General features: G+C 72.3%; 52 protein-coding genes (1 of these 52 running past the window's edge). 20 read left to right on the forward strand and 32 right to left on the reverse strand.

The window, feature by feature from the left end:
- Positions 1–175: 175 nt before the first annotated feature.
- The gene (locus tag ACZ5ON_RS01785) at positions 176–877 is read left to right on the forward strand and encodes an exonuclease domain-containing protein (protein ID WP_465583568.1); all 702 of its coding nucleotides are present in this window, start codon (positions 176–178) and stop codon (positions 875–877) included.
- A gap of 66 nt (positions 878–943) precedes the next feature.
- Here the strand turns inward: ACZ5ON_RS01785 and ACZ5ON_RS01790 are convergent, their stop codons facing one another.
- Entirely contained in the window at positions 944–1,873 is a 930-nt protein-coding gene (locus ACZ5ON_RS01790) for a polysaccharide deacetylase family protein (protein WP_465583571.1), read from the reverse strand.
- 144 nt (positions 1,874–2,017) lie between these two features.
- A complete protein-coding gene (locus ACZ5ON_RS01795; protein WP_465583576.1) occupies positions 2,018–2,902 on the reverse strand; it encodes a phosphotransferase in 885 nt (294 codons plus the stop codon).
- 417 nt (positions 2,903–3,319) lie between these two features.
- Here ACZ5ON_RS01795 and ACZ5ON_RS01800 point away from each other — a divergent pair, with 417 nt between their 5' ends.
- The 4 genes from ACZ5ON_RS01800 (at position 3,320) to ACZ5ON_RS01815 (ending at position 8,719) form a co-directional block, all read left to right on the forward strand.
- On the forward strand, positions 3,320–5,497 hold the full coding sequence (locus ACZ5ON_RS01800; protein ID WP_465583584.1) for an MMPL family transporter: 2,178 nt from the start codon (positions 3,320–3,322) through the stop codon (positions 5,495–5,497).
- A gap of 321 nt (positions 5,498–5,818) precedes the next feature.
- Positions 5,819–6,025 carry a cold-shock protein gene (locus ACZ5ON_RS01805; RefSeq protein ID WP_449800023.1) on the forward strand — a complete coding sequence of 69 codons (207 nt, stop codon included), beginning with the start codon at positions 5,819–5,821 and terminating at the stop codon, positions 6,023–6,025.
- A 236-nt stretch (positions 6,026–6,261) separates the two neighbouring features.
- Positions 6,262–7,968, forward strand: coding sequence for a DEAD/DEAH box helicase (locus tag ACZ5ON_RS01810; RefSeq protein ID WP_465583589.1), 1,707 nt, complete (start codon positions 6,262–6,264; stop codon positions 7,966–7,968).
- Between the two features lie 166 nt (positions 7,969–8,134).
- Positions 8,135–8,719 (forward strand): hypothetical protein, encoded by a 585-nt coding sequence (locus tag ACZ5ON_RS01815; protein ID WP_465583593.1) that lies wholly within the window; start codon positions 8,135–8,137, stop codon positions 8,717–8,719.
- Positions 8,720–8,828: 109 nt separating this feature from the next.
- On the opposite strand, the gene ACZ5ON_RS01820 is transcribed toward ACZ5ON_RS01815, so the two are convergent.
- The 12 genes from ACZ5ON_RS01820 to ACZ5ON_RS01875 all read right to left on the reverse strand — a co-directional run bounded on the left by ACZ5ON_RS01820 (position 8,829) and on the right by ACZ5ON_RS01875 (position 19,777).
- Positions 8,829–9,368 carry a hypothetical protein gene (locus ACZ5ON_RS01820; RefSeq protein WP_465583596.1) on the reverse strand — a complete coding sequence of 180 codons (540 nt, stop codon included), beginning with the start codon at positions 9,366–9,368 and terminating at the stop codon, positions 8,829–8,831.
- 69 nt (positions 9,369–9,437) lie between these two features.
- On the reverse strand, positions 9,438–10,169 hold the full coding sequence (locus ACZ5ON_RS01825; protein WP_465583973.1) for a sirohydrochlorin chelatase: 732 nt from the start codon (positions 10,167–10,169) through the stop codon (positions 9,438–9,440).
- Positions 10,170–10,428: 259 nt separating this feature from the next.
- Positions 10,429–11,361, reverse strand: a complete 933-nt coding sequence (locus tag ACZ5ON_RS01830; RefSeq protein WP_465583600.1) for an ABC transporter permease — start codon at positions 11,359–11,361, stop codon at positions 10,429–10,431.
- A complete protein-coding gene (locus tag ACZ5ON_RS01835) occupies positions 11,348–12,151 on the reverse strand; it encodes an ABC transporter ATP-binding protein (protein ID WP_465583603.1) in 804 nt (267 codons plus the stop codon). Before ACZ5ON_RS01835 ends, ACZ5ON_RS01830 begins: the two co-directional genes overlap by 14 nt.
- Before the next feature lie 161 nt (positions 12,152–12,312).
- On the reverse strand, positions 12,313–13,461 hold the full coding sequence (locus ACZ5ON_RS01840; protein WP_465583606.1) for an aliphatic sulfonate ABC transporter substrate-binding protein: 1,149 nt from the start codon (positions 13,459–13,461) through the stop codon (positions 12,313–12,315).
- 239 nt (positions 13,462–13,700) lie between these two features.
- Positions 13,701–15,044 carry a sulfate adenylyltransferase subunit 1 gene (locus ACZ5ON_RS01845; RefSeq protein ID WP_465583609.1) on the reverse strand — a complete coding sequence of 448 codons (1,344 nt, stop codon included), beginning with the start codon at positions 15,042–15,044 and terminating at the stop codon, positions 13,701–13,703.
- A 2-nt stretch (positions 15,045–15,046) separates the two neighbouring features.
- The gene (gene cysD / locus ACZ5ON_RS01850; protein ID WP_465583613.1) at positions 15,047–16,012 is read right to left on the reverse strand and encodes a sulfate adenylyltransferase subunit CysD; all 966 of its coding nucleotides are present in this window, start codon (positions 16,010–16,012) and stop codon (positions 15,047–15,049) included.
- Between the two features lie 208 nt (positions 16,013–16,220).
- A complete protein-coding gene (gene cysC, locus ACZ5ON_RS01855; RefSeq protein WP_465583616.1) occupies positions 16,221–16,817 on the reverse strand; it encodes an adenylyl-sulfate kinase in 597 nt (198 codons plus the stop codon).
- 40 nt (positions 16,818–16,857) lie between these two features.
- Positions 16,858–17,550 carry a phosphoadenylyl-sulfate reductase gene (locus ACZ5ON_RS01860; RefSeq protein WP_465583621.1) on the reverse strand — a complete coding sequence of 231 codons (693 nt, stop codon included), beginning with the start codon at positions 17,548–17,550 and terminating at the stop codon, positions 16,858–16,860.
- 63 nt (positions 17,551–17,613) lie between these two features.
- Complete coding sequence (locus ACZ5ON_RS01865; protein ID WP_465583624.1) at positions 17,614–17,787, reverse strand: hypothetical protein; 174 nt, start codon at positions 17,785–17,787, stop codon at positions 17,614–17,616.
- Complete coding sequence (locus ACZ5ON_RS01870; RefSeq protein WP_465583627.1) at positions 17,784–19,508, reverse strand: nitrite/sulfite reductase; 1,725 nt, start codon at positions 19,506–19,508, stop codon at positions 17,784–17,786. Before ACZ5ON_RS01870 ends, ACZ5ON_RS01865 begins: the two co-directional genes overlap by 4 nt.
- 185 nt (positions 19,509–19,693) lie before the next feature.
- On the reverse strand, positions 19,694–19,777 hold the full coding sequence (locus ACZ5ON_RS01875; protein WP_317634116.1) for a putative leader peptide: 84 nt from the start codon (positions 19,775–19,777) through the stop codon (positions 19,694–19,696).
- 280 nt (positions 19,778–20,057) lie between these two features.
- Between ACZ5ON_RS01875 and ACZ5ON_RS01880 the strand changes: the two genes are divergently transcribed.
- Positions 20,058–21,314, forward strand: coding sequence for a YihY/virulence factor BrkB family protein (locus tag ACZ5ON_RS01880; RefSeq protein ID WP_465583634.1), 1,257 nt, complete (start codon positions 20,058–20,060; stop codon positions 21,312–21,314).
- A 64-nt stretch (positions 21,315–21,378) separates the two neighbouring features.
- Here the strand turns inward: ACZ5ON_RS01880 and ACZ5ON_RS01885 are convergent, their stop codons facing one another.
- Positions 21,379–22,686: a glycosyltransferase family 87 protein gene (locus ACZ5ON_RS01885; RefSeq protein WP_465583637.1), complete on the reverse strand. Its 1,308-nt coding sequence runs from the start codon at positions 22,684–22,686 to the stop codon at positions 21,379–21,381.
- 58 nt (positions 22,687–22,744) lie between these two features.
- On the opposite strand from ACZ5ON_RS01885, the gene ACZ5ON_RS01890 reads away from it, so the two are divergent.
- The 4 genes from ACZ5ON_RS01890 to ACZ5ON_RS01905 all read left to right on the forward strand — a co-directional run bounded on the left by ACZ5ON_RS01890 (position 22,745) and on the right by ACZ5ON_RS01905 (position 28,086).
- Positions 22,745–24,223, forward strand: a complete 1,479-nt coding sequence (locus tag ACZ5ON_RS01890) for a glycosyltransferase family 39 protein (protein ID WP_465583640.1) — start codon at positions 22,745–22,747, stop codon at positions 24,221–24,223.
- A 481-nt stretch (positions 24,224–24,704) separates the two neighbouring features.
- The gene (gene rsgA, locus ACZ5ON_RS01895) at positions 24,705–25,793 is read left to right on the forward strand and encodes a ribosome small subunit-dependent GTPase A (RefSeq protein ID WP_465583643.1); all 1,089 of its coding nucleotides are present in this window, start codon (positions 24,705–24,707) and stop codon (positions 25,791–25,793) included.
- Between the two features lie 167 nt (positions 25,794–25,960).
- Positions 25,961–27,586, forward strand: a complete 1,626-nt coding sequence (locus ACZ5ON_RS01900; RefSeq protein WP_465583646.1) for a DNA-3-methyladenine glycosylase 2 family protein — start codon at positions 25,961–25,963, stop codon at positions 27,584–27,586.
- Entirely contained in the window at positions 27,583–28,086 is a 504-nt protein-coding gene (locus tag ACZ5ON_RS01905; protein ID WP_465583649.1) for a methylated-DNA--[protein]-cysteine S-methyltransferase, read from the forward strand. Before ACZ5ON_RS01900 ends, ACZ5ON_RS01905 begins: the two co-directional genes overlap by 4 nt.
- Before the next feature lie 167 nt (positions 28,087–28,253).
- Here ACZ5ON_RS01905 and ACZ5ON_RS01910 read toward each other — a convergent pair whose 3' ends face one another.
- The 4 genes from ACZ5ON_RS01910 to ACZ5ON_RS01925 form a co-directional block, all read right to left on the reverse strand.
- Positions 28,254–28,796: a MarR family winged helix-turn-helix transcriptional regulator gene (locus ACZ5ON_RS01910; RefSeq protein ID WP_344636479.1), complete on the reverse strand. Its 543-nt coding sequence runs from the start codon at positions 28,794–28,796 to the stop codon at positions 28,254–28,256.
- A 281-nt stretch (positions 28,797–29,077) separates the two neighbouring features.
- A complete protein-coding gene (locus tag ACZ5ON_RS01915) occupies positions 29,078–29,698 on the reverse strand; it encodes a DUF305 domain-containing protein (RefSeq protein WP_465583977.1) in 621 nt (206 codons plus the stop codon).
- Positions 29,699–29,835: 137 nt separating this feature from the next.
- Complete coding sequence (locus ACZ5ON_RS01920; RefSeq protein ID WP_465583654.1) at positions 29,836–30,516, reverse strand: DUF3105 domain-containing protein; 681 nt, start codon at positions 30,514–30,516, stop codon at positions 29,836–29,838.
- Positions 30,517–30,630: 114 nt separating this feature from the next.
- The gene (locus ACZ5ON_RS01925) at positions 30,631–31,164 is read right to left on the reverse strand and encodes a hypothetical protein (protein WP_465583658.1); all 534 of its coding nucleotides are present in this window, start codon (positions 31,162–31,164) and stop codon (positions 30,631–30,633) included.
- 1,073 nt (positions 31,165–32,237) lie between these two features.
- Here ACZ5ON_RS01925 and ACZ5ON_RS01930 point away from each other — a divergent pair.
- The gene (locus tag ACZ5ON_RS01930) at positions 32,238–33,410 is read left to right on the forward strand and encodes a protein phosphatase 2C domain-containing protein (protein WP_465583660.1); all 1,173 of its coding nucleotides are present in this window, start codon (positions 32,238–32,240) and stop codon (positions 33,408–33,410) included.
- Between the two features lie 57 nt (positions 33,411–33,467).
- Here ACZ5ON_RS01930 and ACZ5ON_RS01935 read toward each other — a convergent pair whose 3' ends face one another.
- Positions 33,468–34,100: a TetR/AcrR family transcriptional regulator gene (locus tag ACZ5ON_RS01935; RefSeq protein WP_465583666.1), complete on the reverse strand. Its 633-nt coding sequence runs from the start codon at positions 34,098–34,100 to the stop codon at positions 33,468–33,470.
- 575 nt (positions 34,101–34,675) lie between these two features.
- Between ACZ5ON_RS01935 and ACZ5ON_RS01940 the strand changes: the two genes are divergently transcribed.
- Entirely contained in the window at positions 34,676–35,155 is a 480-nt protein-coding gene (locus tag ACZ5ON_RS01940; protein ID WP_465583670.1) for a nuclear transport factor 2 family protein, read from the forward strand.
- Positions 35,156–35,532: 377 nt separating this feature from the next.
- Positions 35,533–35,793, forward strand: coding sequence for a DUF7848 domain-containing protein (locus ACZ5ON_RS01945; RefSeq protein ID WP_465583673.1), 261 nt, complete (start codon positions 35,533–35,535; stop codon positions 35,791–35,793).
- A 381-nt stretch (positions 35,794–36,174) separates the two neighbouring features.
- On the opposite strand, the gene ACZ5ON_RS01950 is transcribed toward ACZ5ON_RS01945, so the two are convergent.
- The 3 genes from ACZ5ON_RS01950 to ACZ5ON_RS01960 all read right to left on the reverse strand — a co-directional run bounded on the left by ACZ5ON_RS01950 (position 36,175) and on the right by ACZ5ON_RS01960 (position 38,584).
- Positions 36,175–37,218, reverse strand: a complete 1,044-nt coding sequence (locus ACZ5ON_RS01950) for a hypothetical protein (RefSeq protein ID WP_465583675.1) — start codon at positions 37,216–37,218, stop codon at positions 36,175–36,177.
- 532 nt (positions 37,219–37,750) lie between these two features.
- Positions 37,751–38,155, reverse strand: coding sequence for a spore-associated protein A (locus ACZ5ON_RS01955; RefSeq protein ID WP_465583677.1), 405 nt, complete (start codon positions 38,153–38,155; stop codon positions 37,751–37,753).
- A 276-nt stretch (positions 38,156–38,431) separates the two neighbouring features.
- Positions 38,432–38,584: a hypothetical protein gene (locus ACZ5ON_RS01960; protein WP_465583681.1), complete on the reverse strand. Its 153-nt coding sequence runs from the start codon at positions 38,582–38,584 to the stop codon at positions 38,432–38,434.
- Between the two features lie 298 nt (positions 38,585–38,882).
- On the opposite strand from ACZ5ON_RS01960, the gene ACZ5ON_RS01965 reads away from it, so the two are divergent.
- Positions 38,883–39,182, forward strand: a complete 300-nt coding sequence (locus ACZ5ON_RS01965) for a hypothetical protein (RefSeq protein ID WP_465583684.1) — start codon at positions 38,883–38,885, stop codon at positions 39,180–39,182.
- 203 nt (positions 39,183–39,385) lie between these two features.
- Here the strand turns inward: ACZ5ON_RS01965 and ACZ5ON_RS01970 are convergent, their stop codons facing one another.
- The 3 genes from ACZ5ON_RS01970 to ureA all read right to left on the reverse strand — a co-directional run bounded on the left by ACZ5ON_RS01970 (position 39,386) and on the right by ureA (position 43,012).
- Positions 39,386–40,423, reverse strand: a complete 1,038-nt coding sequence (locus tag ACZ5ON_RS01970) for an agmatine deiminase family protein (RefSeq protein WP_465583687.1) — start codon at positions 40,421–40,423, stop codon at positions 39,386–39,388.
- Positions 40,424–40,485: 62 nt separating this feature from the next.
- Positions 40,486–42,210 carry an urease subunit alpha gene (locus ACZ5ON_RS01975; protein WP_465583691.1) on the reverse strand — a complete coding sequence of 575 codons (1,725 nt, stop codon included), beginning with the start codon at positions 42,208–42,210 and terminating at the stop codon, positions 40,486–40,488.
- Between the two features lie 91 nt (positions 42,211–42,301).
- Positions 42,302–43,012 (reverse strand): urease subunit gamma, encoded by a 711-nt coding sequence (ureA, locus tag ACZ5ON_RS01980; RefSeq protein ID WP_465583694.1) that lies wholly within the window; start codon positions 43,010–43,012, stop codon positions 42,302–42,304.
- 295 nt (positions 43,013–43,307) lie between these two features.
- On the opposite strand from ureA, the gene ACZ5ON_RS01985 reads away from it, so the two are divergent.
- The 4 genes from ACZ5ON_RS01985 (at position 43,308) to ACZ5ON_RS02000 (ending at position 48,328) form a co-directional block, all read left to right on the forward strand.
- On the forward strand, positions 43,308–44,285 hold the full coding sequence (locus ACZ5ON_RS01985) for a quinone oxidoreductase family protein (protein ID WP_465583697.1): 978 nt from the start codon (positions 43,308–43,310) through the stop codon (positions 44,283–44,285).
- A gap of 121 nt (positions 44,286–44,406) precedes the next feature.
- Complete coding sequence (locus tag ACZ5ON_RS01990; RefSeq protein ID WP_465583700.1) at positions 44,407–44,865, forward strand: MarR family winged helix-turn-helix transcriptional regulator; 459 nt, start codon at positions 44,407–44,409, stop codon at positions 44,863–44,865.
- 380 nt (positions 44,866–45,245) lie between these two features.
- Complete coding sequence (locus tag ACZ5ON_RS01995) at positions 45,246–45,656, forward strand: ATP-binding protein (RefSeq protein WP_465583703.1); 411 nt, start codon at positions 45,246–45,248, stop codon at positions 45,654–45,656.
- A gap of 446 nt (positions 45,657–46,102) precedes the next feature.
- The gene (locus ACZ5ON_RS02000) at positions 46,103–48,328 is read left to right on the forward strand and encodes a SpoIIE family protein phosphatase (protein ID WP_465583707.1); all 2,226 of its coding nucleotides are present in this window, start codon (positions 46,103–46,105) and stop codon (positions 48,326–48,328) included.
- A 161-nt stretch (positions 48,329–48,489) separates the two neighbouring features.
- Here ACZ5ON_RS02000 and ACZ5ON_RS02005 read toward each other — a convergent pair whose 3' ends face one another.
- From ACZ5ON_RS02005 to ACZ5ON_RS02025, 5 genes are all read right to left on the reverse strand, one after another.
- Positions 48,490–49,512, reverse strand: a complete 1,023-nt coding sequence (locus ACZ5ON_RS02005; protein ID WP_465583710.1) for a DUF2637 domain-containing protein — start codon at positions 49,510–49,512, stop codon at positions 48,490–48,492.
- Positions 49,513–49,673: 161 nt separating this feature from the next.
- Entirely contained in the window at positions 49,674–50,513 is an 840-nt protein-coding gene (locus tag ACZ5ON_RS02010; protein WP_465583713.1) for a (2Fe-2S)-binding protein, read from the reverse strand.
- Positions 50,514–50,612: 99 nt separating this feature from the next.
- A complete protein-coding gene (locus ACZ5ON_RS02015; protein ID WP_465583716.1) occupies positions 50,613–51,422 on the reverse strand; it encodes a hypothetical protein in 810 nt (269 codons plus the stop codon).
- 239 nt (positions 51,423–51,661) lie between these two features.
- Positions 51,662–52,612 (reverse strand): hypothetical protein, encoded by a 951-nt coding sequence (locus tag ACZ5ON_RS02020; protein ID WP_465583721.1) that lies wholly within the window; start codon positions 52,610–52,612, stop codon positions 51,662–51,664.
- A 101-nt stretch (positions 52,613–52,713) separates the two neighbouring features.
- Positions 52,714–53,346 carry a nucleotidyltransferase family protein gene (locus tag ACZ5ON_RS02025; RefSeq protein ID WP_465583724.1) on the reverse strand — a complete coding sequence of 211 codons (633 nt, stop codon included), beginning with the start codon at positions 53,344–53,346 and terminating at the stop codon, positions 52,714–52,716.
- A 273-nt stretch (positions 53,347–53,619) separates the two neighbouring features.
- Between ACZ5ON_RS02025 and ACZ5ON_RS02030 the strand changes: the two genes are divergently transcribed.
- Positions 53,620–54,126, forward strand: coding sequence for a hypothetical protein (locus ACZ5ON_RS02030; RefSeq protein ID WP_465583727.1), 507 nt, complete (start codon positions 53,620–53,622; stop codon positions 54,124–54,126).
- A 228-nt stretch (positions 54,127–54,354) separates the two neighbouring features.
- Here ACZ5ON_RS02030 and ACZ5ON_RS02035 read toward each other — a convergent pair whose 3' ends face one another.
- Positions 54,355–55,338 carry a quinone oxidoreductase family protein gene (locus ACZ5ON_RS02035; protein ID WP_465583731.1) on the reverse strand — a complete coding sequence of 328 codons (984 nt, stop codon included), beginning with the start codon at positions 55,336–55,338 and terminating at the stop codon, positions 54,355–54,357.
- Between the two features lie 107 nt (positions 55,339–55,445).
- Here ACZ5ON_RS02035 and ACZ5ON_RS02040 point away from each other — a divergent pair, with 107 nt between their 5' ends.
- Positions 55,446–55,687 carry the 5' portion of an ArsR/SmtB family transcription factor gene (locus tag ACZ5ON_RS02040; protein ID WP_465583735.1) on the forward strand. Its footprint extends 115 nt past the window's final position, so only the first 242 of its 357 coding nucleotides appear in the window; the start codon lies at positions 55,446–55,448; the stop codon falls past the right edge of the window.

The raw sequence follows: 55,687 nt of genomic DNA on the forward strand, positions 1-55,687 counted from the left end.
TCTCCCTTTTACAACCCTCCCCCCTCGCGCCACATCCCCACCCCGGACACCCCCCCCCCCCCCCCCCCCCCACGTCCGCGGATTGTCACGGTCCGACTTCCACGGCCCGGCTGTCACAGGCACCCGCGATGATGAGGGACAGACCACGGCGAACGGACGGAAGGACACACCCCAGATGAGCTGGTGGAAGGAGCCACTGGTCGGCTTCGACCTGGAGACCACGGGCACCGACCCGGCGCACTCGCGGATCGTCACCGCCGCCCTGGTGGAGACCCTCGGCGGCCGGGCCGAGAGATCGTTCGGCTGGCTGGTGAACCCCGGGGTGCCGATCCCGGCGGAGGCCGCCGCGATCCACGGCATCAGCGACGAGCACGTCCGCACGCAGGGCCGCCCGGCGGCCGAGGCCGTCGAGGAGATAGCCACCGCCCTGTGTGACCGGCTGGCGCTCGGGCAGCCCGTGGTCGCCTTCAACGCGCCCTTCGACCTCTCGCTGCTCGATGCCGAGCTGCGCCGCCACGGCCGACGCTCCCTCGGCGACCGCCTCGGTGGCAGCGTGGGCCCGGTGGTGGACGCCCTGGTGATCGACCGCTCGGTGGACCGCTACCGCAAGGGCTCCCGCACCCTCCAGCACGTCTGCGAGGTGTACGGGGTCGAGCTGGCCGACGCCCATGAGGCGGGCAGCGACGCACTGGCCGCCGTCCGGGTCGCCGTCGCCCTCGGTGAGCGCTATCCGTCCCAGGTGGGCGATCTGACGGTTAAACAGCTGCACGCACGTCAGATCGACTGGCACCGCGCCTGGGCCGAGGGCCTCCAGGCCTGGTTGCGCAAGGGCAAGGACGCCGAGGCCGTCATCGATCCGCGGTGGCCGCTGCGCTGAGACGTGGGCGGCACCCCCGGGAGAGCGGTGGGGTGCCGGTGGGCGGAGTGCGCGTGCCCCGGCGGTTCAGGCGGCGGGGAAGTCGAAGGTGTAGCCGTGGGCGGTGAGCCAGGGGAGGAGTTGGCGCAGCGCCGCGACGGTCTGGCTGCGGTCGCCGCCGCCGTCGTGCATGAGCACCACCCCGCCGGGCCTCAGGCCGTGCTGTACGGCGGCGACGATCGAGGCGACCCCGGGACGGGACCAGTCGCGGGTGTCGACCGACCAGCCGAGCGGGCGCATCCCGTGCTGAACGGCGATCAGCCGGTTCTCGGCGCTGAAGTCCCCACCGGGCGCGCGGAACCAGGCGACCTCGGTGCCCGGCCCGCCCGCCCCGGCGATCATCTCCTTCGCCGCCGCGATCTCGTACACCTGCCGTTCGTGCGACAGCGTGTGCATCGGCTGCGGGTGGTGGACGGTGTGGTCGCAGAGGCGGTGCCCCTCGGCCAGGATGCGTTTCACGGCGGCCGGCCGGGCGGACGCCTGCGGGCCGATCTGGCAGAACGCGGCGTGCGCGCCGTACTGCGCGAGCAGGTCGAGGATCTGTGCGGTGTACTGGCTCGGGCCGTCGTCGAAGGTGAGCGCGACGGTACGGCCGGCGGAGGCGGCACGGTACACGATCGAGGTCGTACCGCCCGGGGTAGGGGCGGCCGGTGGTGGCGCGGATGCGGTGCTGCCGGGCGGGTCCGGAGTCGGGGTCTGGATCGGGGCGGGTGCCGCGGACGTCCTGCCCCCGGCGGACGGAGCGGCGCTCGTAGTGGCTGGGGACGCGGCGGGTGGGGCTGCGGCGGATGAGGACGTGGCGGACGGGGTGGCGGAGCCGGACGCGCCGGGCGCCACCGGTCCGGCGGCGTGGGGGTCGGTGGGGCCGCAGCCCGCCAGCAGGGCGGGCGCGAGCAGCACGGCCAGGCCGTACCCGAGGGCGTGGGCGATAGGTGACCGAGGGCTGGGTATCCGCATGGCGACGGCTCCTGACGTCGTACCGGCTGCCCCGGGGGAGTGCGGGCAGCAACCGGTACGACGTGCGCCGTCGGGGTGCGGTTCCTCGAGGTGCGTACGGAGACGACCCTTGGGGCGGGAGGGAAGGGAGCGGCTGGTGGGGGATCAGAAGGCGTACCAGCGCACCGCGGTGGCGCCGTCCCGGAGCGAGGCGACCCGGCGGCGGAACTCGCCGAGGGCAGCCTGGTTGCCCGGGACCTGCTGCGCGACCCAGGAGGCGCTGGCGGTCTCCCGGGCGCCGCGCAGTACGGCGAAGCCGGGCCAGTCGCGCACGTCCCAGCCGTAGGCGGTGGTGAAGGCGAGGTAGTCCTCGGCGGGGACGCCGTAGCGGTCGTGGCTGAGGGAGAGCACCACCAGGTCGTGCTCGCGCAGGTCGTGGGAGACGTTCTCCAGGTCGAGCAGGACCGGCCCGTCGGCGGTCAGCTGGACGTTGCGCGGCAGGGCGTCGCCATGGATCACGCCGGGCGGCAGCTGCGGGGTGAGCTCGGCGATCGCGGTGGCGAAGTCGGCTTTGCGCTCGCGCAGGAAGGCGGCGTCCGCCGGGTCGATATGGCCGTCCGCGCTCGCCAGCCAGCGGTCCACGGGTGCGAGCAGATCGCGGCGGCCGAGCTCGAACGGCGGGTCGGGCAGCCGGTGCAGGGCGCGCAGCAGCGGGGCGAGGTCGGCGGGTGCCGCGGCCTTGGCGGCGGGGTCGAGCCGGTGCCAGAAGGTGACGGGGTGTCCGTCGGCGACCAGCGGCTCGGGCAGGTAGGGGCGGACCACCGGCACGTCCTGCTGGCCGAGCCAGTCGGCCACGGCCAGTTCGCGGCCGGCGCGCTCGGTCAGTTCGGGGCCGCGCCCGACCTTGGCCACCACGGCGGGGTCGCCCAGATCGAAGACGGCGTTCTCGCCGAGGGCCAGCAGCCGGGCGTCCACCGGGTCGGGCAGCCCGGCGGCGGCGCAGGCGGTGGTGAGCAGGGCCCGGGCGTGCGGTCCGTCGAAGGCGGTCATGGAGTGAATCATGGCGCATGGGGGTCCGGGGCCGGTCTCGGGGTTCCCCGGACCCGGGTCAGGGGCGGGAACGACGGCCGGAACCGGGGGGACCCGGGGTTCTCCCTACTCCTCAGGGACAGGTTCTCCTTCTTGTGGGTAGGGGATGGATCCACCCTGAGGGGGAGGGATCTCCACCCCGAGCACGAGGCGTCGGGGTTGGTCAAGAGGCCACGATGGACCGGGGCCGGATTCCGGTTCCCAGGGGGCACGATCCAGCGGGGGCCACTTGCCGGTCGGCAAGTAAGCGTTCCGTAGGATGCACTTACTCACTTACTTGCCGACCGGCTAGAGCCCTGCTCTGCCCCGGTCCAGCCGTCGCCCGATGTCCCGTCCCCCGAGGGCTGCGGTGAACCATGCCCAGGAGGCGCTACGAGCATGTTCCACCGAATAGGACAATTCGTCGTCAGGCGGGCGTGGTGGGTGATCGCCGTCTGGCTCGTCGGCGCGATCGCGCTCATGGTGACCGCACCGACGGTCGCGGCGCAGAACGACGAGAGCGCCTTCCTGCCCAAGCACTACGAGTCCATCCAGGCCGCCCAGCTGCAGGCGAAGGCCTTCCCGGCCAACTTCTCGCCCGGCGCCCTGCTGCTGTTCGAGCGCGCCGACGGCGGAAAGCTGGATGCGGCCGACCAGACCACGATGAAGAAGGTGGTCCAGGGTCTGACCGACGAGCACATCAAGAACGTCGACCAGATCCTCCCGGTAGGCCCGCAGGGCACGTCCAAGGACGGCAAGTACGCGCTGTCCATGGTCGCGATCAACAAGGCCACGCAGGGGCAGGACTACCTCGACGTCGCCAAGGACCTGCGCACGGACGGCGGCAAGCTTGCGGACGGTTCGGGGCTGAAGTTCCGGGTCGGTGGCCCGGCGGCGTCCGCGCTCGACATGCAGGACTCCTCGGGGCTCGCCAACGCCCTGATCGGGATGGGCTCCTTCGTGCTGATCCTGGTGATCCTCGCGATCATCTTCCGCAGCGTCCTGATCGCGCTGGCGCCGCTGCTGCTGATCATGCTGGTGATCTCGCCGACCGCCAACGGCCTGATCAGCTACGCCACCAAGTTCTTCGGCCTGAAGGCCGACAACACCATGTCGGCGATGCTGCTCGTGGTGCTGCTCGGTGTCGGTACCGACTACTTCCTCTTCCTCATGTTCCGCTACCGCGAGCGGCTGCGGGCCGGTGAGGACCGCAAGACGGCCGTGGCCAACGCGGTCGGCCGGGTCGGCGAGGCGATCACCTCCGCCGCCGGTGCCGTCGCCGCCGCCTTCGCGGTGCTGGTGCTCTCCAGCCTCGGCATGTTCAAGTCGATCGGCCCGGCGCTCGCCATCGCCGTCATCACCACTGCCATCGCCTCGGTCACCCTGGTGCCCGCAGTGCTCTCGGTGCTTCCCGCCAAGGCCCTGTTCTGGCCCGGCAAGAAGTGGATGGAGGAGCGCGAGGGTGCCCGCTTCGCCGCTCTGGGCCGGATGGTGCAGCGCCGTCCCGCCATGGTCGCCATGGCCTCCGGTGGTGTGCTGATCGCGCTCACCGTGGCCGCGCTCGGTTACAAGGGCACCTTCGACCTGAGCGGCGGCTCGATGCCGAAGAGCAAGGAGTCCATGGTCGTCCAGACCAAGATGATGGACGCCTTCTCGGCGGGTGCGGCCGACCCGAGCCACGTCCTCGTGACCAGCGCCACCGACGGCGCCAAGCTCGACCAGGGGGCGCTGAAGACCTATGCGGGCAAGCTCGCCGAGGTCCCGGGCGTCGCCCAGGTGCTGCCCGAGCCGCAGCTCAGCAAGGACGGCGCCACGGCGGACTTCACCGTCATGCTCAAGGACGACCCCGCCAGCAACGCGGCTCTCGACACCGTGACCAAGCTCCGGAACACCGCCCACGCGGACGCCCCGGACGGGACCAGGGCCCTTGTCGCCGGTAGCACCTCGGTGAACAAGGACATCAACACGGCGATGGCGCACGACTACAAGCTGGTCTTCCCGCTCGCCGGCCTGCTGATCATGGTCATCCTCGGCCTGCTGTTGCGCAGCGTGGTGGCCCCCTGGTACCTGATGGCCTCGGTGGGTCTCGGCTTCGGCGCCACGCTCGGTGCCACCAGCCTGATCTTCCAGCACGTGGTCCACCAGCCGGGCCTGATGTTCATGCTGCCGATCTTCATCTACCTGTTCGTGGTGGCGATCGGCACCGACTACAACATCCTGATGGTCGCCCGACTGCGCGAGGAGGCCGCAGAGGGGCGCTCGCCGCGTGAGGCGGCGGCCGAGGCGATCCGCCACGGCGGTCCGACCGTCGGTGCGGCAGGCTTCATCCTGGCCGCTTCCTTCGCCACCTTCATGCTGGCCGGCAACGTCCTGTTCAGTGAGATCGGCTTCTCGATCGCCTTCGGCATCCTCGTCGCGGCCTTCGTGATGGCACTCTTCTTCACCCCGTCGGTGACCGCGCTGCTCGGCCGAGTCGCCTGGTGGCCCGGCCACGGTGCGATGCCCGGACGCGGTGCCCAGGCCCCGCTGGCCGGCGTCCCGTACGAGGACGACCGGGAGCCCGCCGGTCATCACTGAGGGTGAGTGGCAGCCGGTAGGAGGTTGCCCGGAGTGAAGGGCAGGGGGGCATGCGGTGAACTGGCCGCGTGCCCCCTTATCCGTGCAGGTAAACCCGGTGCGCCGACACTGTGGCGAGGGAAACTTCTCCGATCATTTGACGGCCCACCGTGCTACAGTCGAGGCAGTTGCAGTTTTGGTTCCCATGAACGTTTGTGTGCGCCTGCTGGTACCAACCAACAGGCGCATTTGTTTTGTCCGGTGTTTTGTCTCCGGATGGGGATCGCGGCGACCCGGGGCTCGCGAGGTGCGTGTCCCGATTCCCCAAAGAAGGAGACGGTCATGGCTACCGGCACCGTGAAGTGGTTCAACAGCGAGAAGGGCTTCGGCTTCATCGAGCAGGCCGAGGGTGGCCCGGACGTGTTCGCCCACTACTCGAACATCGTTGCCCAGGGCTTCCGTGAGCTGGTCGAGGGTCAGCACGTCGAGTTCGACGTGACCCAGGGCCAGAAGGGCCCGCAGGCCGAGAACATCCGCGTCATCGGCTGACTTCGGCACTCGCCGACAGTCTGAGTCGCGAAGCGAGGGCCCGCGCCGCAAGGTGCGGGCCCTCGCCCATGCCGCCGAACGGCCGGGGCGGCGCACCTCCACACCCTGACGGCCGACCCACCCCCCCAGCCTCCGGCCGGGGGCGACGACCCATGGCCTGCCGCCACGGGATCCGCGATCCTCTGCGATCATCACGCGGTACCCGCGGCCATCGGCCGAACAGGACTGGAGAGCCCATGACCACCCCTGCCCGCCCGCCGCGCAACCGTGCTACGGACCGCCAGCGCACCACCGACCGCACCCGCGGCACCGAACGCTCCGGTGCGGACCGCACCCGATCGGCCGGCCGCGGGTCGTCCGGGCCGCGCCGGGCCCCGCGGGCCCGTACCACCGCGCCGCAGGCGGCCGAGGACTTCACCGTCATCGAGGGCACCCCGGCCCGCCCGGCCGCCGAGAGCTTCGCCGAGCTGGACATGCCGAAGGCACTGGTGTCCGCGCTCACCAAGGAGGGCGTCACCGAGCCCTTCCCGATCCAGGCCGCCACCCTGCCCGACTCGCTCGCCGGGCGCGACGTGCTCGGCCGGGGCCGGACCGGATCCGGCAAGACCCTGGCCTTCGGCCTGCCGCTGCTGGCCCGTACCGCCGGGCAGCGCGCCTCGGCCCGCCGCCCGCTGGCCCTGGTGCTGGTGCCCACCCGCGAGCTGGCCCAGCAGGTCACCGAGGCCCTCACTCCGTACGCCACCGCGGTCAACCTGCGGATCACCACCGTGGTCGGCGGCATGTCGATCAACAAGCAGTCCAACGCGGTGCGGCGCGGCACCGAGGTCCTGGTCGCCACCCCCGGACGACTGGACGACCTGATCAACCGGCAGGACGTCCAGCTCGACCAGGTCGCCGTCACCGTCCTGGACGAGGCCGACCAGATGGCCGACATGGGCTTCCTGCCGCAGGTCAGCAAGCTGCTGGAGCAGGTCGCCGAGGGTGGGCAGCGGATGCTGTTCTCCGCCACCCTGGACCGCAACATCGACCGCCTGGTGCGCCGTTTCCTGACCGACCCGGTCACCCATTCGGTGGATCCGTCGGCCGGCGCGGTGACCACCATGGACCACCACCTGATCCAGCTGGACCCGGCCGACAAGGCCGAGGCCACCGCGCGGATCGCCGCCCGCGAGGGGCGCGTGATCATGTTCGTGCACACCAAGCACGGCGCCGACCGGCTGGCCAAGCAGCTGCGGGCCAACGGTGTGCAGGCCGCCGCGCTGCACGGCGGCAAGTCCCAGCCGCAGCGCAACCGCACCCTGGACCAGTTCCGCGACGGCCAGGTCACCGCACTGATCGCCACCAACGTCGCCGCCCGGGGCATCCACATCGACGGCCTCGACCTGGTCGTCAACGTCGACCCGCCGATCGACCACAAGGACTACCTGCACCGCGGCGGCCGCACCGCGCGGGCCGGCGAGTCCGGCACCGTGGTCACCCTGGTGCTGCCCGAGCAGCGCCGCGAGGTCAACCGCCTGATGTCCACCGCGGGCATCCGGCCCACCATCACCAAGGTCCGTCCCACCGACGCCGAACTGACCCGGATCACCGGTGCGCGCACCCCCAGTGGTGTCGCCGTCCTCCCGATCCCGGCCGTGGTCCAGCCCGCACCGGCCGCCGCCCCGGCCGCACCCTCCGGTACGGCGTCCACCGGTGCGGCGCCCGCCCGCCGCCGCCCGCCGCGCCGCTCCGGCCTGCCCACCGACGTGGACGTCAACGGCAACGCCAAGCGGCCGCGCCCCAAGCAGCGCTTCGGCGCAGCCGGTTCGGGCGCCGTCGAGGGCGGCGGCCGCCGGATGGCCGCCGGCTTCATCGGCAAGGCCTCGGGCCGCCCCAAGCCCGGCTCGGGCGCCAAGAGCGGCTCCAACTACGGCACCGGCCGCCAGCGCCGCAAGGCGGACTGACGCACCGCGTCAACACGGCTAGTGCGGCCGCCGATTGTCCGGTGACCGCCCGAACCGCCCGGTACCGGGCTCCTGTTGCGGCCCGGCGGGCCGGGCGCGGACCTCGGCGGGTCCCGACGGCCGGTCCGTGGAGCTCGGGTGCGATCTCTTCGACGGATGGGGACGGATGGAACTCGGCGCGCGGCTGGCAAGGCAGGAGGGCTGCCTGGACGAGCTGTTGCGGGCCCTCGGGGTCGATTGGACGGAGCCGGACGACCCGAGGGTGGCGGCGTTCGCCCAGCGGGAGCCGTACTTTCCGCAGTACCACCGGATCGGGCACAAGCGGCAGTCGGCCGTCCGGGAGCTGACCGGGCGGCGGGCACTGGTCGAGCGCCACTACGAGTTCGTGCTCCGGGCGCTGGTGAGTGACGACGACCGAAGCTCGCCACGCTCGCTGGCCGCCGTGCTGGTCGAGTCGGTCGGGCGCCGGCGGGTGCAGGAGAGCCTGGCCCGGGCGGTCGAGGACGGCGACCCGTACCAGCAGGTGTGTGCGGCGGGCGCCTGGCCGTGGGTGCTGGCCCCGCTCGACTACGCGAGCGAGGAGGACTTCCGGGCCGGCCGGCCGACTCCGCGGAGCCTCGCGGCCCGGGCCGCGCTGTCCGACCTGGCCTCACGCTTCGAGGCGGGCCTGCGGGCGGCGCAGGCGGCCTGCCGGGACGACTGGGCTCGCGACCGGCTGTCGGCCGTCCTGGACGGATGGCCGCCGGCCTGAAGTGACGGTGGTCCGGCGGCGCGCACCGACGGCCGAGACCGGGGCAGCCCCGGGCCGGTGAGGTGGGCTGCACCCGGCGCCAACGGCTCGGTGTGCGGGGTGTCCTGGATCAGGCGGGGGTGTTCGGGAGCGCCGGCTCGGCGAGGGCGCTCCGCCAGACGGAGGCGAGCAGCAGGGCGCCCGGGGCGATGCCCGCGACCGCCGCGATGACGGCGGGGGAGGAGCCGCAGGCGGTCAGGACCAGACCGGCGGCGCCGCACAGGGACATCCCCGCGGCCAGCAGGCGCAGGGCGGCCGTCCGCCAGACGGCCGCGAGGCCGAAGAAGTGCACGCCGACCACGAGGGCGATCCAGCCGACCGTCGCGTGCGGGGCGTGCAGCACGGCGTTGATGACGGCGATTCCGGCCGCTCCGACGATCACCTCGGCGGCCACCACGAGCCAGTAGCCGCGTCCGAAGGTGCGCTGCGGCGTCTCGGTGGTCCGGGGCGCGGGGGCCCTGCGCAGTGCGGCGAGCAGTCCGAGGAACGCGGCTACCCCGAGTGCCCGCAGCGGGATTCCGATGGCTGACGGGAGGTCACCGGCGTTCGCCTGGATGAAGATCAGTCCGAATATTCCGCCGATGAGCGGGCCTGTCTGATTCGATGTCACATCGCACAGTCTCACCGAGCCGGAGCGCAGCGCAAAGAACGCCAGGTCGGCGCGGGGGCGGCACACCGTTCAGGCGATCAGGGCGGTGGTCCGGTCGGCTGCCCGGTGCGCCCGGTCGTACCGGTGCAGGAGGAGGCGGGCGAGTTCCGGTGCGGCGCCGAGGACGGGGGCGGCCAGGTCGGCACCGGCCTCGGCGGCGGCCGCGGTGATGCGGTCGGGGAGCAGGCCGGGCGCCAACAGGTAGGGAGCGACGGCGACTTGGGTGGCGCCCGAGGCGCGCAGGGCGGCGACGGCCTCGGGAACGCGTGGACCGCCGGCCGAGGCGTAGGCGACCTCGACGGCGGCCCAGCCCCGGGTGCGCCGCCAGTCGGCGGCGAGTGCCCGGGTGGCGGCGTCGGCGGCTGGGTCACAGGACCCGGCGGCGGCCAGGACCACGCCGGTGCGGGCGCGCACGGCGGCGGAGCGCACGTCGAGGCCGGCCTCGGCCAGGCGGCGGTCGAGGGCGGCGAGGAGCAGCGGGGACGGGCCGAGGACCTCGGCCAGCGGCAGCTCGGCACCGGCCTCGCGCAGTGCCGCCGGGATGTCGCTCTTGGCGTGGAAGGCCCGGTTGAGCAGCAGTGGTACGGCGACCGCGGGGGTGCCGTCCAGCCGCCCGAGCACCTGGGGGATGCGTGGGGCGCAGTGGTCCAGGTAGGCGGTGGCGATCTCCAGTCCGGGGCGCAGCAGGCGCAGCCGTTCGACCAGGACGTCCACGGTGGCGGCGTGCCGGGGGTCGCGGCTGCCGTGGGCGATCAGCAGCAGGGCGGGAGCCCGGAGCGCCGTACGGGGAAGGGGAGTTGGTGCCGCTTTCGGGAGCGGGCGGGGTCCTTCGTGTGTGCGGTCGCGGCGCTGGGGGCCTGCGGCGATCCCGGCCGAGGGGCCGGACGTCTCCGGGCAGGCCGCCACCGTGCCGGGGCCGGTGGTGAGGCGGGCCGGGGCGGAGGCGGGCGGTCTGCTCGTGGACATGTGCGGCCCCTCGGTGCGATCGGACGTCGGCGGTGGAAGGTCGGGTGGTCCGGCGTCAGCGGTTGGTGGTCAGTAGGCCGCGGCTGCGGAGCACGGTGCGTTCGATCGGGGAGAAGACGAGTAGGTCGATGGCGATGCCGACGGTGAGGATGAGGATGATGCCGAGGAGGACGCCGGGCATGTCGACGTCCTCGCGGCGGTTCTCCAGGTAGCGGCCCAGGCCCAGGCCGAGGTCGGGGGAGGAGGCGATGAGTTCGGCGGCCATCAGGGAGCGCCAGGAGAAGGCCCAGCCCTGTTTGAGGCCGGCGAGGTAGCCGGGGAGGGCGGCGGGTAGCAGGACGTGGCGGGCGCCGGTCAGGCCGGTGGCGCCCATGGTGCGGCCGGCCCGCAGGAACAGCGGGGGGACTTGGTCGATGCCGGAGACGAGGCCGTTGGCGATGGAGGGGACGGCGCCGAGGAGGATCACGGCGTACATCGCGGAGTCGTTGATGCCGAGCCAGATGACGGCGGCGGGCACCCAGGCGACCGAGGGCAGGGACTGGAGGCCGGAGAGGATCGGGCCGATCGCGGCTCGCACGGGCCTGGTCCGGGCGACCAGGAGTCCGATCGGGGTGCCGATGGCGACGGCGGCGAGGAAGCCGGAGATGCCGCGCCAGAGGCTGGTCCAGATGATGGAGAAGAGCGTTCCGGCGTACCAGAGGTCGGTGAGTGAGTGCCAGACCATGGCGGGGCTGGGCAGTTTGTAGGTGTCGGCGAGGTGCAGGGTGAAGGCGAGCTGCCACAGGCCGAGTACCAGCGCGATGGCGATCACCGGGGGGAGGACCTTCTCCCGCAGGGTCCGGGTGATCGGGGCGTGCTGGATGGTGACGCTGTCCAGTGCGTCCAGGCCGGCGCCGAGGTCCTCGGTGCTGACCGGGGTGTCTTCGGCCGGGGCGTTGTCGGCTGTGGAGGCTTCCGTCTGCACGGGTGCGGTGTCAGTGCTTGCCATGGCGGCGGATCTCCCCACGCAGTTCTTCGGTGATCTCGATGGACAGGTCCGCGACGCCGGTGTCCTCGATGCGGCGCGGCTGGGGCAGGTCGATGTGCCATTGGCGGCGCACTCTGCCGGGGCGGGAGGAGAGCAGGACGACGCGCTGGGCGAGTCGGACGGCCTCGCGGACGTTGTGGGTGACGAACAGGACGGTGAGTTCTCGTTCGGCCCAGATCCGGGTGATCTCGTCGTGCAGGACGTCACGGGTGATGGCGTCCAGGGCGGCGAACGGTTCGTCCATCAGCAGGACGCGGCTGCCCTGGGCGAGGGCGCGGGCGAGGGCGACGCGCTGGCGCATGCCGCCGGAGAGTTCGTGCACCCGTTTGCCGTAGGAGCCGGAGAGGCGGACGAGTTCGAGCAGGCGCTCGGCTTCGGGGCGGCGTTCGGGGCGGGGGATGCCGGCCAGGCGGAGGGCGAGCTCGATGTTGCGGCCCGCTGTCAGCCAGGGGAGGAGGGCGTGTTCCTGGAACATCAGGGCGGGGCGGCCGCTGGGGACTTCGATGGTGCCGGTGGTGGGCCGGTCGAGTCCGGCGATCAGGTTGAGCAGGGTGGACTTGCCGCAACCGGAGGCGCCGAGCAGGGTGACGAACTCGCCGGGGCCGACGTCGAGGGAGATGTCGTCGAGGACCGGGGCGGCGGTGCCGGGGCGGCCGTAGGTCTTGTGGACGTGGGAGAGCCGGATGGCGGGGGCGTGGCCGGCGGGCCCACTGCCGATGGCGGCCTGCGAGGTGGTCAGTGCCGGGGTCATGCCGGGCACCTCCTGCGTGAGTGGTCGGGCCTCCTTCCGCCGTTGGCGGGCGAGGAGGGAGGGTGGGCGGAGGCTCGGGCCGGGACCCGGCCCCGCTCCGTCCGGTGACTGGGCATCGACGGGGACGGAGCGGGGGCGGGCCACGGAGCTGTGCGGGGCGGCTACTTGGCGCCGAGTCCGGCGTCCGCGACGGCGGGTCGGCCCTTGGCCCGGAGCACCTTGTTGAGCAGGGTCAGGTCGTAGATCCCGGCCAGGTCAGGCTTCTTGAGCAGTCCGGCGGTCACCGCGTGGTCGGCCTCGGTCTGCAGGGTGGCGGCCAGCGGGTCGTCGACGAAGTCGATGTCCTGCCAGGCCGGGTCGAGGACCGCCGCGTCCAGCGCGCTGCCGCTGTCTGCCTTGAGCTGGGCGTTGGCGTCGGCCTTGGCCCGGTCCGGGTTGGCCTTGATGTAGGCGTTGGCGTTCACCGAGCCGCGCAGTACGGCCTCGACCACGTCCGGGTGCTCCTTGAGGAACTTCTGCGAGACGATGATGTTGGTGATCACGAACTTGCCGTCGGGCCACAGGGACTTCTCGTCGAGGAGGTCCCTGGCGCCGAGGGTGACCAGCTTGGAGGCGGTCGGTTCGGGCACCCAAGCGCCGTCGATGGAGCCGGACTTGTAGGCGTCGGGGGTGACCTTGTTGTCGGTGCGGACCACCGAGACGTCCCCGCCGCCGGTCTGCGCATCGACCCGGTAGCCCTTGCCGGCCAGGTAGTTGAGCAGCGCGACGTCCTGGGTGTTGCCCAGCTGCGGAGTGGCGATCTTCTTGCCCCTGAGGTCGTCCGGCGACTTGATCCGGTCGGGGTTGACCACCAGCCTGACGCCGCCGGAGGCGGAGCCGCCGATGATCCGCAGCGACTGTCCGTTCGACTTGGTGTAGCCGTTGACCGCGGGGGAGGGGCCGATCCAGCCGATGTCGATGGAACCGGCGTTCAGCGCCTCGATCTCGGCCGGACCGGCGTTGAAGGTCTGGGCCCTGATCCGGGTGGCGCCCAGCTCCTTCTGGAAGAAGCCGTCCCCCAGGCCGACCAGTGCGGTGCCGTGGGTCAGGTTCGGGAAGTAGCCGATCTTCACGCTGTCGGCGGAGAGCTTCGCGCCCGAGGAGGCGGCCGGGGCCGCGCTGGGGGTGGAGTCGGCCGCCTTGGAGCCGTAGCCGCAGGCCGAGAGCAGGCCGACGGTGGTCAGGGCCGCCACGGCGGCGGTCGCGGACCGTCTGATCCGGCCGGGGCCGGGGCGCTTGCGGGTATGCGGGATCGCCGGGTTCGGTGCCATGGGAGTCGTCCTGTTCGTGGAGGTCGGGGTGGTGTGCGGCCGGCGTCGGGATGCCGGGCAGGCCGGGCGGTCGGCGAAGGGACGGCCCGGTGGCGGGGCTCAGCGCCCGAGTCCGCCCGCACATCGGTTCAGACCGCCCCGGCCGCTGCCGAGGGACCCTCCCCCACGCTTCGCGCGGGGGTACCCCCTGCCGGTGCGGTCGCCTTCCTCGTCCATGCCCGAGAACGCCTCGCTGGGCATCAGACCCATTCCTCCTCAACGCGTTCGGTGGCGCGTACGGTCTCGAAGGCCTCGCCCGCCATGCCGGCGGTGAGGGTGGTGCCGTCGGCCGGGTCGATCAGCAGGAACGAGCCGGTGCGGCGGTTGTCCGCGTACTCGTCCAGAGCCAGCGGCTCGGCGGTGCGGAGCGTCACGTGGCCGATGTCGTTGACGTTCAACCCCTCGGCGCCGGAGCGCTGTTCGAGGCCCCCTTCGCTGATCGGCGCATTGATGTCGATGCGGTACGAGATGTCCTTGACGAGCGCGCGCACGGTCCGGGTGGTGTGCTTGAGCAGCACCTTGTCCCCGGCGCGCAGCGGGCGCTCGTCGAGGTGGCAGACGGTGGCCTCGATGTCCTTGGTGGGCACGGGAGCCTGGCCTGCCGCGATCAGGTCGCCGCGGGAGATGTCGATGTCGTCGGCGAGGCGGACGGTGACCGACCGGGGGGCCCAGGCGATGTCCGTCTCCGCACCGAGGGCGTCGATGGCGGTGACGGTGGTGGTGTGGCCGGAGGGCAGGACGGTGACGGTGTCGCCGACCCGCAGCACGCCGGAGGCCAACTGCCCGGCGTAGCCGCGGTAGTCGTGGTACTCCTCACTCTGCGGGCGGATCACGTACTGGACGGGGAAGCGGGCCGGCTCCAGGCTCGGGTCGGTGCCGACCGGGACGGTCTCCAGGTGCTCCAGCAGGGTCGGGCCGCCGTACCAGTCCATGCGGGCGGACGGCTCGACCACGTTGTCTCCGGCCAGTGCGGAGATCGGGACGGCGACGACGTCCTTGACGCCGAGCGAGGCCGCGTAGGAGGTGAACTCCTCGGCGATGGCGGCGAAGACGGGTTCGGCGTAGTCGACCAGGTCCATCTTGTTGACCGCCAGCACCACGTGCGGGACGCGCAGCAGGGCGGCGACGGCGGCGTGGCGGCGAGTCTGCTCGACCACGCCGTTGCGGGCGTCGACCAGCACCACGGCCAGTTCGGCGGTGGAGGCGCCGGTGACCATGTTGCGGGTGTACTGCACGTGGCCGGGGGTGTCGGCGAGGATGAAACGGCGCCTGGGGGTGGCGAAGTAGCGGTAGGCGACGTCGATGGTGATGCCCTGCTCGCGCTCGGCGCGCAGGCCGTCGGTGAGCAGCGCGAGGTCGGGCGTGTCCTGGCCGCGGCTTTGGGAGGCGCGTTCCACGGCCTCCAACTGGTCGGCCAGTACGGACTTGGAGTCGTGCAGCAGACGGCCGACCAGGGTGGACTTGCCGTCGTCGACGGATCCGGCGGTGGCGAAGCGCAGCAGCGAGGTGGCGCCAGTGTTCTCGAGACGGGGGGTGGTGGTCATGGTTAGAAGTACCCCTCGCGCTTGCGGTCTTCCATGGCGGCCTCGGAGAGCTTGTCGTCGGCCCGGGTGGCGCCGCGTTCGGTGAGGCGGCTGGCGGCGATCTCGGCGATGACGGCCTGGATGTCGGTGGCGTCGGAGTCGACGGCGCCGGTGCAGGACATGTCGCCGACGGTGCGGTAGCGGATCAGCCGCCGCTGGGGCGTCTCGTGTTCCTTGGGGCCGCCCCACTCGCCGGCGGTCAGCCACATGCCGCCCCGTGCGAACACGTCGCGCTCGTGGGCGTAGTAGATCTCCGGGAGGTCGATGTCCTCGCGCTCGATGTACTGCCAGACGTCCAGCTCGGTCCAGTTGGAGAGCGGGAAGACGCGCACGTGCTCGCCGGGAGCGTGGCGGCCGTTGTAGAGCGACCACAGCTCGGGGCGTTGGCGGCGCGGGTCCCAGGCGCCGAACTCGTCACGCAGCGAGAAGACCCGCTCCTTGGCGCGGGCCTTCTCCTCGTCGCGGCGGCCGCCACCGAAGACCGCGTCGAAGCGGTTCTTCTCGATGGCGTCCAGCAGCGGAACGGTCTGCAGCGGGTTGCGGGTGCCGTCCGGGCGCTCGCGCAGCAGGCCGCGGTCGATGAAGTCCTGGACGGAGGCGACGTGCAGCCGCAGGTTGTGCTCGGCGACGGTCCGGTCGCGGTAGGCGATGACCTCGGGGAAGTTGTGCCCGGTGTCGACGTGCAGCAGCGAGAACGGGATCGGCGCCGGCGCGAAGGCCTTGAGCGCCAGGTGCAGCATGACGATCGAGTCCTTGCCGCCCGAGAACAGGATCACCGGCCGCTCGAACTCCCCCGCCACCTCGCGGAAGATGTGCACCGACTCCGCCTCCAGGGCGTCCAGGTGCGACAGCGCGTGGGGGTACCCCCGGCCGGCGGCCGGGGGAGGGTTCTCGGTGGTGTCCACCAGGCTCCGGGTCGCCGTCGTCATGCGAGACTCCTAACGCTCTGCTGAACGGTGATGAACTCTGCAGGTCCAGCCGGTCGGCTGGAGCTACCGCCGGGTCGGCGGGAAGTGATGCCTGTGGAGCTGGTGCAGGACCTCGTCCTGGGTTCGTTCCGGAGGCCGTCGGCCGCGAAGCAGGAAGGTCCGCCGGGCGACCGGAGGAGGCTCTGGCCCTTCGGGGTCAGGGTGGAGATCAAGCCAGACCCCTCTCGGTCAGGAATTGGTGCAGCTCGGCGGCGGACTCGGCCACCGAACGGTCCTGCGTCTGAATCCGCAGCTCCGGGTTCTCCGGGGCCTCGTACGGGTCGTCCACACCGGTGAGGCCGGACAGCTCGCCGGCGGCCTGCTTGGCGTACAGGCCCTTGACGTCGCGCTCGGAGCAGAGCTCGACGGGGGTGGCGACGTGGATCTCCAGGAACTCCGTGCCGTTGGCGGCGTGGCGCTCGCGGACGGCGGCACGCGAGTCGGCGTAGGGCGCGATCACCGGAGCGAGCACCTTGACGCCGTTGGCGGCCAACTTCTGGGCCACGAAGCCGATCCGGGTCACGTTGGTGTGCCGGTCCTCCCGGCTGAAGCCCAGTCCCTTGGAGAGGAACTCGCGGATCTCGTCACCGTCCAGGACCTCGACCCGGTGGCCCCCGGCGCGCAGCCGATCGGCGAGGGCGAAGGCGAGGGTGGTCTTGCCCGCGCTGGGCAGCCCGGTCAGCCACACGGTGGCGCCGCGCTCGCAGGGGGCGGCCGCTGGGGCCGCCTCCGCGGCTCCCCGGGCGGCCAAGGTGTTGGCTGTCATCACGGTGATGTCCTTTGCGGATAGTCGATTTGACGCATCGTCAGGAATGGATGCCGCACTCGGTCTTGCCCGAGCCGGCCCACCGGCCGGTCCGGCCCGACTCGCCCTCGGCGGGCTTGGCGGTGCAGGAGAGCGGCGAGCATCCGATGGAGGTGTAGCCCTCCCACAGCAGCGGGTTGAGCAGGACCCCGTTGGCGTTGACGTAGGCGTCCACGTCGTCCTGGGTCCAGCGGGCGATCGGCGCGATCTTCACCTTGCGGCGCTTGGCGTCCCAGGACACCACCGGGGTGCCCGCGCGGGTCGGCGACTCGTCGCGGCGCAGGCCGGTCGCCCAGGCGTCGTACCCGCCGAGGCCGCGGTTGAGCGGCTCGACCTTCCGCAGCGAGCAGCACAGGTCCGGGTCGCGGTCGTGCAGTGCGGGACCGTACCGGGCGTCCTGCTCGGCCACGGTGAGCTTCGGGGTGAGCGTGATGACGTTGACCGGGAGGGTCGCCGCCACCGCGTCCCGGGTGCCGACGGTCTCGGCGAAGTGGTAGCCGGTGTCCAGGAACACCACGTCCACGCCGGGGAACACGGTCGAGGCCAGGTGGGCGACGACGGCGTCCGCCATCGAGGAGGTGACGCAGAACCGCTTGCCGAAGGTGTCGGCGGCCCAGCGCAGGATCTCCTGCGGGGTGGCCTCCTCCAGCTCGCGGCCGGCCCGGTTCGCGAGCTCCTCCAGATCAGTGCTCACGCCCCCTCCTCGCTTCGCCCGTCGGGTCCTTCGCACGATGCGCGGCTCCCACCGACTCGCTCGCTACTCCCGCTCATGTGCCGTGCTCCCGTCGGCAGTCGACAGCAGTCCCAGGAACTTCAGCTGGAAGGCCCGGCGGCAGGCCGCACACTCCCAGGCGCCGTGGCCGGACTCGGACGGGCGCAGGTCCTCGTCCCCGCAGTACGGGCAGTAGAACGGTGCCGCGCGCTCGCTCACGACAGCGCCTCCTCGTCGGCGCGGGCGGTCCACTGGGCGAACCGCTCGCCCTCGCGGCGCTCGGCCTGGTAGCGGGTCAGCAGCCGCTCGACGTAGTCGGGCAGGCCGTCCTTGGTGACCTTGAGTCCGCGGACCTTGCGGCCGAACCCGGCCTGGAGGCCGAGTGCGCCGCCGAGGTGCACCTGGTAGCCCTCGACCTGCTCGCCGTCCTTGTCCGTCACCAGCTGGCCCTTGAGGCCGATGTCCGCGACCTGGATCCGGGCGCAGGCGTTCGGGCAGCCGTTGATGTTGATGGTCAGCGGCTCGTCGAACTCCGGCAGGCGCCGCTCCAGTTCGTCGATCAGGGTGCGGCCGCGCTCCTTGGTCTCGACGATGGCGAGCTTGCAGTACTCGATGCCGGTGCAGGCCATGGTGCCGCGGCGGAACGGGGAGGGGGTGACCCGCAGGTCCAGCGCCTCCAGTCCGGCCACCAGCGACTCGACCCGGTCCTCGGCGATGTCGAGGATCAGCATCTTCTGCTCGGCGGTGGTGCGCAGCCGGTCGGAGCCGTGCTCGGCGGCGAGGTCGGCGATCTGCGAGAGCAGCTTGCCGTTGACCCGGCCGACGCGGGGGGCGAAGCCGACGTAGAACCTCCCGTCCTTCTGTCGGTGCACGCCCACGTGGTCGCGCCAGCGGCCGCTGGGCTCCTTCGGGGCGGGGCCGTCGATCAGCCGGTGGCGCAGGTACTCGTCCTCCAGTACCTGACGGAACCTCGCAGCGCCCCAGTCGGCGACCAGGAACTTCAGCCGGGCGCGGTTGCGCAGCCGGCGGTAGCCGTAGTCGCGGAAGATGGCGATCACCCCGCCGAAGACGTCCGCGACCTCGTCCAGCGGTACCCAGGCGCCCAGTCGCACGCCCAGCCTGGGGTTGGTGGAGAGTCCGCCGCCGACCCAGAGGTCGAAGCCGGGGCCGTGCTCGGGGTGCACCACGCCGACGAAGGCGACGTCGTTGATCTCGTGTGCCACGTCGAGCAGTGGCGAGCCGGAGATGGCGGACTTGAACTTGCGCGGCAGGTTGGAGAACTCGGGGTTGCCGATGAAGCGGCGGTGGATCTCCTCGATGGCGGGCGTGCCGTCGATGATCTCGTCCTCGGCGACACCGGCGACCGGCGAGCCGAGGATGACGCGCGGGGTGTCACCGCAGGCCTCGGTGGTGGACAGGCCGACGGCCTCCAGCCTCCGCCAGATAGCCGGCACGTCCTCGATCCGGATCCAGTGGTACTGGACGTTCTGTCGGTCGGTCAGGTCGGCGGTTCCCCGGCCGTACTCCTCGGAGACCTCGCCGATCGCCTTCAGCTGGGCGACGGTCAGCCGGCCGCCGTCGATGCGCACCCGCAGCATGAAGTACTCGGCGTCCAGCTCGTGCGGGTCCAGGATGGCCGTCTTGCCGCCGTCGATGCCCTCCTTGCGCTGGGTGTACAGGCCCCACCAGCGCATCCGGCCGCGCAGGTCGGCGGGGTCGATGGAGTCGAAGCCCCGGTGCGCGTAGATCGTCTCAATACGTGTCCGCACATTGAGACCGTCGTCGTCCTGCTTGAACTGCTCGTTGGCGTTCAGTGGAGTGAAGTGGCCCATGCCCCACTGGCCCTCGCCACGGTGGCGGGTCGCCTTGCGGGCGGCGGCGGGGCGGCGAACAGGTGCGCTCTCGGCCGCGGGCTCGACCGTCTCGGGAGTGGTTGCCATGGTGTCGTCCTTAGGCAGCAGGCTGGGGGCGGGGCTGGCAATCCCGGCCGCGAAACCGCTTTTGACCTGCGAATATCAAGAGACGCAGGCAGGCGGTGACCTCGGCCGGAGGGCGCCGTTTCGTCCGCGTCTGCGGGGATGGCAGGTGGTGGCGCCGGGTGCGGTGGTGGCAGCGGGGGTGGGGCTCAGGTCACCGGACAGATGGCGCTGGACACGCGAAGGAGATCGACGTGCAGTCGACCTACCAGGGTGGCTCCGGCGCTAGGCATGGCAAGAGATTCGCACGGCCGGCGACCCGCGGTCCACTAACATCCGAATAGTGGACTGATTCATTCCATGAAATGAGACGCCTTGGGGAGCGTCCAGACCGGAGCCGCTGCGTCAGATGTCGCTCCGTACCGGTGCGTCCGAAGTCGCCCGCTCGCTCCCTTATACGTGTCGTACGGGATGCCACCGGCGGCGCCGTCCGGCGGGGAGCCCGCGGGCGTTGCCGGCGGGCGCATCGCCGCTCGGACCGGCGGTGGGTACCGGGCCCGCTACCGTAGGGGAGTGCAACCAGCAGGGGAAACCTCCAGGACGACGCCCGACCGGCCTTCGCGACGCCGCGGCAGGCGTCGGCGTGCCAGGGCGGCATGGCGGACCACACTCTGGGCACTCATCAAGGACACCACCAACACCTGCGTCGAGTACCGGGTCACCGGACTCGCCGCGGAGGCCGCGTTCTTCACCCTGCTCTCCATCCCGCCACTGCTGCTCGGTCTGGCCGGCACCCTCGGCTACCTCGACGAGATCCTCGGCGCCGGCACCATCGACAAGCTCAAGCAGGACATCGTCACGGCAGCCGGGACGGTGCTCTCGCCCAGCTCGATCGACCAGATCGTCCAGCCGCTGCTGACCGGGGTCTTCGACAGAGCCCGACCCGACCTCATCTCGATCGGCTTCCTGTTCTCGCTCTGGTCCGGCTCACGCGCGCTGTACATCTTCATCGACACCATCACCGTGATGTACGGGCTCGACGGGAAGCGCGGCATCGTCAAGACCCGGCTGATGTCGCTCGGCCTCTACCTCGGCGCCCTGGTGATCGGCTCGCTGGTGCTGCCGCTGCTGGTCGCCGGCCCGGGACTGGTCGTCTACGAGCTGCCCATGGCGGCGGGCGTGATCAACGCGCTGTACTGGCCCGCCACCATCCTGCTGCTGGTCGCCTTCCTCACCACGCTCTACCACGTGGCCGTCCCGGTCAGCACCCCCTGGCGCGAGGACATCCCCGGCGCGTTGGTCGCCCTCGGCGTGCTGGTGGTCTGCAGCGTGCTGCTCCGGATCTACCTGATCCACTCGGTCGAGGGCCCCACGGTGTACGGGTCGCTGGCCGCACCGGTGGCGGTGCTGCTGTGGATCGGCGTGGTGGCGCTGGCCGTGCTGATCGGCGCCGCGATGAACGCCGCCATAGACCGCAGGTGGCCCACGGTCGAGACCGCCGACGCGCGGGCCGAGAACGAGCGGGCCGACGAGGAGGCCGCAGCGGCGGCGTTCCGCGAGGTCAGCGCGCGGCGGGCGGTGGAGCGGGCCAGGCTGGCGCGGGAGCTCGGGCTCGGCGAGGGCCACGAGGAGGACCTGGAGGACGAGGAGGACGACATCGACGTCCCGTCCGAGTACCCCGAACGGTGGGCGGAGATCCTGCCGCCCAAGGACCTGCGCGGACGCCTCCGCGCCGGCGGCATCCGCCGCCAGCCCCCGCCCCCACCCGACTCCGACCGCCCGGGCAGCCGTTCGGGCGGGCCCCACCACGGGCCCTGGACCGGTCGGTAGCGCTGCACGCGGTCCGCAGCGGCGGTCCCTCGTGTTCGAACGGCGCAGCCCGCTGACGCCGGGTTCAGGATTCCGCCACGGCGGGCCGGCCGCGCAGCACCCCGCGCACCCGGGGCCGGGCCGCCGTGCCACGGAGCTGCGCCCTGCCGCCCCGGCGGGTGGCCCGGTGGAGCCGACGGGCGGAGAGGAGGGCGGCGGCCAGTAGGAGCAGGTCGCGGGTGGCAAGTAGGAGCACGGCGGTGGGTGAGCCGTCGACCAGGGCCCGGCCCAGGAACGGGAACACCGCCATGGTCAGCGGACAGGCCGCCAGCACCAGGCAGGCCACCGGCCGCTGCGAGCCCTCACGGTGCAGCAGACAGACCGCCGCCAGCGCCACCAGCCACACCAGGTACTGCGGGCTGAGCACCCGACTGGTCACCGTGAACAGCAGCACCGCCGTCAACGCCGCATCCGCCGTCACCCACCGGGCCCGCAGCGCCCCCGGGTCGGCCCGCAGCCGCCACCACACCAGCCACCCGAGCGCCAGTACCGTGCACACCTCGCTGACCAGCGTCACCACCGGGACGTACGGCCCCAGGAACTCGGTCGAGCCGTAGTTGACGGCGGCTCGGCCCGACCAGCCCAGGTGCCGGGCGAGATGGAACGGCAGCGCGCCCAGCGACTCGAACTGGATGCCCCGCTCCCGCTGCGCGGTCAGGAACCCGTACGCCCCGGGCGCGGTGAGCGCCACCCCGCCGCCCAGCAGCAGCAGGCCGAGCGCCGTCGCCGTCCAACTGCGCCGGGTACTCGGACCGGGTGCCGTGCCGACCAGTAGCAGCACCGGCCACGCCTTGATCAGAGTCCCGAGCGCGACCAGTAGCCCGAACACCCGGTCGCCGCGTGCCGTGCCGCGGCGGGCCACCAGCAGCGCCGCCGCCGCCACGGCGGCCACCACGACGTCGAACCGGGTCCACGGGACGGTCCACAGCAGCGGCAGCCCGGCCGTCCACAGCCAGAGCGGCGCCGTACCGGCCACGGAGCCGACGCCGGAGCGGAGCGCCCGGCCCAGTCCGGCCAGCACCGCCAGGTCGCACAGCGCGCACAGCAGCACGAAGGCGCGGTCGTACCCGGCGAAGGGGAGCAGCGCGGGCGCCATGACCACCCCCGCCGCGCCGGGCGGGTACTGCCAGGTGTCGTCATCGACCGGGAAGCGGCCCCCTGACAGCACGTCGAACCAGCCGTGGTACACGTGCGAGACCGAGTAGTCGAGCGGGTCCGTGGTCGCGAACGGTCCGACCTTGAGCGCGCCGGCCACCAGGACGGTACGGCTCAGCAGCCAGACCAGGACCGGCGCGACGACAGGCGGGACGCCGCGTTTCAGATGGGTGGTCACCAAGCAAGTGTCACCGGCCGGTTCGGCCCCGAACGGGCATTGCGCATACTGGATGACCGTGACCGGAACCGTGACCACCGACAAGACGGCGACGCCGGCGCGGCGCTGGCCCGTCCTCCTCCCGCCGGCCCTGCTCACCCTGCTGCTGGGGCTCTGGGGCGTCGAGCGGGGCGGGAGCATCTGGCGGGACGAGGTGGTGAGTTACCAGGTCGCCCACCGCAGCCTGCCCGAGATCTGGCGGCTGCTGCACGAGATCGACGCGGTGCACGGGCTGCACTACCTGCTGCTGAACACCGTCTTCCGGTTATGGGACGGCGGCCTGCCGGCCCTGCGCCTGCCCTCGGTGCTCGCGATGGCGCTCGCCGCCGGAGCACTCGCCGAGACCGGCCGCCGGCTCGCCGGGCGCCGCGCCGGACTGCTGGCCGGTCTGGTCTTCGCGATGGTGCCCGCCGTCCAGCAGTACGCGCAGGAGGGCCGCAGCTACGCCTCGGTGTGCGCGGCGGTGGTGCTCGGCAGCCTGCTGCTGGTCCGCGCCTGGCAGCGCCCGACGGCTCGGGCCTGGACGGCGTACGGCGCGGTGATGCTGATCGGAGCGCTGCTGCACGAGTTCGCGGTACTGGCGGTGGCCGCCCACGCGTTGACGCTCTGCTGGGGCCGGGCCGGTCGCCGGGTGTGGGCCGGCTGGGCCGTGGCGGCCGCGGCCGTGCTGGCGGGCCTGTTGCCGTTGATCCTGATCAGCCGGGCGCAGGCGGACCAGGTCGCGTGGATCACCACGCCCGGCTGGTCCGACATCTGGGCGCCGGCCCTGACCAGCGCCGTCGGCGCGCTCTGCGCCTGCCTGCGGCAGCCCGCCGCTCCCGGCGCGCCGTGCCGGGCCCGGGCGTTGGCGCTTCCGCTGTTGGTCCTGCCCCCGGCGGCGCTGATCCTGGTCTCCCTTCTCGACCCGCTGTACGTGGACCGCTACGTGGTCTTCAGCTACGCCGGTCTCGCCCTGCTGCTCGGCCTCGGTGTCGACCGCGCCTGGGCCCGGCTGCCGCGTGCGCTGACCGAATGGCCCGTCCCGGGACGGCCGGTGGTCGCCCGGTTGGCGCTGGCCGTCCTGGTCCTGGCGCCGCTTCCGCTGGAACGCGGGCTGCGGACCCCGCAGAGCAGGCCCAACGACGTGGCGGCGGCCGCCCGCGCGGCACGGGACCTCGGGCGTCCGGGAGACGCGGTGCTCTTTGTCCCCGGCGCCCGCCGGGAGGCCGCGCTCTACGACCCGGCCGCCTTCGCAGGGTTACGCGACCTGGCGTTGGCACGGACCGGTGCGGACTCCGGCACCATCAACGGCGTGGAGACCGGATCCGAGCGGATCCGTGCCGTGGTGGCCACCCAGCGCCGGGTGGTCCTGGTCACCGACCCGCGCCCACGGGCCGGTGCCTCCGCGCGCGACCAGGCCAAACTCGCCGCACTGGCAGCCAGGTTCATGCCCTGCCGCACCCGGGCGGTACATGGCATCACGGTCACCCTCTACGCGGTCCGGGGAGCCTGCGGCTGACCTGCGCGATGAAGGCCAGCTAGATGACTGGGCGTCAGAAAGGCTCTTTTTCAGATTAGTTGATCACTCGAGCGCTGTCGGGAGTCGCCCCTGCGACATGGTGGGCCGACTACGCCCGGAGCCCTGTCGATGGTCGTCGACGGCCCGGGAGCGAAGCGATGGCGCAGGCCGAGCAGCGACGGGCGGTCCGCGCTCGGGCCGTGGTGGTGCCCCGCCGATAACCGGTGGCGGCGACGGGCGCCCCGGACTACGGTGGCGTTGTTCGGGACGGTCCGTCAGGGGCCGTGCCGTCGGCTGTCGAGATGACGAGGGAGGTGGCGACCGTGGTGGCTGTCGTTGTCCGGCGCGTTGCCCGTGCCAAGAAGACCGGCGTTCCTACCTCCGTGGTCTCCGGCCGACCCCCTCTCGCAACCATGCGCTGACGCCCGAGCGTCGAACGCGCGCGGCCGGGGCCACCCTTTTCCCTGAAGGGTCATCCCCGTTGAACAACTTCTCCGTCGCCCCCCTGCTGTCCGGCTTCGGCTGGGACGAGGCGTGGGCTGCCGAGTTCACTCCCCTCGCCGAGGCCGGACTCACCCCCGCGCGTATCGCCCGGGTGGACCGCGGCCAGTGCGAGGTCGTGCTCGCCGACCCCGAGTCGGGCGAGTTCCGGACCGTACGGGCCGACTCGCGGCGGGTCCTCGACTCCGACCCGGTGAACAACCCGTGCACCGGTGACTGGACGGCCGTCGACCTGGCGGCCGAACCGATGGCCACCCTGGCGGCGCTGCTGCCGCGCCGTACCGCGATCGTCCGCAAGGGCGCCCGCATGAGCTCGGTGGGACAGGTCCTGGCGGCCAACATCGACTCCGTACTGATCGTGGTGTCGCTCACCGCCGAACCCGACCTCGGCCGGATCGAGCGCTTCCTGTCCCTGGCCTGGGAGAGCGGCGCCGAACCGCTGGTCGTCCTCACCAAGGCCGACACGGTGGACGACGCCGAGCACATCAGGTCCGATGTCGAACGGATCGCGCCCGGCGTGACCGTCCTGGTGGTCAGCGCCGAGACCGGCGAGGGGATCGACGTCCTGCGCGCCCGCCTCGGCGGTTCGACCGCGCTGATCGGCCAGTCCGGAGCGGGCAAGTCCACCCTGACCAACGCCCTGACCGGGACGGACACCATGGCCGTCCAGCGGACCAGGGACCGGGACGGGAAGGGCCGGCACACCACCACCACCCGGGAGCTGATCCCGCTGCCCGGCGGCGGCGTGGTCATCGACACCCCCGGGCTGCGCGGGGTCGGCCTCTTCGGTGGCGAGGGCCTGCGGCAGGCCTTCGGCGAGATCGAGGAACTGGCCGAGGACTGCCGCTTCCACGACTGCGGCCACAACACCGAACCCGGCTGCGCCGTGCGGGCCGCGCTCGCCAACGGCACGCTCTCGGAGCGCAGGTGGGAGAGCTACCTCAAGCTCCAGCGTGAGAACGAGTGGATCGCCTCCCGGACCGACGCCCGGCTGGCGGCCGCCCGACTGCAGCGGTGGAAGGCCGTGGCCAAGAGCATGCGCGGGCCGAACAGCCCGACCCGCCGCTGACCCTCGCCGTCCACCGCCGTGCGGCCGCTCCCGACCCCGGGGGTGGCCGCGCGGCGCCCGCTCCGACCGGCGGTCGCACGGCGCCCTGCCCCGCGACTCCCGCGCTGCTGACGGTCGTGTCCGATTTCCGCCAGTCGATGCCTCTCCGGTGACGCAGACTGGACAGCGTGATCGACGACGACACCCGCTACCGAGCCGTGGACAGCAGGGACGCCCGTTTCGACGGAGTGTTCTTCACTGCCGTCCGCACCACAGGCATCTACTGCCGGCCGAGCTGCCCCGCGGTGACTCCGAAGCGGGTGAACTGCACCTTCTTCCCCACCGCGGCGGCCGCGCAGGGCGCCGGCTACCGGGCCTGCCGTCGCTGCCGTCCGGACTCCGTCCCCGGGTCGCCCGAGTGGAACCACCGGGCGGACCTGGTGGGCCGCGCGATGCGACTGATCGGTGACGGAGTGGTGGACCGGGAGGGCGTCGCCGGGCTCGCCGACCGACTCGGCTACAGCTCACGCCAGTTGCAGCGCCAGCTGACCGCCGAACTCGGGGCCGGCCCGCTCGCACTCGCCAGGGCGCAGCGCGCCCAGACCGCCCGCCTGCTGCTCCAGACCACCGAACTGCCGGTCACCGAGATCGCGTTCGCGGCCGGCTTCGCCTCGGTCCGGCAGTTCAACGAGACGGTCCGCGAGGTCTACGACCGCACCCCGAGCGGTCTGCGCGCCGAGGTGGCGGGCGGCCGCCGCAAGCCGGCCCGAGGCGGCACGATCAGCCTCCGGCTCGCCTACCGGGGTGCCCTGGACAGCGAGCACCTGTTCGACTTCCTCACCTTGCGCGCCGTCCCCGGCGTGGAGGAGGTCATCCCCGGCGTGCAGACCGGGGTGGATGCAGGAGCCAAGGCCGGGCCGGGCGCCGACGCGCCGTCCGGTTCGGCCGCCGGAGCACGGAACGGCGTGCGCACCTACCGGCGCACCCTGGCGCTCCCGTACGGCCACGCCGTCGCCGAGGTGGACGGCCTCGGCCCGGACACCGATCCGCGTCGCGGCTGGCTCGACTGCCGCCTGCGCCTGACCGATCTGCGCGACCTCACCACCGCCGTGCACCGCCTGCGGGCGCTCTTCGACCTGGACGCCGACCCGGACGCCGTGGACGCCCGGCTCGGCGCCGACCCGGTGCTCGGTCCTCTGGTCCGGGCCCGCCCCGGCCTCCGTTCGCCCGGCCATGTGGACCCGCACGAACTGGCGGTTCGGGCGGTGCTCGGCCAGCAGGTCTCCGTCGCCGCCGCGCGTACGCTGGCCGGGCGGCTCGCGGGCAGGTACGGCGTGCCGCTGGCGGAGCCGGACGGCGGGCTGCGGGTGCTCTTCCCGAGCGCCGCCGCCCTGGCTGGGGCGGAGCCGGGCGACCTGGCCATGCCACAGTCCCGCCAGCGGGCACTCACCGGCCTGTGCACCGCGCTCGCCGGCGGCACGGTTCGGCTGGACGGTGGCGTCGACCGCGAGCAGGCCGCCGCCGCGCTGCTCGACCTCCCCGGGATCGGCCCGTGGACGGTCGGCTACCTGCGGATGCGGGCCCTCGCCGACCCGGACGTCTTCCTGCCGACGGACGCCGGGGTCAGGCACGGGCTGATCCGCCTCGGGCAGTCGGGCGACCCCAGGGCGGCCACCGCGGTCGCGCAGACCTGGGCGCCGTGGCGCTCGTACGCGGTCCACCGGCTGTGGTCCACGGCCTCGGCTGCGACCGGGGACGCGGAGCGGATAACTTCGGGCAGTGTTTCGAACAGTACGAAGGGTGAACAGGCATGACGACGGTGTTCACGACCATGGAGAGCCCGCTGGGCGTACTGCTGCTGAGCGGTGTCCTGGACGGCAACGGTCCGGCCGCACTGACCGCGGTGACCGCCCCCGGCCAGAAGGGGGCACTCGCCGAGCCCGCCCCCGACTGGGAACCGGACGCGCTGCCGCTGGCCCCGGCCGTGGAGCAACTGACCGCCTACTTCGCCGGTGAGCTCACCGTCTTCGACCTGCCGCTGGCACCGGTCGGCACCGAGTTCCGCCAGCAGGTCTGGTGTGCCCTGGAGGACATCCCGTACGGGACCACCGTCACGTACGGCGAACTGGGGGCGGCGGCCGGGCAGTCGCCGCGAGCGGTCCGAGCGGTCGGCGGGGCGGTGGGGGCCAACCCGCTGCTCGTGGTCCGGCCGTGCCACCGGGTGATGGGCGCCAACGGCGCACTCACCGGCTTCGCCGCCGGGATCGAGCGGAAGCGCTGGCTGTTGGAACACGAGCGCGGAACGCTCTTCTGACGTCCGGTCATCCGTCAGGGCCGCGGGGTTGGTGCTTCCAGGGGGAGAACTTCCCGCCGGGAGAGGCACTTTGAGGGTCGCGGGGAACTGCGCGAGAAGCCGAGCACTTCGGCGGAGGGTTGGCCGCACGGTTCCTCGGCTCCTGCCGGGACGTTCCGTGTGGAGGGTCAGAGACCGGGGCGGTCCTCGGGGGCGCCCGGGCCGGACAGGGCGGTGGCGAGCTGTTCCAGGCCGGGGAGGGCGCGCATGACGGCGTCGCGATCGGCCGGTGAGAGGCTCTCCAGGGCGTCGGCCATCCGGCGTTCGTGAGCGCGCTGCCAGTCCCTGAGCTGCTGATGCCCGGCCTCGGTCAGGGCGATCCGGGCGGTGCGGCGGTCACCGGGGTCGGCCTGCCGGTCGACGAAGCCGGCCTCCAGCAGCTTGCCGACCAGCCCGCTGACGGTGTTCGGGGCCAGCCGCTGGCGCGCGGCCAGTTCGCCGACCCGCAGTGGTGCGGCGGCCAGCGTCTGGAGTAGTTCGACCTGCGCCATCGGCAGCGATTCCCACGGGTACTCGGTGCGGATGCTGCTGCGCAGCGCGCGGCGCAGCCTGGTGATCACATCGGTGAGTCGCTGGGCGCGCTCGATCGCCACGGCCTTCTCCAGTGCGGACTCGTCACCGGTGTCGGTGGGGTCGGGGGAGGTGGGAGAAGGGTTGGGCAGCGATGGCATGGCGGACAGCGTAGCGCCTCTTATGTCGCTGGTTCGGCCCGCGACCAGCTCTGTCGACGATTGCATCGCATGCCGAGATGATCGTCAGAAGTTAATGTCTGCATGCGAGTGGTTCTGTGTGCGACATGGCTTGAGGCGCCTGCCTTTCCTGGTTCTGCTACTCGCAGGCGCCGACCAGTACCGCTCTCCAAGAGGTGACCCGCACGCCAAGCAGGACGGGGTGTGGTGGGCCAGCCGGTCCACCACACCCCGTCCTGCTTCGCAGGTCGTCCGATCGCCCGTCAGGAGAGCGGCTTGGCACCGCGCTCCGCGAGCATGCCGGTGATCAGATCGATCTCGGAGCGCTGCCCGTTGACCATGGTCTGGGCGAGCCGCTTCTCCACCGGGTTGGTGCTGAGGTCGACATAGCCCTGGGCCATCGCGACCCCGCCCTTGTGGTGCTCGATCATCAACTGGAGGTAGTACACCTCGGCGTCCCGGCCGCTGAGCCCGCGCAGTCTGTCCAGTTCGGCGTTGGTGGCCATGCCCGGCATCAGCGAGCCGTCGTGCGCCGCGTAGGCGTGGTCCATCTTCATCCACGTCATCGGCGGGGCGGCCGAGCTCTGGGTCAGCCCCCACTGGTCGAGCCAGCCCATCAGCATCCCGCGCTGGTTGGCCTGGGTGTTGATGATGTCGAACGCCAGGTTGCGGACCGCGGGGTCCTGGGTGCGGTCCCGGACGATGAACGACATGTCGATCGCCTGCTGGTGGTGCGTCGCCATGTTCCGGGCGAACCCGGCCTCGGGCGAGTCGGTCGACGGCGCGGCCGCCACCGTCCCCGCCGCGGTCGAACCGCCGGCCATCAGCGCCGGGGTCCCCAGCCCGAGGGCCACGGCGGCGGCCAGCGCGGCCGGCCACCACATCCGCCGCCTGCGCGGCTTCACCAATTCCTCGATGTGCTCGATCGTCTCCGCCGCGTCCACGGATTCCACGGCCTCCACCGCCTTCTTCGGGTGCGGATCGTCCACGGTCACGCTTCCGGCCACGCCCTCACCACCGGTCACTGGGCGGTGCTGCACGACGCGCCCGGCTCCTGGGTCTGCGGGCCCTGCACGTACTTGGTGAAGAACTCGTCCACGCGCGGGTCCTTGGCGTTGTCCAGGACCAGCTGGGTGCCCCAGGCGGACAGCGTGATGGTGCCCTTCTCGTCCGGGTACGGGCTCATCAGCGAGTACGGGGTCGCCTTCACCTTGGCCGACAGCGTCTTGAGGTCGTCAGCGGTGGCCTTGGCGTTGTAGGTGACCCAGACCGCGCCGTGCTCCAGCGAGTGCACCGCGTTCTCGTTCGCGAGCGGCTTGTCGTAGACCGTGCCCATGCAGTTGGCCCAGACCGGGTTGTGGTCGCCGCCGACCGGGGGGGTCTGCGGGTAGTTGACCTTGGTCTCCACATGGTTGCGGGAGAGGTCGGAGTAGGTCTTCACGCCCGGGATCGGGGCCTTCGCGGCGGTGTCCTTGGCGTCCTGCTTCGACTTGGCGTCCAGCGCGACCCAGGCGCCGACGCCGATCATCCCGGCGACCAGCACGCTCGCCGCGCCGATCGCCACGAACTTGTTGCGCCGGTCGCGGCGCTGCTCCGCGGCCCGGAGCTCGGCGATCCGAGCCCGTCGGTCGGCCGCCCCGGCCTTGCCTGCCGCGGGCTGGTCGTTGCCCGGCTTGTTCGACTGCTTCGATGCGGAACCCATGGGAAGTGTCCTTGTCCCCGCCGTGTGTCAGGACACGGCGGTATGCGGTGTGGAGGGGATGGCGGAGCCGCCGGCCGTCCGCGGAGGGCGGCGCGGGCCGACGGTGGGTTCCGCTTAGGACCGGTGGACCTGAAGCACGTGCAGGTCGGGCGCGTGGTCGAGCCCGGTCGGCGCGGTGGGCGCGGCCGGGCGGGGCAGCGCCTCGGGCGAGACCGGCTGGTTCGGCACGGCGGCCGCCGGCTGCGGCGGCGCGTTCGGCAGCTGGGACTCCTGGGCGCAGAACGGGTGGCTGGAGCAGCCGCTGCCGGGCACCGGGTGATCACCGTCGACCGAGCACCAGGTCAGCGGCAGGACACCGTCGACCGGCAGGCCGTACGGGGTTTGGGTGGTGACGCCACGCCCATGGGTGCCGCTCGCGCGGGTGGCCGGCGCGGCGCGGTGTGCGGTGGCGGCCGACGGGTCGGGCAGCGCAACGGTCACGGTGGTGGCCGGGGTGTGCCCGGGCTTCGCCGGCGCGGCCTGGGCACGGCCCGCGCAGGGCAGCATGGCCAGCAGACCGACCAGTAGCAGGACCAAGAGCGCGCCCGCCGGGCGGCCCGCGGTGCTGGCCCTCCCCGGCTGCGGTGCGGTGGCTCCCGGCGCGGTCATGCGCACATATTAATCAGCCGAACGAGCGAAGCGATGCCCCTTGCAGGCCTTCATTTTCGGGCTCCGTGGCCCGCATTCGGTACCGAATCCTCCCCGGTCCGGGCAGTTCCGGCCAGGTCGGGACCGATCGGGCGCATCGGTGGCCGGAATGCTGCCCCCACCGGGTGACCGGTTGTCCGCGATTCCCGGACAGCGTCGTTCTCGTTGGGGACAATGACGTCGAGTTCGGCACCCCAGCCCGCTCGGCAGACGGCAGTACATGAACGAGGAGCCGCCAGATGAGCGACCAGGGCGCACCCCGGCACCACCGGCCGGACGACGGCTGGTGGCACATGGTGTACGCGGGCCCGGCGGGCACCCTGCCGGACACCCCCGGTGCCACCGCGGACGAGGGCAGCGTCGACGACTGGTTCGACACGGTGGTGGGGATGATCGGCGTGCGGCGGGCCGGGGCCCCGAGGGTGGGCGCCCAGCGAGCGGGCGATTCGGTTGCGGGTGGTACGCACGACCTACGGGGCATGGGCAGGAACCGCGAACAGGCCCCCTCGGCGGCGGACCACAGCGGTCGGCCGGGCTCGGCCGACTCCCTGGAGCCACACGAGGGATCGGCGGGGAGCGGGCGTCCGGTCCCCGCCGAGGTCAGCGTCGACGACTGGTTCGACACGGCTGCCGGCGTGATCGGTGCGAAACGCGCTGCGCCGCAGTCACCTCCGGAACCTGCCGCTGAGACCGAGCCCGCGCCCGCACCCGCGTCTGCGGCCGAGCGTGAACCCGAGGCTGCGTGCGAACCTCCGGCCGGACGTGAGCCTGTGGTTGTGCCCGAGTCAAGGCCTTCGGCCGATCCGGGCCCTTCGGCGGAGTGCGAGCCCGGGCCTGGGGCAGAGCCCGGACCTGTGCCCGCCACGGTGGTGGCCGCCGGGAAGCAGCCCAGGCCTGAGCCGCCCAGCCTGGTCAAGCCCGCCGGCGAACGCGACGCCCCGGCCGCGCCCGAGCCACCGGCCGCGCCCGAGCCACCGGCCGGGCCGCAGACGCCCGGTGTACCAAACCGGCCGGGGACACCACGGGCGCCGGGCATGTCGGAAGTACCGAAGGAACACGCTCCCCGGTCCGAACCGTCCGCCGTTTCGGCACCGGCCCCCGCTGCCACCCCGGCCGCCGAGGTTGCCGAGACCAGCGAAACCCGCGGAACCGGCGGAACCCGCGAAACCCGCGGAACCAGTGAAGCCGCCGACGCCGCCGAAACCGGTGAGGCCGCGCCCCGACCGCCGTCCCCGCGACGGCCGTCCCCGCGCCCGGCCCCCCAGCACCAACAGCCGTACCCCGTCCCGCACATCGGCGAGCGCCCGCCCACCTACGGGCCCGAGCCGACCACCCTGCCCGTTGCGGAGCCGGACGGCCTCGCCACCCTCGCCCCGGACACGGTCATCGAGGGCGCGCAGTGCGGCCCGGCGACGCTTCGGGCCGTCTCCGTACGCGGGGACTCCGGCCGCTACCGTGGCGAACCCCGGCGGGACTCGCTCCTGGTCACCCGTTTCGGCGAGGGCGAGGAGGGCCTGCTGCTGGCGGTGCTCGCCGCGCCCGGCCATGGGCGGCTGCAGTCCGCGGCGGCAGCGGCCGAGGCATGCCGTCAGCTCGCCGCCGCGATCGGCCGCAGTCGGCCCGAACTCGCCGCCGACCTCCGGGCCGGTGCCCGCGATCGCCTCCGGTACGGCCTGCAGCGCCTCACCGCGCGTGCGGCCGCGCCGCTCCGAGCCGGCGAACCGTCAGCCGGGCCGGCCGCCGCGGCGGACTCCGGATCCGCCGCCCCCGCCGGCCCGGCAGCCCCGCACGCCGCCGGATCGCTGCACTGCCTGCTGCTCTCGCTGGACCCGGAGGCCACCCACCGGGCCGCGTTCGGCACCGGAGCGGGCGGCCTCTACCTGCTGCGTTCCGGCCACTGGATCGACGCGTACGGAGCCAGGCTGCTGCACCACCCCGACGGCAGCCAGCCCGTACCGCCGCCCTCGGTGGCGCCCCCGCGCCCGTTCCGCTTCAGGCTCGTCCCGGCCACCCCGGGCGACATCCTGCTGCTCTGCTCACCGGGTCTGGCCGAGCCGATCGCCGAGGAACCGGCCGTAGCACGCTTCCTGTCGAGCCACTGGGCCCACCCGCACCCGCCGGGAACGGTCGACTTCCTCCGCCAGGTCCAGGTACGTGCCAAGGGTTACACCGACGACCGTACGGCGGCGGCCCTCTGGACGGAGTAGGGACGGAGCAGCCGGCCGGCAGTCCCGGCGCTGGTTCAACGCGGGCTCAGCGCGGGCTCAGCGCTTCGGCCCCAGCAACGCCGTCGTGACGGACGCGACCTGCGCGGCGGCCTCGTCCCGGCTCGCCCCCGGGAGCCCGATCGCGATCGGCACCGCGAAGCCGTCCAGCAGCGCGCGGATCTGGACGGCCCGGTCGTGCGCCCCGCCTTCCGTGAACTCGCCCGCCGCCACGCCCTCCTCGATCAGCGCGACCAGGTCGGCCTGCCAGGGCGCCTCGATCTCCAGCTGCCCCTGCCGGATCTCCGCGCTCGACGGTGAACGCCCCCACACCTCGACCCAGAGGATCCAGCGCGGATCCCCGGGTCCCTCGGGCAGGTACAGCTCCGTGTAGGCCGCGAGCCGCGCCCACACGTCACCGCCGGCGCTCTCGCCGCCGCCTTGACCGCCGCCGCGCTCCAGCGCGGCGCGGCGGCGTACGCCCAGCTGCTCCTCGCTCCAGCGCAGGGTCTCCAGCAACAACTGGTCCTTGCTGCCGAAGTAGTAGAGGAGGTGCCCGGCGCTCATCTGGAGCTGTTTGCCGAGCCCCGCCATCGTCAGCTTCGCGACACCGTGTTCCGCGATCGCAGCCCGAGCGGCGGCGAACACCTCCTCGCGCGGCCGCGCAGCCCGGCGCGCCCGTGCCTGCGCCATCTGCTCTTCCTCCTCCTGACCCGCTCCGACCGGCCTCCCACGATAAGGCTTCGATGACCTCGGGCCCTGGTGAGCCGGGGCGGGGCCGGCGCGGTTCGGGGCTCGTCCGGGATGGTGTGCCGTCAGGGCCGCCCGACCGCGCGAACACGGCCCCCACTTCGCCGTCGAACGGTCGCCGGCAGTGATCAACGGTACCGGTGGGAACGCGCTCTCAAGGATGAGTTGAGGTGCGTCGCGGTTGACGTGCGCCCGCAGGGGACATCGCCGCCCATTGCCCCTGCCGACCTGCGCTCGCCGCCCGGTCGCGGCCGCGACTCCCACGGGACAGTCGGCCGGTTCGTCGGTACCTCCAGCCCTGAGCAGCACTGACCGGTTGCGGAGTGCCCGTCGACACAGGACGCGCCGTGTCCCTTCAGCTGGACCGGTAGCGGCGGAGCAGGGCGGGCCGGGCCCGGTCGCGGTCGTGTCCGTGGCAGAACTCCGTTCGGCCGCAATGGAGTTAGGTTATGCAGGTGAAAGGTCAGCGATACGGTGGATGCCCAGAACCGACCGCGCCGAACTGGAGCTCAACCACCATGCCGAACTCGAACGACTCGACCGCCCTCCGGCCCCGCGAGGTCCTGACCCGCTTTCGGCAGGCGATAGTCGACAAGTCCGCCGATGCTCTGGCCGAGTTGTACTCCCTCGACGCCGTCCACGAATTCCCGTTCCTCTTCCCGGGCATGCCCGACAGCTACCAGGGCCGGGAGGAGATCCGGGCCGGCTACCGGGCCGCCTGGGGAGCGAGTCCCGCGCAGCCGAGCGAAGTTCGCGAGGTCGCCGTGCACGAGAGTGCCGACGGCGAGGTGATCGTCACCGAACAGATCGTCCTCGGGACGCTGGCCACCACCGGCCGCCCCTTCAGCCTCCCCGGCCTTCTGGTGCTCAGAATCCGCAACGGCCAGATCGTGCACGCCCGCGACTACATGGACGGGCTCGGTGTCGCGCACGCCATGGGCCGGCTGACCGCCGTGGCCGCCCAACTCGACGGGACGGCCGCAGCGCTCCGGGCGTGACCGCTGGCCGGAGGCTGACGGGCAGGACGGAACTGGCTCGTGGGGCTCGGGAAGGGCCGGCCCGCTCCCGAATGCCTTCGGAGTGGACCGGCCGGTTCGTGGCGTGCGCTGGAGCATGCCGTATCGACCGCATGTTGCACGAGTGATCGGAGCGGCGGCGTGCGGCGAGGCGAGGCGGAGCAACTTCTCGCACTGCTCAGCTGTTGATCAAGTCCGTGCACCGATGGGCATCCCATGGTGCGACTTCGTGCATCCAACTACCTTGATCTAAAAGAAATATGAGTTTTCATCCGCTTTTAATTCCCCATGTGCAACCGATGGTCGAGTTACGCAAGTCCGTATGGGCACGCCAATGACCCGTTTGAGAGACAGGCAGCATGCGCAAGCTGTTCCGATTCGTTGACTGGACCCTGACGCCCGACCGCGAGCCGGACGCGCCTGAGATCCTCCACATGTACCGCTGCCTGGGGGAGGACGAGGACGGCAAGCCGTGCGGCGCCGAGGGGCCGGTCTGCGAGGACTTCGAGACCGCGCAGAAGTGGCCGTTCGAGCACATCAAGGAGCAGCAGGAACACCGTAGTTACACCCATGTGGCGATCACGCCCTGGCTCATGGTGCCCGGGGAGGAGCCCTGCTGAGAGACGCCGCCGTCCCGGTCGGAATCGCGGTTGTTGCGCCACTTCCGGCCGGTGTGCGACGAGCCCCTGAGCGCTCGTCCGGACCTTGCGGTTCTCGATGTCCATCGCACCCTTGGACTGGGGCGTTGCGATGACCGCTAGGCCTGTCGGACTCCGCCCAGGACTCCCGTGGTCTGGCCAGGCATTGAGAGTAACTCGCCCGTACGCCAGTCCAGCGCCAGGCTCGATGCGGGCTGCGGCCTTTCTGTGGAGCCGGGCTGTTCCGGGCGCCCCCAAGTGCAAGGTGGGCCCGACTCCGATCTCCCACACCTCAGCGCCATGACCTCGAACGACGTCAGGCTTTCGGCTGCTGCAGCGTGATGCTGATATTCCGATCCCCGACTACTCGGTCTGCGTCACATCTAGTGCGCTGGAACAGATGGGGCGGGTGCGGGCGGCGTAGGAGCGGGCGGCCACGATGAGGCCGATGCCCAGACCACCGAATGCCAGGCCGCCGAACTCGACAAACCAGGTGATCCCCGAGCTGGTGGTGAACGGCGGGGACGGCTTGATCTTGGGCAGTACGCCGACAGCCATGAGCGGGGCCATGACGGTGAGGACGGCCCCGTACATCGTCAGTGGGATACCGGTCAGCCAGGCCGGAATCAAGGGCAGCAGGCGCGGGACCCGTCGTCCGGACAGGAACAGCGTCCAGCGGGGGAACACCTGCCCCCACACGTACAGCAGCCCCAGCAGCAGGAAGGTCCCGACCATCGCGGCCAGCACGGTCACGTCGATCCCCGCCGACGCGGTTGCCTTCGCCGGGCCCGACGCGCCGACACTCGTCACCCTCTGCCAGTCATCGCCCGCGACGCCGAGCGCGTTGCCGCCCAGCGTCCAGATGGTCTTGGATCCCGCCCACGGCAGGAGTCCGCACATGAGCAGGTACACCGCGACGCGGGTGCGCCTCGGGGCTCGGGAGGTGGCTGGGTGGGCGAGCGGGCCGTCGCTGGTGCCGGCGTGCGGGCGCCCGCAGCGCGGGCAGTCGCCGCGCAGCCGTCGGCGGTACGACAAACTTACGAGGAGCAGGAGGGCAGCGCCGGCCGTGTTCAGCAGCACCTGGGCCAGACCGGTGGCGCTCTCGACCCCCGAGAGCGTCACAATCGTCACGAAGTAGATCGGCAGGCCATTCGTCCCCACGACGAACACCAGGAGCGCCGTGATCAGCGCCGTCGCCGCCACAACCCGGCCAGGCCCGGCGAGAGTTCGGGTGCTGGCCAGGCAAGCGCCGCCGGCCAGGAGCGCGAGGGCCGCCAGGAAGAGCTGGACCCCCGGCGCGTACGAGGAGTGCTCCTTCCATTGCACGGTGGTGCCCGTCACCGCCCAGGTGACCTCGACCGCGGCGTACAACACACCCCACAAAGCAGCGGCCTTGGGTACCCACATGGGCCACCGCCGCCACCACGACATCCGCCCCGGGCTTGCGCTAGGTGGCCTAGGAACACCGCCTACCTTCGAGTTCGCAGGAACAGCCATTGTGACCCCCGTGTATCCGGATTGCCGACACCTCAAGACTCCCCGTCACCCACGCTGATCACATCCATCCCACGGATCATCCGGCCTTCCCCCGCGCGGGGGAAGGCCGGATCGTGAGCGTCAACCCGGCAGATAGCCATGGGAGAGGAACCGACCCGAACACTGAGGAACACTCCCCAGATCGAAAACCCCCACCGCACCAGTCCGCGAACGGCTCGCCGCAGCCTCGTAGACCAGCGGTCCGTCACCCTGCCCCCGGGTGGCGGACCACTCCACTCAACCGGTCACGCCTGCTCGGCAGGCTCCACCTTGGCGCGCGACCGCTGCCCTTCGTAGGTCGGCACTCCGCCGCCGACCCTCACCGCGATGCCGGGGATGATCAGCGGCCACGCCGAGTCCGCCCGGCCGGCCAGCGTCTAGTGGTTGCCCAGCTGCCCCAGCTTCAGCCGCAGTGCGAGTTGCGCTGATAGTTGGTGCTGGAACCGATGCCGCCACCCCAGTCGATGCAGGTGCCCGCCCCGTAGACGACCTTGGGTCCGGCGTAGGTGGTGTACTGGCCGACGTCGTCCCACCAGCGGTCATCCACCCGCCGGATCGAGGCGGTAACTTCGATCGGCGCGCCCGGGTTGTCGCGGACGGTCACCACGCAGTTGAAACCGTTCGACTGGTTGTACGTCAGGAATACCGTGCCGCCGTCGAGCGGCAGCGAGTCGATGACGTAGTAGCCGGAACCGCAGACGCCGTTGTAGTCGGCGGCCTGGGCCTCACCGGCCGTCGCTATCAGACCGGCAGCGACAGCGGCCGGTACCGTCACTGCGGTGACGAGCCGTCGGGTGAGCCTGTTCAAGAAGCATCTCCTTCGGAACGGCCTTCGGGTGACCCCGTGCCGAAATCTTGATCATGGACGTCGGGAGTGTACGAGCCACCTGTGTCACGCGCAAAGCTCTCCGGCTCCGGTTCGCTGTCGCCGGTAGTACGGCGAGCGCGGCGGTCCTTGGCCTGCCGCCGGCGCTGGCGGCCGGCCCTATCGCGTCCCGACCCTCCAATCTGGGGCGCAGACCTGAACACGGCGCCTCCGCCTGGCCTTTGGCCGGGCGGGGGCCTTTCCGCGTTCAGCGACTAGTCAGGCCCAAGCGAGCACCCCGGCGGCCTCAGCCAGCTGCAACGTCTCCTGCCGCATCGACCGCGGCGCCTTCCGCCACAGCTCCGCCACCACGGCGCGGGCCTGCGGCGTGAACTTCACGGTCTCCGCCGAGATGTCCAACGCGGTGCCCATCACGTGCAGCGCTGCCGTCCGGTCGCCCCGGTCCAGGTGCGATCGGGCGGAGTCGACCCACAGCCGGGTCCGGCGCTCCGTCGACGGGATCGAGTCCGGATCGAGCCTCGTCCGCCAGCGTCAACGCTCTGCCCGAGCTGCGAAGTTCGGTGGCGACGCTGACGGCGTGCAGGTCCACATTCGCCCGGCCGAAGACGGTAGCCAACTCCGCGTATCCGGCCGGCAGCGACTTCGCGACCTGGTCGGCGGTGTCCCAGTGGTTCCAGGCCGAGCCATCCCGGCCGTCGCGCGCCCGGATGTGCTGGACGACTGGACCACGCGGTTCGTCGCCCAGCTTGCCGCGCCCCGCGCACAGCGGATCGTCCTGTCGCGCGACGGCCACACCGAAACCGTCCTGATCGACGTGGAGGCCGGCGCGTGGGCATGCCTGGTCGAGGACGGAGATCGCTGGACGGTGCGGCAAGGCGGGCCGGCACAGATCTGGGACGCGGTGGAAGAGCGCATCAGTCGCTGGCGCACGGACGGAGCCCCGCCGCTCAGCCGGTTCGAGATCACAGTGACCCCGGACCGGCAGACGGTCAGCTGGCCGTCGCCCTGAACTGGTAGCCGCGGTACACAGAACTCCCGCTGCAGCCCCGTGGGAACCACGGTGGGTGCCGACATTTTACGCTCGGCAGCCTAGTGGCCCTGCGGTCCGTCCTGTACCCGCCAAAGGGTGGGTTGATCTTGCTAGGAGCTGCTAGCTTCTCCCGGATTCGTTCGATGTAAACGCACAGGTCAGCGCCATGACCTCGAACGACGTCACGCCTTCGGCTGCTGCTGCGTGATGCAGTGGATGCCGCCGCCGTTGGCGAAGATCTCGCGGGCGTCGACCAGTTCGACCTTGCGGCCGGGGTAGGCGTCGCCGAGGATCGAGGCGGCGACCTGGTCGCGGGGGTCGTTGAAGGCGCAGAGGATGACGGCGCCGTTGGCGACGTAGTGGTTGATGTAGGAGTAGTCGACCGGCTCGCCGTCCTCGTCGGTCAGGACGGTGGGGGCGGGGAGTTCGATGACCTCCAGCTGGCGGCCGGCAGCGTCGGTGGAGGTGCGCAGGACGGTGAGGATCTCCTTGCAGACCTCGTGGTCGGGGTGGGCCGGGTCGGGTTGGACGTGGGCCAGTACGACGCCCGGGCGGACGAAGGAGGCGACGATGTCGATGTGGCCGCGGGTGCCGAACTCGTCGTAGTCGCGGGTGAGTCCGCGCGGGACCCAGATGGCCCTGGTGGTGCCGAGCTGGGCGTGCAGCTCGGCCTCGACGGCCTCCCTGGTCCAGTCGAAGTTGCGGCCCTCGCCGAGTTGGACGGTCTCGGTCACCAGGACGGTGCCCTCGCCGTCGACGTGGATGCCGCCGCCCTCGTTGATCAGCTTCGAGACGAAGCGGCGGACACCGGTCAGTTCGGTGATCTTCTCGGCGATGTGCTGGTCGTTGTCCCAGCTGGCCCAGGACTGCGCGCCCCAGCCGTTGAACACCCAGTCGGTGGCGGCGACTTCGCCCTTGCCGTCGACCAGGAAGGTAGGGCCGATGTCGCGCATCCAGGCGTCGTCCAGCGGGCGCTCGACCAGCTCGACCTCGGCGGAGACGTAACGGCGGGCGGCCTCGGCCTCGCCGATGTTGACGATCATCGTGACCGGCTCGTACCGGACGATGGTGTTGGCGACCTTGGCCCAGGCCTCGCGGCCGGCGTGCAGGTGCTCCGGGGTGTCGAAGGTCTGGTTGGCGGTCGGGAACGCCATCCAGGTGCGCTCGTGGGGGTGCCACTCGGCGGGCATCCGGAAACCGAGGGATGCGGGAGTCGTCATCAGGGGGACGTCCTAAGTCAGCTGCGGTGTGGGGGAAACCGGGGGTCGGGGGATACGGCGGGTCAGAGGAAGTACAGGCGGCTCAGCGAGACGCTGTCGGCGGGTGCGGAGCGCAGCGGCGAGCCGTCCAGGGAGACCAGTCCGGTGTCGGCCTCGACGTCGACACGGCCGATCCGGGCGTTGCGGACCATGTCGCGCGGACCGATGCCGCGGGTGTTCCGGACGCCCACGCGCCGCCTGCGGGTGGGGAGTTGGTCGGCGGCGACGTCCAGGTAGGAGGCCGCGGCCGCGGCCTGGGCGACGAAGGCGACCGAGATGTCCGCGGCCGTGGCGCCGTGCGCGCCGAACTGCGGCCCCAGTACCAGGGGCTCGCAGCGGTCGGTGGAGGCGTTGGGGTCGCCGACCACTCCGTACGCGGGGAATCCGGCCTTGAGCACCAGCTGCGGCTTGGCGCCGAAGTGGTCGGGTCGCCAGAGCACGATGTCCGCCAGCTTGCCCACCTCCAGCGAGCCGACCTCGTGGGCGAGGCCGTGTGCGATGGCGGGGTTGATGGTGAGCTTGGCGATGTAGCGCAGCACGCGCTCGTTGTCGTCGCCGCTCGCGCTGGTGCCGTACGAGCCGGTGCCGTCCAGCGGGCCGAGTTCGACCTTCATCTTGCCGGCCATCGCGAAGGTGCGGCGCACCGTTTCACCGGCCCGGCCCATGCCCTGGGCGTCGGAGGAGGTGATGCCGATGACCCCGAGGTCATGCAGCACGTCCTCGGCGCCCATCGTGCCGGCCCGGATGCGGTCGCGGGCCATCTTGGCGTCCCCGGGCAGGTCGACCTTCAGGTCGTGGGCGGAGACGATCATGTCGAAGTGCTCGCCCAGCGCGTCCCGGCCGAACGGCAGGGTCGGGTTGGTGGAGGAGCCGATCACGTTCTCGACGCCGGCCATCTTCAGCACGTTGGGGACGTGTCCGCCGCCGCAGCCCTCGATGTGGAAGGCGTGGATGGTGCGGCCCTCCAGCACGGCGAGGGTGTCCTCGACCGACAGGCACTCGTTCAACCCGTCGGTGTGCAGGGCGACCTGGACGTCGTACTCCTCGGCGACCCGCAGCGCGGTGTCCAGGGCGCGGGTGTGCGCGCCCATGTCCTCGTGCACCTTGAAGCCGGAGGCGCCGCCCTCGGCCAGCGCCTCGACGAGCGGGGCGGCGTCGGAGGACGAACCGCGGCCCAGGAACCCGATGTTGACCGGCCAGGCGTCGAAGGCGTTGAAGGCGTGCCGCAGCGCCCAGGGGGAGTTGACTCCGACGCCCCAGACCGGGCCGAACTCCTGGCCGATGATCGTCGTCACGCCGGAGGCCAGCGAGGCCTCCATGATCCGCGGGGACAGCAGGTGGACGTGGGTGTCGATGGCGCCGGCGGTGGCGATCATCCCCTCACCGGAGACGATCGTGGTGCCGGTGCCGACGACCACCTCGACGCCGTCGAGGGTGTCGGGGTTGCCCGCGCGGCCGATCGAGACGATCCGGCCGTCCCGGATGCCGATCGAGGTCTTGCGGATGCCCTGGACCGCGTCGATCACCAGCACATTGCTGATCACCACGTCGCAGGTGTCGCGGACGGCGGCGGCCTTGAGGTGCAGTCCGTCACGCGCGGTCTTGCCGAAGCCGGCCAGGAACTCCTCGCCGGGCGCCTGCGAGTCGGACTCCACCCGGATGATCAGACCGCTGTCGCCGAGGCGGATCCGGTCGCCCGCGCGGGGGCCGTGGACGGAGATGTAGTCGTGGGGGGTGATCGCGGTCATGCTCCCGCCTCCGGGCAGTCGTGCGGGGTTCGGGCTGGGGGTGTGGGGGTCGTCCCCCGCGGGGTGGCTGCGTCGTGGGGGGTGAGCGCGGTCACGACTCGATCTCCGCGTCGTCGAACTTGGTCAGGTAGCCGGTGGCGCGGGCCTTGGCGAGGGCGGCCTCGCGGGCGCCGGGGGCGTCCAGCGGTCCGTCGACCAGGCCGGCGAAGCCGATGGCGACGCGCTCGCCGCCGATCGGGACCAGGCCGACTTCCACGGTGGCACCCGGGTCGAAGCGGACGGATGAGCCAGCCGGTACCGCGAGGTGGGTGCCGTAGGCGGCCTCCCGGTCGAAGGCCAGGCGTGGGTTGGCCTCGAAGAAGTGGAAGTGCGAGGTGACCGAGATCGGCACCGGTGAGGTGTTGTGCACCAGCAGCACGACCGTCTCCTCGATCGGGTCGTAGCCCCTGCCCTGGCCGAGCAGGGTGGTGCCGGGTGCCTCCTCGCCGAGTGAGCCCGCGCCCTTGAACGGGTCGGTCACCACCGCGAGGCGGGTGCCGTCGTCGAACACGGCCTCGACCTGGATGACGGTGACCACGTCCGGGACGCCCGGCAGCACGTCGTCGGCGGTGAGCACGCTGCGGCCGGCCTCGATGGCCTCGGCGAGTCGGAGGCCGTCGCGGGCCGCCTCGCAAACGGTGTCGGCGATCAAGGCGGTGGCCTCGGGGACGTTGAGGCGGACGCCTCGGGCGCGCCGGGCGCGGGCCAGTTCGGCCGCTGTGAAGATCAGCAGCCGGTCCCGTTCGGTGGGGGTCAGTCGCACGGTTCCTCGCTCGCGGGATGCCGGTGGAGCCGGTGTCAGGGGCGGTCGGGGCGGGGTTCTCGAACTTGTTAGAACGTCGTTCAAACAACTCTCGGTCATTGAACCCGGGCCGGGCCGCCATGTCCAGCGTTGCCCGTGGCGGGGCGATCGGCGCGCCGGATGTCGCAATCGAGTATTCGGCTACCCATGAGTATCAGGGGCCTGATATAAACAAGGCGCCTTGCAATCATGAAGAGGCGCCTTGTAGACCGACCCCTGCAGGGTCGAGTACGTCCGAGCCGTGAGGAGCGCAGCCGTGCGCGCTGTCCGTTACACCCGTACTGGTGGCCCCGAGGTCCTGGAGATCGCCGAGGTGCCGGCCCCGCGGCCGGGAGAGGGCGAGGTCGCCATCGACGTCAGCCATGCGGGTGTCCACTTCGCCGACGTGATGTTCCGGCGCGGCCAGTTCCCGCTGCCGCTGCCCGCCGTCCCGGGGCTGGAGGTGGCCGGTGCGGTCGCCGAGCTCGGCCCGGGCGTCACCGCGCTGCGGGTCGGCCAGCCGGTGGTGGCGGTGCCGACGGGCTTTGGCGGCAATGCCGAGCGGGTCATCGCGAGCGCCGTCACCACCGTCCCGCTGGAGGGCGAACTCGCGGGTCTCGACCCGGCGTTGGCCGCCGGTGCGGCCTGCAACGCGGCCACCGCCGTCGGCACCCTGCGCGGTGCGGCCCGGGTCGAGAAGGGGGATCGGGTCCTGGTCCTCGGCGCCTCGGGCGCCTTGGGACTGCTGCTCGGCCGGCTCGCCCGCACCCTGGGTGCCGCCCTGGTGGTCGGCGCCGCGAGCACCCCGGAGCGTGCCGCCCGGGCGGTCCGGGCGGGCTACGACCACGCCCTGACCTACGGCGAACTCGCCACGAAGCTCGATGAGTTGACCGATGGGCAGGGGTATGACGCAGTGATCGACTCGGTCGGAGGCGAGCCGCGCGAGCAGGTCAGGGGGCTGCTCGCGGTGTTCGGCCGGCACGTGGTGATCGGCAACGCCGCCGACCGGGACATCACGCTGGACGCCAACCAGGTCTGGTACGAGAGCTTCACGCTCGCCGGCTACAACCTCGGCGGCGTCCTGGGCCGCCGCCCCGACCTGCTGCGCGCGCACCTGGAGGAGGGCCTGCGCCTGGTCGCCGACGACACCCTGCAGCTGGACGTCGAGGAGATCGGCTGGGACGGCGTCGCGGAGGCGCATCGCAGGCTGGAGGGCCGCACGGCGATCGGCAAGTACGTGCTGCGGGTGCGCTGAACCTCCCGGCCCGGGCCGCGGGGGGCGGGGGGGGGGGGTGGTCGGGGCCCGTCCGGGCCCCGACCGGTGCCGCTGCCGGCACCGGCGGAAGTGAGCGCAAGCTAAGGAGAGGCTGCGGCCCATGACCACCGACCCCGCCGAACTGCTCGCCGGACCTCAGGGCGCCCAGCTGCGCCTAGGGCTCGCGATCAAGCAGGCCGAGCAGGCCATGATGGCGGCCAAGGCCGACGCACTGCGCGAACTCGACCTGACCGTCCCGCAGTACGCCGTGCTGCTGCAGCTGACCGAGCGGCCCGAGATGTCGGGCGCCCAACTGGCGCGCGGGGCGGCCGTCACACCGCAGACCATGGCGGGCGTGCTGGCCAATCTGGAGGCCAAGGGGCTGATCGAGCGTGAACCCTCCGAACTGCACGGGAAGGTCCTGGTGACCAGGCTCAGCGAGGCCGGCCGGGCGGTGGTGGCGGAGGCCGACGCTCGCGCGGTCGGGATCGAGTCCGCGCTCTGGACGGCTTTCGACGAGTCCGAACGTGACCTGTTCCGTGGCTTTCTCCGACGGGTGACTTCCGTACTGCACAGGTGAATGACGCACCTGCCGGGGGGAACGGTGCTCAATCGGCCGCTCGCGGAAGCGGCTTTCCAGCCAACCGAACAGTGGTCGGGAACCGTATACGGCGCGCGCAAACCTCCGACAGGCCCTGAAAAGGATCACTCGGGAGCCTCCGAGCTCCGCTTTCACACCATGTGACCGCCTACGCACTGTTGCGAACGTCGATGACTGGGCATGAGGATGGTCGGCAGAACGTTGGACGGACCGACCGATGGGGGACGCGATGGCCGGCCGTCCGGACAAAGTGGGGGCGTACGGTGATGGATGGTCAGGCGAGGTTTCCGCGCCAGCGGACGGCTTCGAGCAGTGACACGGTCACACCCGTCGCGAGGAGCGGCGAGAACCTGCCGCCGGTGCACGAGCCGGGCTGCGCCCTGCACCGCAGGCTGCACGCCGCACTGGACCCGGCCGATCTGGTCGCGGTCAGCGCGGTACGGCACCGGCTGCGCGCCGCGCTGAACCGGTGGGGGGTGCCGGAGCTCGCCGACACCGCAGAGCTGCTCACCTCCGAGCTGGTCACCAACGCGCTGGTGCACACCGGCAGAGGGGCGGTCTTCGACGCCGTCCTCACGTCCGAGACCTCGGCGCGGCGTCTGCGCATCGAGGTCCAGGACGGTACCGCCCGGTTGCCGGGCCGCCGGACCCCGGCCGAGTTCGCCACCTCGGGCCGGGGTCTGCTGTTGGTGGAGGCACTCGCCGACGACTGGGGCGTGCAGCTGCGGGGAGACGGCAAGGTCACCTGGTTCGAGCTCGCCACTCCTTGACCGGCCGCCAGGCCGGGCAGCGATTCGGGGGCGAGGGCGAGCGATCCGGGCGCGGGGCTCCGTGCGACCGGCGGCAGGTGCGGCCGACCCGGCACCTGCGTGTATGCCCGCACCTGCGTGGACGCACCTTCGTAGGGCCTGCGCGCTCATGGGGCCTGTGCGTACGCAGGGCCTGCACCTTCGTAGTACCTCTCGGTGAACCCGAGCTCGCACTCATCGCGGGCGAGCGGAGGGCCGCGCCCCGGACGCTGCCGCGCCGGGCGACCCGCTGGTCCCGGGCATTGCCGCCTTGCCGAACATTCGACAGGATAGTGAGAATGTGTGTCCGGGAAGGCAGCGGGGAGAACCGAGCCTCGACTGACCGCCACCACCCGTGACACCGTCCCACCACCCCACGGTCATCGCAGTCCGCCCGGACGGCATGCCACGGCAGCGGCAGGAGAACCATGGCGACTGAGCCGGAGCCGCAAGGGCCCGCGCGCCGCACCCCACCGGCGCAGACCTCCCGCAGCACCGCGCCGAGCAGCGTGCTGCGCACCGCTCCCGGTCTTCCGGCCGGCCGGATCGCGCCCGCGGCAGCCCGGGGGCTGCCCACCCGCACCGGCGACTCCACCCCGGACTGGCTCGAACCGGCGATGGCCGCGAACGGCATCGGCTCGTTCGACTGGGACATCCGCCGCGACGTCCTGGAGGGGGACCACCGGGCCTGCGCCATCCTCGGCCTGGACCCCAAGCGCTTCGACCGGAGTTCCGCCGCCTTCCTGGCCCTGCTCCACCCCGAGGACGCCCCGGTCCTCCGCCGCCGGGTCGAACGCGCCATCGCCGAACTCGGCCAGTGCGGCGCCTACTACCGTACGGTCTTCCCCGGCGGTGGGATGCACGCGGTGCGCTTCCGCGGGCGGGTCCTCGCGGACGCCTTCGGCCGCCCGTCCCGGATGGTCGGGTTCGTCTGGGACGCCACCGTGGAGCTGCACAAGCGCGAGCGGGCCGGCGAGCTGGCCGCGCTGCGCGAGGAGCGCTCACGCTTCATCAAGGAGGCCGCCCGCGCCCTCTCCGAGGCCGTCACGGTCCGTGACGTGGCGCGGGTGTTCACCGAACTGCCGTTGCCCGGACTGCCGCCGGACGGACTGCTGCTCGCCTCCCTGGAGGCCGGCCGCCTCCAGATCCTCGGTGCCATCGGCTACACCCCCGACAGCGTCCGCCCCTACGACCGCTCGCTGCTCGACCTGACCCACCCGGCGTCCGAGGCGATCCGCAACCGCGCCCCGGTGTTCATCGCCAGCCGGGACGAGTACCGCGAGCGCTACCCCGAGGCCTGGGCGCGGATCTCGCCCGACAACCCGCGCAGTTCCTGGGCCTTCCTGCCGCTGGTCGCCAGCGGCAGAGCCATCGGCGTCTGCCTGGTCTCGTTCGACGACGACCGGGAGCTGGACGCGGACGAGCGCACCCTGCTCTCCACCCTCGGCGGCCTGGTCGCCCAATCGCTGGCCCGGGCCCGGCTGCACGACGCCGAGCACGAACTCGCCGCCGGCCTCCAGCGCGTGATGCTGCCGCGCACGGTGCCGTCGATCCCCGGCGTCACCACCGCCGTGCGCTACCTGGCGGCCGGGTCCGGCCTGCAGATCGGCGGTGACTGGTACGACGTGGTGCCGCTGCCCGGCGGCCACGTCGGCCTGGTGATCGGCGACGTCCAGGGCCACGACGTGCACGCCGCCGGAATCATGGGCCAGTTGCGGATCGCGCTGCGCGCCTACGCCGCAGAGGGCCACCCGCCCGCCGCCGTGATGGCCCGGGCCTCCCGCTTCCTGGCCGACCTCGACACCGACCACTTCGCCACGTGCACCTATGCCGAGGTGAACGTGGACTACGGCGTGGTCTACGCGGTCCGGGCCGGCCATCTGGATCCGGTGGTCCGCCGCGCCGACGGCAGTGCCACGCCCGTCCCGGTCACGGGCGGGCTGCCGCTGGGCGTCGACCCGGACGAGGAGTACCGGGTCACCCGGTTCAGCCTGGACCCGGGCGAGACCGTGGTGCTCTGCACCGACGGCCTGGTCGAGGCCCGGGGCATGGACCTGGACACCGGCTTCGCCCGGCTCTGCGCCGCGGTCTGCGGTGACCTCCCGGCCAGGAGCGAATCGCTTTACGACCCACTGGAGTTGCTGGCCGACCGGATCACCTCGCAGGCGGCGGACTTCACCGAGCGCGAGGACGACATAGCACTGCTGCTGCTCCGCTGGGACGGTCCGGCCGGGGGACTCGCCGCTCAGCAGCTGCGCCGCCGGATCGGACAGGCGGACCTGGCGCGGATCTCCGAGCTGCGCGGTGAGCTGCGGGACGCGCTGCGCCGCTGGGGCGTCGCCGAACTGGTCGACACCGCAGAGCTGTTGGCCTCCGAGCTGGTCACCAACGCGATCCGGCACACCGACCGGGACGCGATGTTCACCGCCCGGCTCTACCGGGAAACCTCCCGGGGCGCTGGGGCGGCCGGCCCCCCCAGGCTGCGAGTCGAGGTCGAGGACGAGTCGGACCTGTGGCCGACCCGCCGCACACCGGGGGAGCAGGCCTCCTCCGGACGCGGGCTGATGCTGGTAGAGGCTCTCGCCGACAGCTGGGGCGTGGAGCCCCGGGGCACCGGGAAGCGGATGTGGTTCGAGCTCTCCGCCGAGAGCTGATCACCGCCCGGGGTTTCGGAACCGCCCGGGGTTTCGGAACCGCCCGGAGCCTTCGGAATCGGCCGAGGTTCTCAAAACCACCCGGGGCGAGGATGATCGGGCCGGATCCGTGCGGAGACCCTCAGCGGATCCGGCCCCGAACCGTCCAGGGGCTGCGGCGGTCAGCCGAACTGCTGCTCCAAGTCCTTGAGTTTCTGCTCCAGGGTGTCCAGGCGCGGCAGGGTCATGGTGTCCTCGTCCGGGGTGAGGTCGATGCTGCGGCAGTCCGTCCGGGCCGGCAGGCCGGCGAAGCCGACCGCCCCCTCCGCGGGCCGGGCGGCGTCGGCCGCCGCTATGACGGGCTCCGATCCGCCGGACTCCAGCTGCGGTGCCAGCCGGCGGGCGTCGCGTGAGCGCCAGGCCCCGCCGTGCCGGCGGCCCAGGGCTCTGATCTCGGCCCGCTGCCGCCGGTTGGCGAGCCGCTGCCGCTCCCGGTTGCGGGCGGCCTCGCGCCTGTCGTCCCGGACCTCCTCGACCGCCTCGTCCAGGGTGCGGACGCCCTCCAGGAGCATCAACGACCAGGCGGCGTACGTCTCGCGGGGTGCGCGCAGCCAGCGGACGATCCGGATCTGCGGCAGTGGCCGGGGCACCAGGCCCTGCTCCCGGAGCGCGGCCACCCGGGTCTGCTTGAGGGCGCGGTCGAACAGGACGGCGGCCGACAGGGACATCCCCGCGAAGAACTGCGGTGCCCCGGCGTGGCCCCAACCGCGCGGCGCGTGCACCCAGTTGAACCAGGCGGAGGCCCCGGCGAACAGCCAGACCAGCAGCCGGGAGCCGAGTGCGGCGTCGCCGTGGCTGGCCTCCCGGACGGCGAGGACGGAGCAGAACATGGCCGCGCCGTCGAGGCCGAACGGGACCAGGTACTCCCAGCCGTCGGCGAGTCCGAGGTTCTGTACCCCGAAACCGACCAGGCCGTGGAACGAGAGCGCGGCCGCGACGGCGGCGCAGCAGAACAACAGGCCGTACGATGCCGCCCCGTACAGCGATTCCTTCCGGCGGCGGCGTTCCTCGGCGCGCTCCCAGGAATCCGGGTTGCCGACCGAGGCGTTGGCCCTGGTGCGGACGAAGGCCACCAGCACGGCGGTCACCACCAGCGCGACCCCGCCCGCGGCGGCCCAGCCCAGAGGTATGTCGGACAATTTCATGGCCGGAAACAGCCTCGCTTTCCTCCGCATTGACGGTGATGGACATCATGGCGGAAGCGTGCGCGGGTTTTGGCTGGTTTGCCGTCAAAGCACCGAGGAGAGGGAATTCAGGGAAAAATTACGGCGGATAATATGATGAAGAGTGGATGGATATTCCGATATCAGTTCTGATTCGAGCACGTGCGAGGGCAACTGAAGCAGGCCTCCGCCGGCCGGACGGTGTAGAACAGGCAGCAGCTCACCCGGGCGCGCATCCAGGCACTCGGGGAGTCCGGCCGTTTCGCCGGGCGGAAGCCGGCGCCACCGACGAACGGCGGACGGCGCTCGTCGTCCGGCAGCAGCAGCTCCAAGGCGGCCACCGCCCCGGCCTCTTCGCCCAGCAGGCTGCCGATGTACCAGAGACCCTCGACGACGTCGTCGGTGGCCATGCCCCAGAGGGTGCGCGGGCCGCGCCGCAGTTCCGGGCGGAACGCGGCCAGCACCGGGGCCAGATGCTCGGCCAGCGCGGCCAGCAGGCCGTCCCGCAGCGCCCGTTCGTCCGGCACCACCCGGGCGCCGGGCAGGACGGCCGCCGGGTCGTCCGGCAGGCAGGCGAACCCGTCCGGCTGGACGGTCAGTTCACCCGAGCTGCGGCGGACCGACACCCGCTCCACCGGGATCCGGGGCACCCGCCGCTCCAGCAGCCACGGCAGCGTGAAAAGCAGCGCGACCGGCCAGTTGTAGCGGTGCAGGCAGAACCCGGCCGCGACGTCCGGGCGCAGCGGCCGGCCGTACTCGGCCAGACCGAGCGCGGCGTCATGGGCGATCAGCTTCCCGAGGGCGTCCGGGTGCCGGACGAAGTCGGCGGTGCGGGCCCAGCCGTGACCGGTGCGCGGCGGGCCGGCGTGCACCCGCAGCCCGGGGAAGACCTGACCCAGCCGGGCGTAGCTGCCGAGCAGCGGGGGCGGGGCCTGCGGGACGGGCACTGCCTGTGCGGCGGCCGCGGTGCTGCTCACGGTCATGGTCGGGCCCCATCGGGTGGACCGGAGCCCGGTGAGCTCCGCTACGGCAGGACTGAACCTGCCCGAGGCGCTGCTCCCCTCGGGCAGGTTAGGCTCACCTTAGCTGATAGGAGCTTGGCCTTCCCGTACGACGGACCCGTTCGGTGGAGCGGCGGGTGCGGGAACGGCGCCCAACCGGCGCGCGAGCCACACCGGAACCCCGCCCAGCGCCTGCACCAACCGGGCCGCCTCGGCGCGCAGCCGCGCCGCCTCGACCGGCTCCGACACCTCCGCCAGTGCGGCCAGCGCGGGTGCCACACCCACCGTGAAGCCCAGGTCCTCCCGCAGCCGCAGGGAGGCCCCGAACCCCTCGCGGGCCCGCTCCACATCGCCCGCCGCCAGTGCCAGCGCGGCCAGGTGCCCCCAGGTGTACGAGCGCAGCAGTTCGTCACCGCGCTCCGCGGCACCGTCGTGCGCCCGCCGGTAGGCGATCCAGGCGGCGGTCCGGTCGTGCAGCAGGTTCTCCGCGACCAGGCCGCGCCGGAAGTCCAGTAGCGGCCGCCCGGGGGCGCCCGGCGGCAGCAGGGCGGACGTTCGGCCCAGTGCGGCCTGGGCCTCGTCCAGCCGGTCGCGAGGCCCGAGCACGCTGGCCACGTACGCCAGGAAGCCGCGTGCGCAGGCGGCGGCGGCCCGCTGGTCGGGAGCGGCGGCCCCGGCCTCGGCGAGGCGCAGCGCGTGCTCCGCCTCCTGCCAGTGGTTCCCGGTGAACAGGCTCTGCTCGATGAGGAGTTCGGCCCGGCGCAGGGCGACGTCCGGATCGTGCGCCGCGGTCGGTGCGAGCAGTTCGGCAGCCTCCCGCCAGCAGCCGCGCGAGCGTAACCGCCACACCGTGTCGGCGCTTCCCCCCAGGTCCGTACCGTGCTCCGACAACGCCACCTCCTTGTGTGCGGTGTCCAGAAAACGGGACTCTGTGGCCGCAATTCAACACGGGGGCGAGCTTGTGCACCAGATCACGAGCGCCGGAGATTGCGGAAATCTGTGATCGATCTCACGGCGCCGGGATACCTGGGTTGACGGTGGGTCAGTTGGGGATTGACGGGTGCGTCAGCGGCGGTTGACGGCTGCTCGGGCCGGGATGGGCGAGGCAGGGCCGGCGGCAGCGGGGCCGGTCAGGACGTCCAGCCGGTCTCCGCCAGCGCCTCCGCCGCGCCGTTGGCGGGCTGCGGGAGCCCCGCCTCGTCCAGCTGGAACAGGGCCACCAGCAGCTGCTCGCCGCGCACCGTCGCCTGGTGCGAGTATCCGCCGACGGTGAACATCGCGGCGGCGATCTCCTCGGCGTGCAGGGTCTGCAGCCAGAGGCACTCGACGGCCTTGACGTCCGCCGGCTCGATGCCCGCGTCAACCTGGGCGACCATCCGGCTGCCCAGCATGGTGACGGCCGGCCCTTCCTGCTCCTCCGTCAACTCCAGGTCCTCGAAGCCCAGCCATTGGAGGTAACGGGCCGCCGTGATCACCGCGTCCTCCTGGCCTTGCACCGGCTGCGGGCGGAACGGCGCCCGACCCGCACCCGGCCGGCCGCCCCGGTCACGGAACTCGGAGCCGTACCCCTGCGGCGGCACCATCGGCACCGGACCGTGCGACCGTGCCCCGTACGGGCGGGGGCGCGGCGAGAACGGGGCGCTCTGGCCCGGCAGCGCGGCCGGTCCGGGCGGGGCGGTGCTCTGCGCCCGGGGCGAACGGTCCACCGGCAGACGGACGGTGGCGCCGCAGTTGCAGGTGAACTCCGGCTGCGGCCACTGGTCGCTGCGGCCGCAGTGCGGGCACCGCATGCTCAGCCAGGAGTCCTCCCAGGAGCGGAACCGCACCTGCACCGGCACGCCGCCGCGCAGCAGCGGCACCCGCAGCTGCGCCCCGCACGGGCAGGGCAGGCTCGGCGGCTCGTACATGTGCTCGCGGCGGCAGGCCGGGCAGCGGATCGCGCCGGCGCCCGAGCCTGTGCCGGCGGCCCCCGATTCGGCCGGCGACCCGCTGAAGCCGGGGCCGTCGGCGGGCTCGGGCAGGGCGTCTGGGCCGAACCAGGCCGGATCGCTGAAGTCGTCGGGCAGCGGCACTGAGGCCATGGCGTGCACCGTCCGTTCGGGTCGGCTGGGCAGGTTCGCCCTCCATCGTCCCTGATCCGCAGGGGGCATGGCGCCGAACGCGGCAATAGTTCAGGGGGACTTCAGGGGCGCGGGGGTGTTTCGGCGGAGGCGTTCCAGCGCGCGAGATCCGCCGGGGTGTCGAGGTCGTCCGGCACGGCGACGTCGCCGCACTCGACCAGGACGATCTCGGCGGCGTGCGCGGCGAGCAGCGCACGGGCTCCGGCGTCGCCGGTGGCACCGGCCGCGGCCTCGGCGAAGTGGCGGGCGCCGATCAGCACCGGGTGGCCGCGCCTGCCGGCGTACGCGGCGGCTGCGAGCTCCGCGCCCGCACGGTGGGCGGCCAGCAGGCGGGCGACGGCGCACGGGGTCACCCCCGGGGTGTCCACCAGCATCACCAGTACGGCGCGTGCGCCCGGCGGCAGAGCCGCGAGCCCGGCGCGCAGTGAGGAGCCCATGCCGCTCTGCCACTCGGGGTTGTCGACCAGCCGGCAGTCACCGACGTCGGCGGTGGCCCTGACTTGTTCGGCCGACGCGCCCAGCACCGCGACCGTCTCGGTGCAGCCCCCCGCCCGCACCACCGCCAGGGCGTGCTCGATCAGCGGCCGGCCGGCGTGCTCGATCAGCGCCTTGGGCCGCCCGCCGAGCCGGCGGCCGCCACCGGCGGCCAGGACCAGGGCCACGGGGGTGGGGAACGGTGGGAGGTGATCTGCCATGCGGCCAGTCTGGCGGTTCTCGCCGGGACCGGGCAGTTGGATGATCAGACGAGGCAGCGGTACGGCCGGCAGCGCTCGACCGGCTCTTCCGCCGCCGCGCGGGCGGCCGGCCTCGCGCCCGTCGTCCGCCCCGTGACCTGTGGGGCGTCCTGCCCGCACAGGCCCGGGTCCTGGAGCGGTCCGGCCGTGCGGACGAGGCGATCGGACTGTTCAGTGCGGACGTGGCCGCGCGCCGGTACGGGCCGCAGAACAACGTCGAGTTATGCCGGGCTGTTGGCGCGGCACGATCGGATCGAGGAACTGCGCGAGATTGCCACCAGCACCGGAAGGTCCGAGGCCGTGGGGCCGTACGTGAGGGCCCTGGAGAACCTGGGCCGAGCCGGAGAGGCGGAGGCGTACCTTCGCGACCTCATCGCTGCCAAGCCTTGGGGCTGGCACGAGAGCGCGCTGATGGCGTTGCTCGTCCGCCAGGGCCGGCTCGATGACGCGGTCAAGGCGGTGGAGCACACGTTCGACGACCTCTATGACGGAAACCTCCTCCAGTCGGCCATGTTCGTGCTGGCCGAACAGGGCCGGCAAAAAACGGCTGTAGATGGTGCCCGCCGGGCGACCCGGGACGACGGCTGGGCCGTGTGGGCGGGCTCTCCTCGTCTGCGCCCGGGGTCTGCCGGGTGGTGGGCCGTGGTGCAGCGTCCACGTGCCCGTCGGCAGGGTTGTCTGGCAGTGCGGCCGGTCTGCCGAGGAGGCGTTCCGGGCCGAAGCCGAAACGGGCGTCCATGAACGGTCCGGTGAGGTCGTCGGCGAGTGCGACGAGGTTGGGGAAGGTCGCCTCGGGCAGTCCGCACAGCTGTTCATACAACACTGTTGGCGGCGGTATGGCGACGTCATTTCCCCCTGACGCTGTTCGGGGTGGCAGGTGGATGTTCTGGCCGCCAGGCGCAGGTGGGGCGCCACGGCCGGGAGGCTGGATCCGACCGGGCTCGCCTTCCAGCGGTGGCTTCGATCGGCTCAGTCGCCGATCCGGGCCACGTACTTGCCCGTGCCGCGGCCCGCGGCGAGCAGGTCGTGGGCCGCGGGGATGCAGGCCAGGCCCGGTACCTCGGTGACCGGCATGGCGAGCTCGCCCTCGGCGAGGAAGCCGAGGACGCGGCTGGTGGCGGCGGCCACCCTGGTGGGGGCGGTGGCGACCAGCCCGCGGTGGCTGAAGCCGGTGACGGTGAGGTTGCCCCCGAGCAGTCGCCCGACCGGCGGCAGGGCCTCGACCGGTGCGCCGGTGGCGTTGCCGAACAGGACCACCCGGCCGCCCGGCGCCGCCAGGTCCAGGTCGAGGTTCAGGGCGGTGGTGCCCAGCGGGTCGAGGACCAGGTCGACTCCCCGGCCGTCGGTGGCGGCCCGGACCGCCTCGGTGAGGCCGGTGTCGCGGACGAGGGCCGGCGAGTAGCCCGCACTCTCGGCCTCGGCGATCTTCTCGGGCCGGCCGACCGTGCCGATCAGCCGCCCGCCGCCCAGCAGCGGCACCAGCCGGGCGATCGCGTTGCCGATCCCGCCGCTCGCCGAGTGCACCAGAACGGTGTCGCCGGGGGTGAACCGTCCGGCTTCGGTCAGCAGCAGCAGCGAGGTGGCCAGGCCGAGCGGCGTTGCGGCGGCCTCCGCGAGCAGTACGCCGTCCGGTACCGGTACCGTCAACTCGGCGCTGGCGAGCGCGACCTCGGACATTCCGGCACCCTTCGGCACGGCCGCCACGCGGTCGCCGACGGTGAAGCCCGTGACCCCCGGGCCGAGGGCGCGGACGGTACCCGAGACCTCGAGTCCGGGGCGGTGCGGCCAGGTCGCGTAGCCGGCGTCGCCGCGGCGGGCCATCACGTCGACGAAGTTCAGCCCGGCGTACGCGACGTCGATGGTCAGCTCACCCGGTCCCGGTGTGGGCTCGGCGACCTCGACGACGGACGAGTTCTCGGCGCCGCCCGGCGCGGTCATCACCAAGGTACGCATCTGTGAACGCCTCCTGTGGGTACGATGTCCTTCGAAGTTCTACGAACGACGAAATTAGTAGCAGCCTATTCGATGAATGTCGAACATCGCTGTTCGGGAGGTTGTCCGTGCCCCGCTCGCATCAGCGTCGTGCCCCGCTGTACCACCCGGAGGCCGAGGAGATCGACCTGCTCGACGTCCTGCACGCCCTCGCCGACCCCACCCGGATGACCATCGTCAAGACCCTCTGGGGCGAACCCGAGCGCGCCTGCGGCACCTTCCCGGTCGACGTCGCCCCGTCCACGCTCAGCCACCACTTCAAGGTGCTCCGCGAGTCCGGCGTCATCCGGCAGCGCGGCGAGGCCAATCG

It is taken from the genome of Kitasatospora sp. NPDC032150, assembly GCF_055579945.1.

Bases quoted from the DNA above. Each gene is read 5' to 3' on its own strand.
- ACZ5ON_RS02035 (WP_465583731.1), bottom strand. From the start codon at position 55,338: ATGCGTACCTTGGTGATGACCGCGCCGGGCGGCGCCGAGAACTCGTCC.
- ACZ5ON_RS01970 (WP_465583687.1), bottom strand. From the start codon at position 40,423: ATGACGACTCCCGCATCCCTCGGTTTCCGGATGCCCGCCGAGTGGCAC.
- ACZ5ON_RS01950 (WP_465583675.1), bottom strand. From the start codon at position 37,218: ATGTGGGTACCCAAGGCCGCTGCTTTGTGGGGTGTGTTGTACGCCGCG.
- ACZ5ON_RS02025 (WP_465583724.1), bottom strand. From the start codon at position 53,346: ATGGCAGATCACCTCCCACCGTTCCCCACCCCCGTGGCCCTGGTCCTG.
- ACZ5ON_RS01910 (WP_344636479.1), bottom strand. From the start codon at position 28,796: ATGCCATCGCTGCCCAACCCTTCTCCCACCTCCCCCGACCCCACCGAC.
- ACZ5ON_RS02000 (WP_465583707.1), top strand. From the start codon at position 46,103: ATGGCGACTGAGCCGGAGCCGCAAGGGCCCGCGCGCCGCACCCCACCG.
- ACZ5ON_RS02020 (WP_465583721.1), bottom strand. From the start codon at position 52,612: ATGGCCTCAGTGCCGCTGCCCGACGACTTCAGCGATCCGGCCTGGTTC.
- ACZ5ON_RS01845 (WP_465583609.1), bottom strand. From the start codon at position 15,044: ATGACCACCACCCCCCGTCTCGAGAACACTGGCGCCACCTCGCTGCTG.
- ACZ5ON_RS01870 (WP_465583627.1), bottom strand. From the start codon at position 19,508: ATGGCAACCACTCCCGAGACGGTCGAGCCCGCGGCCGAGAGCGCACCT.
- ACZ5ON_RS01930 (WP_465583660.1), top strand. From the start codon at position 32,238: ATGTCGGAAGTACCGAAGGAACACGCTCCCCGGTCCGAACCGTCCGCC.
- ACZ5ON_RS02005 (WP_465583710.1), bottom strand. From the start codon at position 49,512: ATGAAATTGTCCGACATACCTCTGGGCTGGGCCGCCGCGGGCGGGGTC.
- ACZ5ON_RS01905 (WP_465583649.1), top strand. From the start codon at position 27,583: ATGACGACGGTGTTCACGACCATGGAGAGCCCGCTGGGCGTACTGCTG.
- ACZ5ON_RS01785 (WP_465583568.1), top strand. From the start codon at position 176: ATGAGCTGGTGGAAGGAGCCACTGGTCGGCTTCGACCTGGAGACCACG.
- ACZ5ON_RS01925 (WP_465583658.1), bottom strand. From the start codon at position 31,164: ATGACCGCGCCGGGAGCCACCGCACCGCAGCCGGGGAGGGCCAGCACC.
- ACZ5ON_RS01810 (WP_465583589.1), top strand. From the start codon at position 6,262: ATGACCACCCCTGCCCGCCCGCCGCGCAACCGTGCTACGGACCGCCAG.
- ACZ5ON_RS01875 (WP_317634116.1), bottom strand. From the start codon at position 19,777: ATGCCTAGCGCCGGAGCCACCCTGGTAGGTCGACTGCACGTCGATCTC.
- ACZ5ON_RS01990 (WP_465583700.1), top strand. From the start codon at position 44,407: ATGACCACCGACCCCGCCGAACTGCTCGCCGGACCTCAGGGCGCCCAG.
- ACZ5ON_RS01940 (WP_465583670.1), top strand. From the start codon at position 34,676: ATGCCGAACTCGAACGACTCGACCGCCCTCCGGCCCCGCGAGGTCCTG.
- ACZ5ON_RS01805 (WP_449800023.1), top strand. From the start codon at position 5,819: ATGGCTACCGGCACCGTGAAGTGGTTCAACAGCGAGAAGGGCTTCGGC.
- cysC (WP_465583616.1), bottom strand. From the start codon at position 16,817: ATGACAGCCAACACCTTGGCCGCCCGGGGAGCCGCGGAGGCGGCCCCA.
- ACZ5ON_RS01830 (WP_465583600.1), bottom strand. From the start codon at position 11,361: ATGGCAAGCACTGACACCGCACCCGTGCAGACGGAAGCCTCCACAGCC.
- ACZ5ON_RS01795 (WP_465583576.1), bottom strand. From the start codon at position 2,902: ATGACCGCCTTCGACGGACCGCACGCCCGGGCCCTGCTCACCACCGCC.
- cysD (WP_465583613.1), bottom strand. From the start codon at position 16,012: ATGACGACGGCGACCCGGAGCCTGGTGGACACCACCGAGAACCCTCCC.
- ACZ5ON_RS01915 (WP_465583977.1), bottom strand. From the start codon at position 29,698: ATGTGGTGGCCGGCCGCGCTGGCCGCCGCCGTGGCCCTCGGGCTGGGG.
- ACZ5ON_RS01945 (WP_465583673.1), top strand. From the start codon at position 35,533: ATGCGCAAGCTGTTCCGATTCGTTGACTGGACCCTGACGCCCGACCGC.
- ACZ5ON_RS01790 (WP_465583571.1), bottom strand. From the start codon at position 1,873: ATGCGGATACCCAGCCCTCGGTCACCTATCGCCCACGCCCTCGGGTAC.
- ACZ5ON_RS01935 (WP_465583666.1), bottom strand. From the start codon at position 34,100: ATGGCGCAGGCACGGGCGCGCCGGGCTGCGCGGCCGCGCGAGGAGGTG.
- ACZ5ON_RS01920 (WP_465583654.1), bottom strand. From the start codon at position 30,516: ATGGGTTCCGCATCGAAGCAGTCGAACAAGCCGGGCAACGACCAGCCC.
- ACZ5ON_RS01960 (WP_465583681.1), bottom strand. From the start codon at position 38,584: ATGGGCACCGCGTTGGACATCTCGGCGGAGACCGTGAAGTTCACGCCG.
- ACZ5ON_RS01975 (WP_465583691.1), bottom strand. From the start codon at position 42,210: ATGACCGCGATCACCCCCCACGACTACATCTCCGTCCACGGCCCCCGC.
- ACZ5ON_RS01800 (WP_465583584.1), top strand. From the start codon at position 3,320: ATGTTCCACCGAATAGGACAATTCGTCGTCAGGCGGGCGTGGTGGGTG.
- ACZ5ON_RS02010 (WP_465583713.1), bottom strand. From the start codon at position 50,513: ATGACCGTGAGCAGCACCGCGGCCGCCGCACAGGCAGTGCCCGTCCCG.
- ACZ5ON_RS01835 (WP_465583603.1), bottom strand. From the start codon at position 12,151: ATGACCCCGGCACTGACCACCTCGCAGGCCGCCATCGGCAGTGGGCCC.
- ACZ5ON_RS01815 (WP_465583593.1), top strand. From the start codon at position 8,135: ATGGAACTCGGCGCGCGGCTGGCAAGGCAGGAGGGCTGCCTGGACGAG.
- ACZ5ON_RS01840 (WP_465583606.1), bottom strand. From the start codon at position 13,461: ATGGCACCGAACCCGGCGATCCCGCATACCCGCAAGCGCCCCGGCCCC.